General features: G+C 70.3%; 52 protein-coding genes and 1 pseudogene (1 of these 53 running past the window's edge). 36 read left to right on the forward strand and 17 right to left on the reverse strand.

What is annotated here, in order from left to right:
* Window positions 1–47: 47 nt before the first annotated feature.
* From ABZ260_RS01515 to ABZ260_RS01525, 3 genes are all read right to left on the reverse strand, one after another.
* Window positions 48–2,363, reverse strand: a complete 2,316-nt coding sequence (locus ABZ260_RS01515) for a M64 family metallopeptidase (RefSeq protein WP_355611410.1) — start codon at window positions 2,361–2,363, stop codon at window positions 48–50.
* 192 nt (window positions 2,364–2,555) lie between these two features.
* Window positions 2,556–3,977, reverse strand: coding sequence for a S28 family serine protease (locus ABZ260_RS01520; RefSeq protein ID WP_355611412.1), 1,422 nt, complete (start codon window positions 3,975–3,977; stop codon window positions 2,556–2,558).
* A gap of 159 nt (window positions 3,978–4,136) precedes the next feature.
* Window positions 4,137–5,039, reverse strand: coding sequence for a putative sugar O-methyltransferase (locus ABZ260_RS01525; protein ID WP_355611415.1), 903 nt, complete (start codon window positions 5,037–5,039; stop codon window positions 4,137–4,139).
* A 741-nt stretch (window positions 5,040–5,780) separates the two neighbouring features.
* Between ABZ260_RS01525 and ABZ260_RS01530 the strand changes: the two genes are divergently transcribed.
* The 5 genes from ABZ260_RS01530 to ABZ260_RS01550 all read left to right on the forward strand — a co-directional run bounded on the left by ABZ260_RS01530 (window position 5,781) and on the right by ABZ260_RS01550 (window position 13,119).
* Window positions 5,781–8,543 carry a LuxR C-terminal-related transcriptional regulator gene (locus tag ABZ260_RS01530; RefSeq protein WP_355611418.1) on the forward strand — a complete coding sequence of 921 codons (2,763 nt, stop codon included), beginning with the start codon at window positions 5,781–5,783 and terminating at the stop codon, window positions 8,541–8,543.
* A gap of 28 nt (window positions 8,544–8,571) precedes the next feature.
* Window positions 8,572–9,798, forward strand: a complete 1,227-nt coding sequence (locus ABZ260_RS01535; RefSeq protein WP_355611421.1) for a class I SAM-dependent methyltransferase — start codon at window positions 8,572–8,574, stop codon at window positions 9,796–9,798.
* On the forward strand, window positions 9,791–10,792 hold the full coding sequence (locus ABZ260_RS01540) for an NAD-dependent epimerase/dehydratase family protein (protein WP_355611424.1): 1,002 nt from the start codon (window positions 9,791–9,793) through the stop codon (window positions 10,790–10,792). Before ABZ260_RS01535 ends, ABZ260_RS01540 begins: the two co-directional genes overlap by 8 nt.
* A gap of 158 nt (window positions 10,793–10,950) precedes the next feature.
* Window positions 10,951–11,556: a dTDP-4-dehydrorhamnose 3,5-epimerase gene (gene rfbC / locus ABZ260_RS01545; RefSeq protein ID WP_355611427.1), complete on the forward strand. Its 606-nt coding sequence runs from the start codon at window positions 10,951–10,953 to the stop codon at window positions 11,554–11,556.
* An 87-nt stretch (window positions 11,557–11,643) separates the two neighbouring features.
* The gene (locus tag ABZ260_RS01550; RefSeq protein ID WP_355611430.1) at window positions 11,644–13,119 is read left to right on the forward strand and encodes an NDP-hexose 2,3-dehydratase family protein; all 1,476 of its coding nucleotides are present in this window, start codon (window positions 11,644–11,646) and stop codon (window positions 13,117–13,119) included.
* Here ABZ260_RS01550 and ABZ260_RS01555 read toward each other — a convergent pair.
* On the reverse strand, window positions 13,085–14,194 hold the full coding sequence (locus tag ABZ260_RS01555) for a DegT/DnrJ/EryC1/StrS family aminotransferase (protein ID WP_355611433.1): 1,110 nt from the start codon (window positions 14,192–14,194) through the stop codon (window positions 13,085–13,087). The two genes, ABZ260_RS01550 and ABZ260_RS01555, sit on opposite strands and share 35 nt — an antisense overlap.
* 405 nt (window positions 14,195–14,599) lie before the next feature.
* Between ABZ260_RS01555 and ABZ260_RS01560 the strand changes: the two genes are divergently transcribed.
* Both ABZ260_RS01560 and ABZ260_RS01565 read left to right on the forward strand, forming a co-directional pair.
* Entirely contained in the window at window positions 14,600–15,793 is a 1,194-nt protein-coding gene (locus ABZ260_RS01560) for a macrolide family glycosyltransferase (protein WP_350915277.1), read from the forward strand.
* Complete coding sequence (locus ABZ260_RS01565; protein WP_355611436.1) at window positions 15,793–17,361, forward strand: BTAD domain-containing putative transcriptional regulator; 1,569 nt, start codon at window positions 15,793–15,795, stop codon at window positions 17,359–17,361. The genes ABZ260_RS01560 and ABZ260_RS01565 overlap by 1 nt, the downstream gene beginning before the upstream one ends.
* Here ABZ260_RS01565 and ABZ260_RS01570 read toward each other — a convergent pair.
* Window positions 17,277–18,890, reverse strand: a complete 1,614-nt coding sequence (locus ABZ260_RS01570) for an FAD-dependent monooxygenase (RefSeq protein ID WP_355611439.1) — start codon at window positions 18,888–18,890, stop codon at window positions 17,277–17,279. The genes ABZ260_RS01565 and ABZ260_RS01570 overlap by 85 nt on opposite strands.
* Window positions 18,891–19,043: 153 nt before the next feature.
* Here ABZ260_RS01570 and fabG point away from each other — a divergent pair, with 153 nt between their 5' ends.
* The 22 genes from fabG to ABZ260_RS01680 all read left to right on the forward strand — a co-directional run bounded on the left by fabG (window position 19,044) and on the right by ABZ260_RS01680 (window position 38,194).
* Window positions 19,044–19,793 carry a 3-oxoacyl-ACP reductase FabG gene (gene fabG / locus ABZ260_RS01575; protein WP_030916371.1) on the forward strand — a complete coding sequence of 250 codons (750 nt, stop codon included), beginning with the start codon at window positions 19,044–19,046 and terminating at the stop codon, window positions 19,791–19,793.
* 48 nt (window positions 19,794–19,841) lie between these two features.
* On the forward strand, window positions 19,842–20,138 hold the full coding sequence (locus ABZ260_RS01580) for a phosphopantetheine-binding protein (protein ID WP_343964540.1): 297 nt from the start codon (window positions 19,842–19,844) through the stop codon (window positions 20,136–20,138).
* Entirely contained in the window at window positions 20,135–20,611 is a 477-nt protein-coding gene (gene fabZ, locus ABZ260_RS01585; protein ID WP_350956826.1) for a 3-hydroxyacyl-ACP dehydratase FabZ, read from the forward strand. The genes ABZ260_RS01580 and fabZ overlap by 4 nt, the downstream gene beginning before the upstream one ends.
* 3 nt (window positions 20,612–20,614) lie before the next feature.
* On the forward strand, window positions 20,615–21,679 hold the full coding sequence (locus ABZ260_RS01590) for a glycine cleavage T C-terminal barrel domain-containing protein (RefSeq protein WP_355611443.1): 1,065 nt from the start codon (window positions 20,615–20,617) through the stop codon (window positions 21,677–21,679).
* Window positions 21,680–21,707: 28 nt separating this feature from the next.
* Entirely contained in the window at window positions 21,708–23,984 is a 2,277-nt protein-coding gene (locus ABZ260_RS01595; RefSeq protein WP_355611445.1) for a beta-ketoacyl-[acyl-carrier-protein] synthase family protein, read from the forward strand.
* Window positions 23,981–24,724 (forward strand): nitroreductase family protein, encoded by a 744-nt coding sequence (locus ABZ260_RS01600; protein ID WP_355611448.1) that lies wholly within the window; start codon window positions 23,981–23,983, stop codon window positions 24,722–24,724. Before ABZ260_RS01595 ends, ABZ260_RS01600 begins: the two co-directional genes overlap by 4 nt.
* Window positions 24,721–25,962, forward strand: coding sequence for an FAD-dependent oxidoreductase (locus ABZ260_RS01605; RefSeq protein ID WP_355611451.1), 1,242 nt, complete (start codon window positions 24,721–24,723; stop codon window positions 25,960–25,962). The genes ABZ260_RS01600 and ABZ260_RS01605 overlap by 4 nt, the downstream gene beginning before the upstream one ends.
* Window positions 25,959–26,840, forward strand: a complete 882-nt coding sequence (locus ABZ260_RS01610) for an alpha/beta hydrolase (RefSeq protein WP_355611454.1) — start codon at window positions 25,959–25,961, stop codon at window positions 26,838–26,840. The genes ABZ260_RS01605 and ABZ260_RS01610 overlap by 4 nt, the downstream gene beginning before the upstream one ends.
* 20 nt (window positions 26,841–26,860) lie before the next feature.
* A complete protein-coding gene (locus ABZ260_RS01615) occupies window positions 26,861–27,766 on the forward strand; it encodes an ACP S-malonyltransferase (RefSeq protein WP_355611457.1) in 906 nt (301 codons plus the stop codon).
* Window positions 27,763–28,194, forward strand: a complete 432-nt coding sequence (locus ABZ260_RS01620; RefSeq protein WP_350956816.1) for a phosphopantetheinyl transferase — start codon at window positions 27,763–27,765, stop codon at window positions 28,192–28,194. The genes ABZ260_RS01615 and ABZ260_RS01620 overlap by 4 nt, the downstream gene beginning before the upstream one ends.
* 27 nt (window positions 28,195–28,221) lie before the next feature.
* Complete coding sequence (locus tag ABZ260_RS01625) at window positions 28,222–29,070, forward strand: ester cyclase (RefSeq protein ID WP_355611460.1); 849 nt, start codon at window positions 28,222–28,224, stop codon at window positions 29,068–29,070.
* A 13-nt stretch (window positions 29,071–29,083) separates the two neighbouring features.
* Window positions 29,084–29,902: an alpha/beta hydrolase gene (locus tag ABZ260_RS01630; protein ID WP_355611463.1), complete on the forward strand. Its 819-nt coding sequence runs from the start codon at window positions 29,084–29,086 to the stop codon at window positions 29,900–29,902.
* Window positions 29,899–30,381, forward strand: coding sequence for a 4'-phosphopantetheinyl transferase superfamily protein (locus ABZ260_RS01635; RefSeq protein ID WP_355611466.1), 483 nt, complete (start codon window positions 29,899–29,901; stop codon window positions 30,379–30,381). Before ABZ260_RS01630 ends, ABZ260_RS01635 begins: the two co-directional genes overlap by 4 nt.
* Window positions 30,381–31,427: a right-handed parallel beta-helix repeat-containing protein gene (locus ABZ260_RS01640; RefSeq protein WP_355611469.1), complete on the forward strand. Its 1,047-nt coding sequence runs from the start codon at window positions 30,381–30,383 to the stop codon at window positions 31,425–31,427. The genes ABZ260_RS01635 and ABZ260_RS01640 overlap by 1 nt, the downstream gene beginning before the upstream one ends.
* Window positions 31,424–32,362: an ABC transporter ATP-binding protein gene (locus tag ABZ260_RS01645; RefSeq protein ID WP_355556509.1), complete on the forward strand. Its 939-nt coding sequence runs from the start codon at window positions 31,424–31,426 to the stop codon at window positions 32,360–32,362. The genes ABZ260_RS01640 and ABZ260_RS01645 overlap by 4 nt, the downstream gene beginning before the upstream one ends.
* A 2-nt stretch (window positions 32,363–32,364) precedes the next feature.
* On the forward strand, window positions 32,365–33,543 hold the full coding sequence (locus tag ABZ260_RS01650; RefSeq protein ID WP_355611472.1) for an ABC transporter permease: 1,179 nt from the start codon (window positions 32,365–32,367) through the stop codon (window positions 33,541–33,543).
* On the forward strand, window positions 33,540–34,691 hold the full coding sequence (locus ABZ260_RS01655) for an ABC transporter permease (RefSeq protein WP_355611475.1): 1,152 nt from the start codon (window positions 33,540–33,542) through the stop codon (window positions 34,689–34,691). Before ABZ260_RS01650 ends, ABZ260_RS01655 begins: the two co-directional genes overlap by 4 nt.
* Before the next feature lie 32 nt (window positions 34,692–34,723).
* A complete protein-coding gene (locus ABZ260_RS01660) occupies window positions 34,724–34,903 on the forward strand; it encodes a hypothetical protein (protein WP_355611478.1) in 180 nt (59 codons plus the stop codon).
* Window positions 34,900–35,775, forward strand: a complete 876-nt coding sequence (rfbA, locus tag ABZ260_RS01665) for a glucose-1-phosphate thymidylyltransferase RfbA (RefSeq protein WP_350915240.1) — start codon at window positions 34,900–34,902, stop codon at window positions 35,773–35,775. Before ABZ260_RS01660 ends, rfbA begins: the two co-directional genes overlap by 4 nt.
* A gap of 240 nt (window positions 35,776–36,015) precedes the next feature.
* Window positions 36,016–36,357, forward strand: a complete 342-nt coding sequence (locus ABZ260_RS01670; protein WP_355611482.1) for a metalloregulator ArsR/SmtB family transcription factor — start codon at window positions 36,016–36,018, stop codon at window positions 36,355–36,357.
* A gap of 70 nt (window positions 36,358–36,427) precedes the next feature.
* Window positions 36,428–37,540 carry a CapA family protein gene (locus ABZ260_RS01675; RefSeq protein ID WP_355611485.1) on the forward strand — a complete coding sequence of 371 codons (1,113 nt, stop codon included), beginning with the start codon at window positions 36,428–36,430 and terminating at the stop codon, window positions 37,538–37,540.
* A gap of 12 nt (window positions 37,541–37,552) precedes the next feature.
* The gene (locus tag ABZ260_RS01680) at window positions 37,553–38,194 is read left to right on the forward strand and encodes a protein-L-isoaspartate O-methyltransferase (RefSeq protein WP_355611488.1); all 642 of its coding nucleotides are present in this window, start codon (window positions 37,553–37,555) and stop codon (window positions 38,192–38,194) included.
* Here the strand turns inward: ABZ260_RS01680 and ABZ260_RS01685 are convergent.
* Genes ABZ260_RS01685 through ABZ260_RS01700 form a run of 4 tightly spaced genes read right to left on the reverse strand, consistent with a single transcriptional unit; the run spans window position 38,142 to window position 40,583 of the window.
* Window positions 38,142–38,423, reverse strand: coding sequence for a hypothetical protein (locus ABZ260_RS01685; protein ID WP_355611491.1), 282 nt, complete (start codon window positions 38,421–38,423; stop codon window positions 38,142–38,144). The genes ABZ260_RS01680 and ABZ260_RS01685 overlap by 53 nt on opposite strands.
* The gene (locus ABZ260_RS01690) at window positions 38,420–39,259 is read right to left on the reverse strand and encodes an ABC transporter ATP-binding protein (RefSeq protein ID WP_355611493.1); all 840 of its coding nucleotides are present in this window, start codon (window positions 39,257–39,259) and stop codon (window positions 38,420–38,422) included. The genes ABZ260_RS01685 and ABZ260_RS01690 overlap by 4 nt, the downstream gene beginning before the upstream one ends.
* The gene (locus ABZ260_RS01695; protein ID WP_355611496.1) at window positions 39,256–40,059 is read right to left on the reverse strand and encodes a zf-HC2 domain-containing protein; all 804 of its coding nucleotides are present in this window, start codon (window positions 40,057–40,059) and stop codon (window positions 39,256–39,258) included. Before ABZ260_RS01695 ends, ABZ260_RS01690 begins: the two co-directional genes overlap by 4 nt.
* The gene (locus ABZ260_RS01700; protein ID WP_355611499.1) at window positions 40,056–40,583 is read right to left on the reverse strand and encodes an RNA polymerase sigma factor; all 528 of its coding nucleotides are present in this window, start codon (window positions 40,581–40,583) and stop codon (window positions 40,056–40,058) included. Before ABZ260_RS01700 ends, ABZ260_RS01695 begins: the two co-directional genes overlap by 4 nt.
* 104 nt (window positions 40,584–40,687) lie before the next feature.
* Between ABZ260_RS01700 and ABZ260_RS01705 the strand changes: the two genes are divergently transcribed.
* The gene (locus ABZ260_RS01705) at window positions 40,688–41,641 is read left to right on the forward strand and encodes a nucleoside hydrolase (RefSeq protein WP_355611502.1); all 954 of its coding nucleotides are present in this window, start codon (window positions 40,688–40,690) and stop codon (window positions 41,639–41,641) included.
* Window positions 41,642–41,686: 45 nt separating this feature from the next.
* Window positions 41,687–41,824 (forward strand): annotated as a pseudogene (locus ABZ260_RS01710) (SAM-dependent methyltransferase); the annotation flags it as partial.
* Between the two features lie 340 nt (window positions 41,825–42,164).
* Here ABZ260_RS01710 and ABZ260_RS01715 read toward each other — a convergent pair.
* Both ABZ260_RS01715 and ABZ260_RS01720 read right to left on the reverse strand, forming a co-directional pair.
* A complete protein-coding gene (locus ABZ260_RS01715; RefSeq protein WP_355611505.1) occupies window positions 42,165–42,602 on the reverse strand; it encodes an SRPBCC family protein in 438 nt (145 codons plus the stop codon).
* Window positions 42,599–42,934 (reverse strand): metalloregulator ArsR/SmtB family transcription factor, encoded by a 336-nt coding sequence (locus tag ABZ260_RS01720; RefSeq protein WP_355611508.1) that lies wholly within the window; start codon window positions 42,932–42,934, stop codon window positions 42,599–42,601. Before ABZ260_RS01720 ends, ABZ260_RS01715 begins: the two co-directional genes overlap by 4 nt.
* Window positions 42,935–43,033: 99 nt before the next feature.
* Here ABZ260_RS01720 and ABZ260_RS01725 point away from each other — a divergent pair, with 99 nt between their 5' ends.
* Window positions 43,034–43,492 carry a DUF1579 family protein gene (locus ABZ260_RS01725; protein ID WP_355611511.1) on the forward strand — a complete coding sequence of 153 codons (459 nt, stop codon included), beginning with the start codon at window positions 43,034–43,036 and terminating at the stop codon, window positions 43,490–43,492.
* A 163-nt stretch (window positions 43,493–43,655) separates the two neighbouring features.
* Window positions 43,656–44,024, forward strand: a complete 369-nt coding sequence (locus ABZ260_RS01730) for a nuclear transport factor 2 family protein (RefSeq protein ID WP_355611514.1) — start codon at window positions 43,656–43,658, stop codon at window positions 44,022–44,024.
* A gap of 319 nt (window positions 44,025–44,343) precedes the next feature.
* On the opposite strand, the gene ABZ260_RS01735 is transcribed toward ABZ260_RS01730, so the two are convergent.
* From ABZ260_RS01735 to ABZ260_RS01760, 6 genes are all read right to left on the reverse strand, one after another.
* Window positions 44,344–46,593: a heavy metal translocating P-type ATPase gene (locus tag ABZ260_RS01735; RefSeq protein WP_355611517.1), complete on the reverse strand. Its 2,250-nt coding sequence runs from the start codon at window positions 46,591–46,593 to the stop codon at window positions 44,344–44,346.
* Between the two features lie 31 nt (window positions 46,594–46,624).
* Window positions 46,625–47,632 (reverse strand): hypothetical protein, encoded by a 1,008-nt coding sequence (locus ABZ260_RS01740; protein ID WP_355611520.1) that lies wholly within the window; start codon window positions 47,630–47,632, stop codon window positions 46,625–46,627.
* Entirely contained in the window at window positions 47,629–47,844 is a 216-nt protein-coding gene (locus tag ABZ260_RS01745; RefSeq protein WP_355611523.1) for a cation transporter, read from the reverse strand. Before ABZ260_RS01745 ends, ABZ260_RS01740 begins: the two co-directional genes overlap by 4 nt.
* 37 nt (window positions 47,845–47,881) lie before the next feature.
* On the reverse strand, window positions 47,882–48,163 hold the full coding sequence (locus ABZ260_RS01750; protein WP_355611525.1) for a metal-sensitive transcriptional regulator: 282 nt from the start codon (window positions 48,161–48,163) through the stop codon (window positions 47,882–47,884).
* A gap of 130 nt (window positions 48,164–48,293) precedes the next feature.
* A complete protein-coding gene (locus tag ABZ260_RS01755; protein ID WP_355611528.1) occupies window positions 48,294–49,724 on the reverse strand; it encodes an MFS transporter in 1,431 nt (476 codons plus the stop codon).
* Between the two features lie 142 nt (window positions 49,725–49,866).
* Window positions 49,867–50,148 (reverse strand): heavy-metal-associated domain-containing protein, encoded by a 282-nt coding sequence (locus tag ABZ260_RS01760; RefSeq protein ID WP_355611530.1) that lies wholly within the window; start codon window positions 50,146–50,148, stop codon window positions 49,867–49,869.
* Window positions 50,149–50,789: 641 nt separating this feature from the next.
* Between ABZ260_RS01760 and ABZ260_RS01765 the strand changes: the two genes are divergently transcribed.
* The 3 genes from ABZ260_RS01765 to ABZ260_RS01775 form a co-directional block, all read left to right on the forward strand.
* Entirely contained in the window at window positions 50,790–51,155 is a 366-nt protein-coding gene (locus ABZ260_RS01765) for a metalloregulator ArsR/SmtB family transcription factor (RefSeq protein WP_355611533.1), read from the forward strand.
* 101 nt (window positions 51,156–51,256) lie between these two features.
* Window positions 51,257–52,531 carry an MFS transporter gene (locus ABZ260_RS01770; protein ID WP_355611537.1) on the forward strand — a complete coding sequence of 425 codons (1,275 nt, stop codon included), beginning with the start codon at window positions 51,257–51,259 and terminating at the stop codon, window positions 52,529–52,531.
* A gap of 327 nt (window positions 52,532–52,858) precedes the next feature.
* Window positions 52,859–55,250: the 5' portion of a BTAD domain-containing putative transcriptional regulator gene (locus ABZ260_RS01775; RefSeq protein ID WP_355611540.1), read on the forward strand. It continues 761 nt past the right edge of the window; only the first 2,392 of its 3,153 coding nucleotides appear in the window; it begins with the start codon at window positions 52,859–52,861; the stop codon falls past the right edge of the window.

The following is a 55,250-nucleotide window of genomic DNA, read 5'->3' on the forward strand; positions in this document are numbered from 1 at the left end:
TCCCGGGGCAGACCCCTACCGGGAGGCGCTCACCCGCGTTCTCCCCGTCAGTGGCCGTGGTCGTGCTCGTACATGCCCTTTTCCGGGATGGTGCTGGAGACCACGGCTTCGTAGGCCTTGCCGCGGGGGTTGGGGCGGGGGTCGACGAGGCCGGCGCACTGGCCGCTGCCGGTGATCTGGTTGGACACCCCGGCGTTGGACGGCGCGGGCGTGTTGCCGCCGCAGGCGAGCGCGCCGCGGACGCTGGTGCCCGCCATCACGAGCGCGTCGACGGTGGTGTTGTTGTTCAGCACCGCCGCGCCCCTGAGGTCGGAGCCGGCGACGATCAGCTGGCCGGTGGTGCCGGAGACGGTGACCGCGCCGTTGATCCGCGCCTTGAGCAGGTGCACCTCGGCGGCGGCGGTCGCGGTGACCGCTCCGTTGATCGTGCCGCCGGTCACCACCAGGGACGCGCCGGCGGAGACGGTCACCCCGCCGTTGATCTGGGCGTCGTTCAGGCAGGTGACGCCGGAGCGGACGACGAGCGTCCCGTTCCTGGTGCCGGTGACCGTGGTGGTGCAGGCGGGCGGCGCCGCGAGGGTGGTGACCGTGAAGCTCTTGGCCGTGCCGTGGTTGCCGCTGGGGTCGATCGAGCGGTACTCGACGGTGTGCCTGCCGCGCGGCAGCTTGCCGAACGTGAGGCTGTCGATGACGGTGCCGCTCTCGCTGAACGTCCACGGCAGGTCGGCGGAGGTCGGCCAGCCGAAGTAGTTGAACCAGCCGTCGCCGTCCACCCGGGACTCGCTCACCACGTACCCGTCCTGGTCGTCGTCACCGGTGAGCCTCATGGTGAAGGGGCCGTTGTAGACGTGGGTGTCGCCGGAGGCGACCAGCGGCTCGGAGAGCTGGTAGCCGGTGGTGGGCGGCGTGTTGTCGACGGTCCAGGACCGGGTGTCGCCGCCGGAGGTGGCGGTGAGGGTGTGGTTGCCGGGGGTGAGGGTGAGCGCGCCCAGATCCAGGTCCCCGTCGCTCTCGTCGAGCCGCGCGCCGTCCAGCGTCCAGGTGACGGCGGGGACGCTGTCGTCGGGGTGGGTGGTCTCGACGTAGACCACCTCGTCGTGGCCGACGGCCTGGTTGGTGGGCGTGGAGGAGAGCAGACCGGCGCCGACCGCGGTGGGGACGGTGGTCACGGTCGTGTCCACGGTCCAGGTGCGGGTCGCGGTGAGGGCACCGGAGCGGATGGCCGGGTCCCGCACGAAGCCGGTCGGGTCGGTGACGGTCGCCTTCACCGTGTGCGTGCCGGTCGGCAGGTTCAGTGTGCGGAGGTCGAGTGCGGTGCCCTCACCCGGCAGTTCGGTGCCGTCGACGCTCCAGGTGGTGGTCAGCGAGTGGCTGTTGGGGTGCAGCGGCTCCACCCAGAGCACCCGGTCGGCGCCGACCGGCGACGTGGTGGGCGTGCCGTCCTGGATGAGGCCGACCTTGGCGGAGATCTTCTGGGTCATGACCTCACGGCTGACCTGGTCGTAGTAGTAGCCCAGCGTCCTCATGATGGAGTGCTCGCTGGGCCGCCAGACGCCTTTGCCGAAGTACAGGCCGCCCTCGTGGCGGCTGATGGTGCCGCCCGCCTCGCTCGGCTCGCCCAGCCAGCGCCACCACTTCTTCCGCTGTTCGGCGATCTGCTGCTCGGTCAGCAGGGTGTGGTGTACGGAGCCTGGCTCGGCCCCGGCGTAGGTGCCGCCCTCCACACCGCGCGTGTAGTAGGTGTACTCGTCCTGCAGGCCGCCCAGCGAGTGGCCGATCTCGTGCGGCGCGATGAGGGCCGACATCGAGTTGTGGCCGGAGGAGGTGGCGTAGGCGCCGCCCGCTCCGCCGTAGGTTCCGCTGTTGCCCAGGGCCAGGATCTGCCGGTTGGCGCTGCTGGTCCCGGCCACCAGGTTGGCGTACGTGTTGGCCGCCGAGTTGCTCATGGTGATCAGCCGCTGGACGCTGGCGGGGTTGCAGCCACCCCAGAAGGCCATGCTCAGCGGGGTGTTCTTCTTGCCGGAGGCCAGGTCGGGGTCACAGCCGATGCCGGACTCGCCGGAGACGATGTCCACCCGGTAGACGTTGAAGTAGTTGCGGTAGGACTTGTACGGCTCGATGGACCACATCACGTTGAGCTGCTGATCGGTGTCGGCGGCGAACGTGGACTGCTCGTTCTCGGTGTAGCCGTCGCCCATGATGATCAGATTGAACCGCTTGGCCGGGGCTCCGGTGACCTGGAGCGGCACCACGGTGGCGCTGCCGACGGCGGCGTCGGCGGCGTTGGCGGGGGCTATCGGAGTGAGCAGGGCGGCGGTCATCGAGACGGCCGCCAAGGCGGTGAGCGGCCTGGTGATACGCATGGTGGGGGGAACCTCCAGGGGGCAGTCGGGGCGGCCCCGCACGGTCGTGCGTCGGCGCCCCGGGCATTCATCTCAAACAGGGATTTATGGGCTTATTTGGTGGAACAGCGGGCGCTCGCCCAAGGCGCCCGGGGACCGGTGCGGACCTCGGTCCCGGTACGGCCGCGGGCCGGGCCGTATCGGGAGGGGAGGTCAGCGCTCCCCGCGAGGGGGGAGCATGTCGTCGTCGGGGAGGGACGGCACAGCGCGGCTGTTGACGGTGATGCTGTCGGACACCCCGGCCCAGCGCCTGAGCGTCGCCGTCGCCGCGTCACGCTCGGCCGGGCTCAGCTGGGAGATGTTCGCGCTGTGGTTGGCGCCGGGGGCGACGTACAGATGGGAGTCGTTCCGGCTGGGCGTGAACCGCTCCGCGCTCCACGGGTCGTTCTCGCCGTAGATGAACATCATCTGGCTCGCGTCCTTGCGCACCCAGTGGTCCACGTCGAGCATCGGCTTCGGGTCGTGCCCGGTGCGCAGTTCGGCGGGGAGCACCGAGTTGGGCTGGTACAGCTTGGGGTATCTGGCCACGCCGCGCAGGTGCGCGAACTTCAGGTCGGGCCAGCCGAGCTGGCTCGCCGCCTGGTAGTAGTACGGGGCGTAGTAGTTGAGGCCCTGGTCGGTGTAGAAGGAGAAGCCCGCGATGTCGTCGATCCACGCGTAGATCTCGTCATCGGAGGCGGTGGCGGCCGGCACCTTCGCGCAGTCGGACACCTTGGCGTACTGCCAGAACGCCCAGACCGTGTCGAGGACCGTCATCTCGAACGACCGGTCGGCGGTGCCCAGGGTCTTCTCGAAGGTGATCCCGTCGCGCGCGGCGGTCTCCACCAGCTTCGGAACCAGCCGTTCGCGCCGCTTGAGCGCCTCGATCTGCACGTTGTTCAGCGCGGTACGGCAGGCCCGGTCGGCCACGTTCGCGAAGAAGTCGTCGTAGGTGTGGTCGGACGGGTTGACCCGGTCGTTCGGCGCGACGTAGGCCACCACGCCGTCCACGTCACCGGGGTAGAACCGCCGGTGGTAGACCGAGGTCATGCCGCCCTTGCTCGCGCCGGTCTGGATCCACTTCCCCGAGTAGGCCGTCTTGAGCGCCTCGACGATCCGGTGCTCGTCACTGGCCTCCTGCCAGATGTCGAGCTTTCTCCAGTCCGCCGGGTCCGGGCGGGAGTTCCGGAAGAACCGGTGCTCCACCGAGACCTGGTTGGCGCCGAGCAGCCGGGTCGGCTCGGTCTGGGAGGCGCCGGGGTTGACCGGCAGGCCGTATCCGCCGGTGTGCAGCACGACCGGCGCGTCGGCGGACCGGTGCAGCAGGGTGAATCGCTGCTCGTACGTGCCCTTGCCCGGATGGCGGTGGTCGATCGGCTGGGTGAGGCGCAGGACGAAGAACCGGTAGCCGGTCGGCCGGGTCTCCGAGACCACGGTCAGCCCGGGGATGGCGGTGAGCTTGCCGAGGAGTTCGTCCTCGACCGCCGCGGCGGGGGACGCGAGGCCGGGTTCCGCCGCCGCGGCGGGGGTGACCCCGGCCACGCCGATCGAGCCGGCGGTGAGGACCGCCAGCATGAGGGCGGGAAGTGCGCGCACTGATATGTCTCCTTCTGGCACACGAAGTGTCGAAGGAGGCTATCGATCATGCTTTGTCCGTGGTAGTCCTGATTTCCATAATTCCAGTGTTATGGGAGTGTCTGTAGTGGTTGGTCTGGAATGCCGACGCGCCGCCGGCTCAGGGTTCGGGAAGGCCGGTCACGACTTCGCGTACAGGGCCTGCCAGTAGTAGCTCCACGGGGTTCCCCAGCCGTCCGCGACGAGTCGCCAGTCGTCGCCGGGCTGGTACACCTCGACGAAACGCCTGGACTGCGCCTGGACCGCCTCGCTGTCGTGCACGTCGATGATCTCGCGGAGCAGGCCGGATTGGAGGGCCTGCTGGACCACGGCCTGCCCCTCGTAGTGTCCGTCCAGGTCCGGGTCCAGGTACTTGCCGACCGGGTTCTTCGTGTAGGAGTGCGTGGCGATGCCGTCGATGAGGGAGAGGTAGTTCCTGACCGTGTCCGCGGGCATCTCGGCGAACGAGTCGATGTTGACGCACAGGTCGAAGGGCTCGCCGCCGGGGAGGTCCTCCACCTCGTCGATGCCCCGGAACCTGATCTTCTCGAACTGCTCGCCGGTCAGCACGGCGCGCAGATACTCGCGGGAGAGCTTCAGGCAGTTCTCCAGGTCGATGATGTGGTACTCCGCGACATCGTGGTTCGACAGGATGGCGTGGCAGGACCGGCCGTACCCGGCGCCGATCTCCAGGATCCGCGCGCCGTCCATTTTCACGGACCGTGCCATGAAATCGAGCTCAAGAACCGCCTGCAGATAGTCCAGGCAGATCGACTCACCCTTCAGGGTGACCGCGATGGGCGCTCCCAGCTGGCGGTTCCTGATCCGGAGCATGCGCTCCCAGTTCTCCGGTGACAACTGGAGACCAAGGTTGTGGATGAGCGTCTTCAGATATCTCTGACCGTTGACCTCGGGGTTCCAGAGTGCGATCTTGTAGTTCACCCGACTGGATTTGAAACGGCTCAGATCGGGGCTCTCGTCGAGGGCGAGATTGTTCTTGTTAATGTGCGCCCACTGAGGACTCTGGCCGTATTTATGACTCATTTGTCTGCTCTTTCTTGGAGCTCGGTGATTCAGGGTCCGCAGGGCGCCGCACCCACGTCCGCACGAGTATCGCGCACCGAACCGGCTCGCGCCTAGATCACTTCTCCGGCTCTCCCGGGGTCCGGAACCCCGGCACGCGGCGGCCCTCCGGAGTGGGCGGCGCCCGGTCCCGGCGTTGATCGCGGACATGATCGTGACAGGGGGTTAATGGCGGTGCCGCCGAATGCCCAGGTCAGCACGGGGGCGTAACCGATGGGACGACAAGATGTACTCACAGTTCCACAGGTTGTTGTCAAAAAATTTATCCAATTGTGACATACCAACTATAAGATCGCGTTTCATGATCACGAATCTCCCCGTACCGGACGGACCGTCGGCTTGGCCGTGGCGTGGGGCTCCGGGCGTCGCGGCGCCGGACGGGAGGTTACCCGCGGTTGCCCGCTGACACGGCGGGTCTCGGTGAGCTAGGAATGATGTCACCGAACGAGACGCTCGCTGACCGGTTCGGAACGTGAAGGAATTCGGGATTGTCGATGCTTTTGCCGTTGGGTCAACGGATTTACCGTGGTGCCGGACCCGATGAAACCGCCAGTTTTCCACGAATAGCAGGCCGCCCGCTCCGCCCTCTCACCACAGCCCCGTCGAGAACGACCCCTGTCTGAGAATTCCGCGAAGTGGGGGAGTGGTTCACTCTGCCGCTGCGCAGGACCCGGGTCGCCAGACTAAACGAGGATGTAGTAAATGCTGGCATCGCAGCATCGCAGCGTACTTGATGTCCTGAAGGGATTGCTCGCCGAGAGCAGTGCGGGAAACGGCCGGTTGGTGCTGGTCAGCGGGGGACTGGCAAGCGGGAAGACCGAGTTGCTGCACGAGTTCTCGCGGGTCGCGGCCACCTCCGGCGCGTTGCTGCTCAGCGCCACCGGCTCCCTGGGGGAGAACACCCTGCAGGCGGGCATGATCGACCAGTTGTTCCACGGCGCGGGGTTGCCGCCGGAGGTCTCGGACCAGGTGTCACGGCTGATCCGGCGGCACACCGTGACGACCGGCGCCACCCGGCACGCCGAGGCCGAGGTCGTCCGCGAGATCGGCGACGTCCTGCTGGAGCTGTCCAGGGAGCGCCCGGTGGTCGTCGGCGTCGACGCCGTCCATCTGGTGGACGGCCTCTCACTCCGGCTGCTGCTCTATCTGTGCCGCAGGATAAGCTCCGCCCGCATTCTGCTGATCATGAACGAGTGGGATCTGCCGCAGTCCACGATCCCGTCCTTCTCCGCCGAGGTCACCCGAGGGTTCCACCACCGGATCTGGCTGACCCCGCTGTCGGTCGGTGACATCGCCGAGGTGCTGCCCCCGACGATGGACCCGGTCGCCGCCGTCGCGCTCCAGCGGCTGAGCGGTGGGAACCCGATGCTGGTCAACGCCCTGATCGAGGACCATCGCGCCGACCCCGCCGACCCGATCGCCGCCGGGGCGGCGTACGCCCAGGCGGTGATGGCGTGCCTGCACCGGTGGGAGCCGGAGCTGCTCTGGGTGGCCCGGGCCCTGGCGGTCCTGGGGGAGCCGGGCTCGGCCGGGCTGACCGGCGGCCTGGCGAAGATCAATCCGAAGGCCGCCGAGCGGGCGGTGGAGGTCCTGACCGAGGCGGGCCTGCTGGCCGGCGGCTGGTTCCGGCACCCGGTGGCCGCCGCGGCGGTGCTGGACGGCATCGGTGCCGAGGAGCGTTCGGGCCTGCACGTCCGCGCGGCCGTGCTGCTGTACCAGCGCGGCATGTCCACCACGAAGATCGCGGGGCATTTCGTCGCCGCGGACCGGGCGCCGGAGGACTGGGCGACCGGGGTGCTGCGGGACGCGGCCGAGCAGGCGCTGGCCGGCAATGAGGTGGCCGTGGCCGTGCAGTGCCTGGAGCTGGCCCTGCGCTCCGTCCGCGACGAGGGCGAGCGTCCGGCGATAACGAAGGTGCTGGTCCGGGCGCTGTGGCGGGTCAACCCCTCGGCGGCCGCGCTGCATCTGCCGCTGCTGCGGGAGGCGCTGGAGAAGGGCTGCCTGTTCGGCCAGGACGCGGCGGCCGTGGTGCGGCACTCGCTGTGGAACGGCGACGTGCAGACGGCGTCGAGGGCGATGGAGGCGCTGACCGCGACCCCCGATCTGCTGAACGTGCAGACCGCCGCCGAGTTGCACCTCACCTACCAGTGGTTCTACGGGACGTCGCGGGGTCCGCACGGGAGGTTCGACACCGCCTCCGCCTGGGGCGACGAGGCCCGCAGGATGACCTCGATCTGGACGCACGGCGACGGCGAGGTGGCGCTGGTGAGCGCCGAGAACATCCTGCAGAGCTGCCGGCTCGGCGAGACCACCCTGGAGGTGGTGGCCATCGCGGTACTGACCCTGATGTACGGGGGCAGGACGGAGCGGGCCACTCACTGGTGTGACGAGCTGATCGACGAGGCGGTCCGCAGCGGCGCGCTCACCTGGCAGGCCGTGCTCGGTGCGGTCCGGGCCGAGATCGCGTTCCGGCAGGGGGAGGTGGTGGTCGCCGCGGCCAGGGCGCAGGCCGCCCTGGAGCTGATGCAGGCGCAGAGCTGGGGCATCCTGATCGGCTACCCGAGGTCGACGCTGCTGCTGGCCCACACGGCGATGGGGCAGTACGAGGAGGGGGCCGAGCTGCTGCAGCAGCGGGTGCCCGACGAGATGTTCGCGACCCTGATCGGCCTGCGGTACCTGCACGCGCGCGGTCACTACTACCTGGCCACCGACCGGGTGCTCGCCGCGATCAGCGACTTCCAGACCTGCGGCAGGCTCATGCAGGACTGGGAACTCGACCGGCCGATGCTGGTTCCCTGGCGCAGCAACCTGGCCGAGGCGAACCTCCGGCTCAGCCGCTGGGGGGTGGCCCGCGACCTGGTGACGGAGCAGATGGAGCGGCTCAAGCCCATCGACCTGCGGACCCGGGGCATCTCCCTGCTGATCCTGGCCGCCGCCAGCGGGCTCGCGCAGCGTACCGAGCTGCTGTGCGAGGCGGTGAAGTGCCTGCAAACGGCGGGCGACCGGCTGCTGCTGTCCCGGGCGCTGGCCGATCTGGGCGCGGCCCTGCAGCAGCTCGGGGAGGCCGACGAGGCCAAGCCGCTGATCTGCCGGGCGATGCGGGAGGTCGAGATCTGCCACTCCGGCGTGATGCCCCTGCGGCTCAGCAAGAGCTGGACCACCGGTCCCGTTCTGCCGGACGCGGGGGAGCCCGCCGAGGACCCGAACCCGCTGGGGCTCAGCGACTCGGAGTGCAGGGTGGCAGAGCTGGCCGCGCTCGGGCACACCAACCGGGAGATAAGCCGGACGCTGCACATCACGGTGAGCACCGTCGAACAGCATCTGACCCGCGTCTACCGGAAGCTGGGAGTGAAGAGCCGGGCCGATCTGCCCCCGGTTCTCACGCCCCCCGACCGGCGGGCGTCCGTCAGGCCGCCCGAGGCGGGATCGAGAGCCAAGCCGGGCATGCGGGGAATCGCACAGTGAACAGTTCGCCCAATCTCAGGAGTCACCTATGCCAGTCACCTCGCCGTGCCGGATCTGCTCGGGCACGGTTCGCGAGTTCCTCGATTTCGGCAGGCAGCCGCTCTCCGACGCGTTTTTGACGCCGGAGGACCTCGATGGGGAGTTCTTCTTCACCCTCGCCGTGGGGATCTGTGAATCGTGCACGATGGTGCAGCTCATGGAGGAGGTGCCGCGCGACCGCATGTTCCACGAGAGCTATCCGTACCTCTCCTCGGGGTCGGCCGTCATGCGCGAGCACTTCCAGGCGATCGCCAAGCGTTTCCTGGCCGTCGAGCTCACCGGGCCCGACCCGTTCGTCGTCGAACTCGGCTCGAACGACGGCACCATGCTCCAGGTGATCGCCGAATCGGGCGTCCGCCACCTGGGGGTGGAGCCGTCCGGCGGGGTGGCGGACCTGGCCGCGGCCAAGGGCATCCGGGTGCGCAAGGACTTCTTCGAGGAGGCGACCGCGTCCGGCATCCTCGCCGCCGACGGACCGGCCGACGTCATCTACGCCGCCAACACCCTGTGCCACATCCCGTACATGGAGTCGATCCTGCGCGGTGTCGACAGGTTGCTGGCGCCCGGCGGGGTCTTCGTGTTCGAGGACCCGTACTTCGCCGACATCCTGGAGCGCACCTCGTTCGACCAGATCTACGACGAGCACTTCTTCTTCTTCACGGTCCGCTCGGTACAGGAGATGGCGCGGCGGTTCGGGTTCGAACTCGTCGACGCGGAGCGGCTCTCCGTGCACGGCGGCGAGGTCCGCTACACCCTGGCGCGTCCGGGAGCGAGGCAGCCGACCCGGGCGGTGACCGACCTGCTGGCCGAGGAGAGCGCGGCCGGGGTCACCGAGCCGGCGACGCTCGAGGGCTTCGCCTCCCGGGTCGGGCACATCCGCGAGCGACTGCCGGCGCTGCTGGGCGAGCTGCGCGACAAGGGGGAGCGGGTCGTCGGATACGGCGCCACCGCCAAGAGCGCGACGGTGACGAACTACTGCGGCATCGGCCCCGAGCTGGTCCCCTTCGTCTGCGACACGACCGCGGGCAAGCAGGGCAGGCTCACGCCGGGGGCGCACATCCCGGTACGGAGCCCCGAGGCGTTCTCCGACCCCTACCCGGAGTACGCGCTGCTCTTCGCCTGGAACCACGCGCAGGAGATCATGGAGAAGGAGAAGGAGTTCCGCGAGGCGGGCGGCAAGTGGATCCTCTATGTTCCCGAGGTGCGCGTTGTCTGACCAGCCGCTGGTCGTGGTCCTGGGCGCCTCCGGTTTCGTGGGCTCCGCCCTCGTGACGGAGCTGGCCGGGCGGGATGTCCGGCTGAGGCTGGTGGCGCGGAGGCCCGCCGTGGTCCCCCCGGGCCACGCGGCCGAGGCCGAGGTTGAGGTTCGTACCGCGGACCTCACCGGCGCGGGCCAGGTCGCCGAGGCGATCGCCGGCGCCGACGTGGTGGTCAACCTGCTGCTCTACACCGGCGGCGGGACCTGGCGGGCGGCGGAGGACGAGTCGCCGGGCGAGCGGGTGAACGTCGGCGTGGTGCGCGACATCGTCGCGGCCATCCGGGCGGAACGCCGGGACGGCCCACCCCCCGTGGTCCTCTTTCCCGGCTCGACCTCCCAGGTCGGCCCGAGGTCGGAGGCCAGGATCGACGGCACCGAGCCGGACGCCCCGGTGACCGCCTACGACCGGCAGAAGCTGGCCGCCGAGCGGGAGCTGAAGGCCGCCACGGCACAGGGCCTGCTGCGCGGGGTCACGCTCCGGCTCGGCACGGTGTTCGGCGGCCGGGTCTCCCCGACCGCCACCGACCGGGGGGTGGTGACCACCATGGTGCGCCGCGCGCTGGCGGGTGAACCGCTGACCGTGTGGAACGACGGGACGGCCGAGCGCGACCTGCTCTACGTCGGGGACGTGGCCGGCGCCTTCCTGGCCGCGCTCGACCACGCCGACTCCCTCGCGGGCCGGCACTGGCTCATCGGCACCGGCGGCGGCCGGAGCGTGCGCGACATCTTCACGACCGTCGCCGCGACCGTGGCCGCCAGGACGGGGGCGCCCGCGGTCCCGGTCGTCTCGGTGCCGGCGCCGCCGGACGCCACCGGAATGGACTTCCACAGCGTCGTCGCCGACCCGGCCGCCTTCCGCGCGGTCACCGGATGGCAGGCCCGGGTGCCGTTCCGCGAGGCGCTGGAGCGCACCGTCTCCTCGCTGATCCGCAGTGACGAGGTGCCGCTCTGAGGCGTTTCAAGCGACCCCTATCTTGCTCGCGGGCGACCCCTACCTTGTTGACCCCGCACCGGCGGTCCGAGCATGCTGGACCGCGTTCCGTGACCGTCCGTCATCCTCGACCGATTGGCGACTGTTGTGACCGAACACCCCCCGGCGGCGCGGCCGTAATGAAATCCCGCGCGCTCGCCGTCACCGGCGCTTTCGAGTTCACTCCCGAGGTGTTTCCCGACGAGCGGGGCCTCTTCGTCTCCCCGTTCCAGGAGGCGGCGTTCGTCGAGGCGGTCGGGCATCCGCTCTTCCCGGTCGCGCAGACCAGCCAGAGCGCCTCGGTGCGCGGCGTGCTCCGCGGGATCCACTTCACCCTCGCCCCGCCGGGGACCGCCAAGTACGTGCACTGCGCGCGGGGAAGCGCGCTGGACATCGTCGTCGATCTCCGGGTCGGCTCCCCGACGTTCGGGGAGTGGGACCAGGTGGTGCTGACCGGTGAGAGCTTCCGCTCGGTGTACTTCCCGCCGGGGCTCGGCCATGCCTTCGTCGCGCTCCAGGACGACACCGTGATGTCCTACCTGCTCTCGCAGCGGTACCGGAAGGAGAACGAGCTCGCGCTCTCGGCCCTCGACCCGGAGATCGGGCTGCGGCTGCCCGAGGACCTGGCGCTGATCCAGTCGGAGCGGGACCGGGAGGCGCCCACCCTGGCGCGGGCGCGGGCGCTGGACATGCTGCCCGACTACAAGGAGTGCCTGCGGATCGAGGAGACCTTCCGGCAGGCGTGACGGCGGCGTGCGGGAGCCGGTCGCGGCTCGGGGGAGCTCCCGAGCCGCGGCCATCGGAAGATGAAATTTCGTATCAAAGGAGCCAGCATGGCCGTACCCTCTCGGCGGCAGACTCGTTCACCGTTGCAGGTGCGGCTCGCGGAATCCGTGCTCTCCCCGGGTGGGTGGTTCGCGACACCCGACGAGTTCCACCGATGGCTGGCCGAGACGGCGAGCCGTACGTACATGAACGTGCGGAAGGTGCCGTTGAACGGGCTGTCCGGCTGGGAGGTGGATCGGCACACCGGGAACATCCGGCATCGGACCGGAAAGTTCTTCAGCGTCGAGGGTCTGGACGTCCATGTTCCCGGCCGGACGGTCTCCCACTGGTCCCAGCCGATCATCAACCAGCCGGAGATCGGCATCCTGGGCATCCTGGTCAAGGAGATCGACGGAGTCCTGCACCTTCTCATGCAGGCCAAGCACGAACCGGGCAACCACAACGGCCTGCAGCTCTCTCCCACCGTGCAGGCCACCCGGAGCAACTACACCCGGGTGCACCAGGGCAGGCCGGTCCCTTATCTCGACCACTTCCTCGACACCTCGGGCCACGAGGTGATCGCGGACATCCGCCAGTCCGAGCAGGGCGCCTGGTTCTACCGGAAGCGCAACCGGAACATGGTCGTTGAGATCACCGGGGAGATCGAGGTCGCCGAGGGCTTCTGCTGGCTGACCCTCGGCCAGTTGCACACCCTGATGTCGGTGCCGGATCTGGTGAACATGGACGCGCGGACCGTGCTGGCCTGCATGCCGTTCTCCGGAGCCGGGCTGACGTCGGCCCTGACGGCGGCGCTTTCGACGGAGCCGGGCGACGGGTTCCGCGCCGCGCTCGTCCGCTCCTGCGATCCGGGCGAGGCCGGCCCGCACACCATGGGGGAGGTGCTGAGCTGGATCACCGACATGCGCACCAGGGCCGACCCGCAGGTCAGGCTGATCCCCCTCGACGAGGTGCGGGGCTGGCGGCGGACGGACGAGCTGATCTCCCACGAGACCGGCCGCTACTTCGACGTCGTCGGGGTGAGCGTGGAGGCGGGCGGGCGCGAGGTCGGCCGCTGGGACCAGCCCATGATCGAACCCTTCGGGACCGGGGTCATCGCGTTCCTGGTCGGAGAGATCGGCGGAGTGCTGCACGCTCTGGTGCACGCGCGGGTCGAGCCGGGCTACGCCGACGTGGTGGAGCTGGGGCCGACCGTGCAGTGCACCCCGGAGAGCTACGACCACCTGCCCGCCGGGGCACGCCCGCCCTTCCTGGACGAGGTGCTGGGGGCCGGCCCCGAGCGCGTCCGGTTCGAGACGATCCTGTCGGAGGAGGGCGGGCGTTTCCACCGCGCCCGCAACCGCTATCTCATCGTGCACACCGACGAGGCCGCCGGGATCGACCACCCCGAGTACCGCTGGCTGAGCGTGTCCCAGCTCGGAGAGCTGCTGCGGCACAGCTTCTATCTCAACATCCAGGCGCGCAGCCTGCTGTTCTGCCTGACCACCCTGACTACAACGCCGCCAGTACCTCTCGCAGCGCGCTGATCACCCTGTCCTGGACGTCGCCGGGCAGTGACGGGTACATCGGCAGCGAGAAGATCTCACCGGCCAGCTCCTCGGTGACGGGCAGGCTGCCCCTGCCGTAGCCGAGGTGGGCGAACCCGGTCATGGTGTGGACCGGCCACGGGTAGCTGATGTTCAGCTGGATGTCGTACGCCTTCAGCGCCTCGATGATGTCGTCGCGGCGGGGGTGGCGCACCACGTAGACGTAGTAGACGTGGTCGTTGCCCTCGGCGAGCGCGGGAAGGACGAGTTCGGTGTCGCCGAGGCCATCGGCGTAACGGGCCGCCACGGCTCGCCGGTCGGCGATGTACCGGTCGAGCCGGCGCAGCTTGCGCCGGAGGATCTCGGCCTGCAACTCGTCCAGCCTGCTGTTGTGGCCGGGGGTCTCGACGACGTAGTAGGTCTTCTCCATGCCGTAGTAGCGCAGCCTGCGCAGGTTCCGCTCGACCTCGTCGTCGGAGGTGAGCGTCGCGCCGCCGTCCCCGTAGGCGCCGAGCACCTTGGTCGGGTAGAAGGAGAACCCGGCCGCCTTCCCCATCGATCCCGCGACGCGCCCGTGGTGGCGGGCGCCGTGCGCCTGCGCGCAGTCCTCGAAGATCATCAGGTCGTGCCTGGCCGCGAGCCGCTCCAGTGGCTCCATCTCGACGCACTGGCCGTACAGGTGGACCGGCAGCAGGCACCGGGTCCGCTCGGTGATGGCGGCCTCCACCTGGGCGGTGTCCATCAGGTAGTCATCCCGGTGCACGTCCACGAAGACCGGGGTCGCGCCGACGGCGTCGATCGCGACCACCGTCGGCGCCGCGGTGTTGGAGACCGTGATCACCTCGTCGCCGGGGCCGACCCCCAGGGCCTGCAACCCCAGCTTGATCGCGTTGGTGCCGTTGTCGACGCCGACGCAGTGCCCCACCCCGTGGTAGCCGGCGAACTCCGCCTCGAAGGAGCGGACGCTCTCGCCGAGGACCAGTTGCCCTGACCGGAACACCGTCTCGACGGCGTCCATGATGTCCTTCTGCTCGCTGTCGTATTCCCGCAGATAGTCCCAGACACGCGTGGTCATGGCAGTCCCTTTCTCGAAAGCTCGGCCCAGCATAATGACCGGCGGGAATCGGGGGGAGCCCCTGTGTCCAGGCGGAAACCGGCACCCCGCGAGGTGGCCGGCAGCGGTCTCGGAATGGCTAGGGGTAACCCCTAACACTTCACCCGGTACCCCAGTCCCCATCGCCGTTCGTTGCGGATGAATGGCGGCCCGGCTAGGGTGGCGCTCTTTTTCCGTTATCGCGCTGTGAACTCGATCCCGGGCGCGCGCGCCTGTGGAAGACGGTTAGGGGTGTTGCCCTAAATAGGCCCTAACTAGCATTGCCGACAGATCGCAGTGACTGATTTGTCGCCGATGGGCTAGTTCTTTTGTCGCGAAATCAGTGCTTATCAGGTCAGAAATCCCAGAGAGACAGGATTCTCCCAGATGGCGAAACATTTCCTCTTCCTGGTTCATCCCGACCATGGCCACGTGATCCCCAACCTGGCCGTGGTGACGGAGCTGGTCCGCAGAGGAAACCGCGTCTCCTATCTGACCGGCGACATGATGGTGGGCATCGTGGAGGAGGCCGGCGCCACCGCGCTGCGCTACGACTCGAAGTACCGGGACTCGGACTTCCTGAACCTGGCGCGCGACCCGCTCTACCTGCTCTCGGTCCTGCTCGACGAGAGCGCGGACATGCTGGCGGCCCTGGAGTCCTACCCGGCCGACGACCTCCCCGACATGATCGTCTACGACACCTCCATCCTCTACGCGGGGCGCATCCTGGCCAGGAAGTGGAACCGGCCCGCGACCCAGCTCATCCCGATGTTCGCGTCGAACGCGAACTTCTCGTACCTGAACGCGATCTACAACTCCGACGGGGCCGAGCAGTCCATGCCGAACTGGGTGGACGACATGTTCGCCCGGATCAGCGCCCTGTCCAGTGCGCACGGGGTCGACGTCCCGCCCGCGGAGCTGTGGTGGGAGATCCAGGACTTCAGCATCATCAACATGCCGCGGTCCTTCCAGTACGTCGGTGACAGCTTCGACGAGCGGTTCGCGTTCGTGGGGCCGTGCCTGGGCGAGCGGAACTTCCTGGGCGAGTGGCAGCCGCCGGCCAGCGGGCTTCCGGTCGCGCTCGTCTCGTTCGGCGCGGTCTTCAACGAGTATCCGGACTTCTTCCAGATGTGCGTACGGACCTTCACCGGCGTTCCGTGGCACGTGGTGATCACGGTCGCGGACGGAATGGACCCCGCGGACCTGGGCCCGCTGCCCCCCAACATCGAGGCGCATCGGTGGATGCCGCACTACAAGGTGCTCCAGCACGCCTCGGTGGCCGTCACCCACGGGGGCATGGGCACCGTGATGGAGGCGCTGCACTCCGGCTGCCCGATGGTGGTCGTCCCGACGTCGTCCATCGACGCGGTGGCCGCCCGGCGGATCGAGGAGCTGAACCTCGGCCGGTCCATCCCGCCGGAGGAGGTCACCGGGGAACTGCTGCTCCAGGCGGTGCTGGAGGTGGCGGGCAGCGAGGTCATCCAGCGGTGCACGGGGGAGATGCAGAAGGATCTGCATGCCTCGGGCGGCACCCTTCGGGCCGCCGACGAGCTTGAGAAGTACCTGATGCGGATCCAGTGATGGACGAACCACTCGAGTTTCGGATCATGGGGCCGCTCGGGGTGTTCAGGAAGGGCGAGGAGCTTCGGATCGGCGGCCCCCGGGAGCGCGCGATCCTGGCCAGCCTGGTGCTGAACGCGGGCCGCGTCGTCGGGGTGGACCGGCTGATCGAGGCGGTGTGGGGCGGACACGCCCCGCAGAGCGCCCGCGGGCAGATCGCCATCTGCGTGTCGCGGCTGCGCAGGGCGCTGGGGGACCGGGCGGACGACATCATGACGTCGAGCCCCGGCTACCTGCTCAGGGCGGCCCCCGAGCAGATCGACAGGCTCCGCTTCGACGACCTCGTGGCGCGGGCGCGCCGGCAGGCCGCCGGGGGCGATCGGGAGGGTGCGATCGCCGTGCTGCGGGACGCGCTCTCCCTGTGGCGGGGAACCCCGTTCGAGGACATCCACAGCATGCGCTACGACGCGGCCCGGCTGCGGGAGTCGCGGCTGGAGGCGATCGAGGCCTGCCTGGAGCTGGAGCTGGAGCTCGGCAACCACCTCAAGGCGATCGCGGAACTGGTTCCCGTGGTGGAGGAGCACCCGCTCAGGGAGCGCGCCCGGGCGCAGCTGATGCTGGCCCAGTACCGCTCGGGGCGCCGCGCCGAGTCACTGCGGACCTACCAGGAGGGCCGGCGGCACCTGGTGGAACAGGTCGGGCTCGAACCCGGCCCGGAGCTGAGGCGGCTGCACGACCAGATCCTGCGGGACGAGTCCGCGCTGATGGAGGTGTCGGGGGTGCGGCGGGCCGAGGAGTTCGTCATCCCCTCCCAGCTCCCCCCGCAGGCCCTGCCGTTCACCGGGCGCACCGCGGAGCTCGCCGCCCTGGACGACGCGCTCCGCTTCTCCCCGGAGACGACCGGGCCGGGAACGGTGGTCGTGACGGGTCTGGGCGGCTTCGGAAAGACCGCGCTGGCCCTGCGGTGGGCGCACCGCAGGATCGCCCAGTTCCCCGACGGGCAGCTCTTCGCCGACCTGCAGGGGGACGAGGGCGCGGCGGCCCTGACCCCCGGTGTCGTCGCCGGCCGTTTCCTGCGCGCGCTCGGCGTGGCCGGCCACGCCATCCCCGAGGATCTCAGCGAGAAGCTGGCCCTGTACCGCAGCAGGACGGCGCGCCGGCGGCTGCTCGTCGTGCTGGACAACGCCCGCGACAGCGCCCAGGTCATCCCGCTGCTGCCGGGCGGCGCGCACTGCCGGGTGATCGTCACGAGCCGGGATCCGCTCGACGAGTTCGTGGCCCGCCAGGGCGCGCACCGGGAGTTCGTCCGGCCGCTGGGCTTCGAGGAGTCCAGGGCACTGGCGGTCATGCTGGTCGGCACCGCCAGGATGGAGGCCGAGCCGCAGGCGATGACCAGACTCGCGGCCAGTTCCTCGGGGTGCCCGCTGACCCTGCGGATGGCGGCGGCGCGGCTCTGCTCGGGGTCCTACCGGGGATCGGTCGACGAGCTCGCCGGCCACGACGGCTACAACCTCGCCAGGATGGTGCCCAGGGCGCCGGTCAGCGCGTTCGCCGACGCCTCCGCGCCGGGGGAGCGCCAGCCGACGTGACCGTCGGGGCGGATGAGTACGGCTCCGGCGGTGCCCACGCCGAACTCCTCCGCCCACGTCGGTGAGGTGAGTTCCGCCGAGCCGTCGGCGGAGATCTCCAGCGCGGTGACGGCGACCCCGGTGTCCTGGGCCGCCTGCTTGGCGGCCTGCGCCCAGCCGGTGCCCGCGGGCGTCATCAGGGTGAACGAGCTGCCCAGCAGGTCCAAGGTGGAGACCTGACCGCCCCGCCGCGACAGCCAGACGTGGGGCATGCGGTGGCCGGGGCGGGCGGTCGGCAGGTAGGTCCGGTAGGGGTCGGCGGGTTCGGGGGCGGGCGTCCCGTCCGCGACGACGGCGGCGGAGTCGTAGTGGAAGCCGAGCACCAGGCCCTCCGAGCTGCGCCGGCCCGCCTGCTGGTCGATCGACTCCTGCATGGTCAGGCGGCCCTCCATCATCTGGAAGGTGATGAGCGCGTTGTTCAGGCTCTCGGTGACCGTACGGTCGGAGATCGGGCGCCGCTCGGGCGTGTAGGTGTCGAGAAGGCCGGCCCCCGCGGTGCCCCGGAGCACGGCGGCGAGCTTCCAGCCGAGGTTGTGCGCGTCCTGGATGCCGCAGTTCATGCCGAACCCGCCCTGCGGGGTGGCCACGTGCGCCGCGTCCCCCGCGAGGAAGACCTGGCCGCTGCGGAACTCGTCGGCGACCACGGCCTGCTGGAGCCAGGGCATGATGCCCACGATGTTCACCGCCAGGTCGGGGATGCCCGCCGCGGACCGCACCGCCGCGACGCAGACCTCCTCGGTGAAGTCGTCGGGGCTGCCGCCGTGCGCCGGGTCGTACCCGGTCTGGATCATCCACCGGCGCTGGTTGTCCACCGCCTCCACCGCGCACGGCGGGTTGCTGAGCAGGAAGTAGAGCGCGGCCTGGCGATCACGGAGCAGCGGCCCCAGGTCGGCGTCGAACATGACGCTGATCATGTTGCCCAGCGGGGGAGGACCGGTCATGGCGATGCCGAGCGCGTCCCTCGTGGTGCTCCGGCCGCCGTCGGCGGCCACCAGGTAGCGGGCGCGGACTCCGCGGCGGACCCCTGCGGACTCGATCACCGCCTCGACGCCGTCCGGGGTCTTCCGCATCTCCGTCATGGTCGTGTCGAAACGGACGTCGGCGCCCGGCTGCGCCTCGGCGAGCGCGCGCAGGATCACCTCGAAACGGTCCTGGGCGCAGATGTAGGTGTAGGTCGGGCTCTGCGGGGCGTCCTCGTGCAGCGGCGCGACCGCCCGCAGGAAGTCGTCATCGGTCAGCGACGTTCCGACGCCCACCGCCAGGGTCTCCTCGCGGGGCAGTCCGGCGCGTTCGACCTCGTCCTGGATTCCCCACGCCCTGACCAGTTCCATGGTCCTGGTCGAGATGAGCCGGGCCTTGGGAAAGAGGGAGGTTTTCTGGTGCCTCTCGACGAGCAACGAGGATATCCCGTACCTCGAAAGCTCGATCGAGGCGGACAGGCCGACCGGGCCGCCTCCGACAATCAACACCTCGACATCGAGCTCGTCCATGGGCGTCAGCGTTCCGTACCGCTGTCATCAGCGTCAATAGCCGGATATCCGGATGATATCGGGCTGAAAACCGGCTTCAGTAGCCTCTCCCCTTGTAAGCGGACGATCAGGTCGGCTCCCTTTAACCTCACCACTGACACCCTGGAGACGAGGATGCTCTTTACCGAAGGCTCGGTGGCCCTGGTAACAGGCGGGTCGCGCGGAATCGGGCGGGCGGTGGCGCTCGATCTGGCCAGGGAAGGCGCTCACGTCGTGGTCAACTACCTGCGCGCCGAGCAGGACGCCAAGGACCTCGTCGCCCAGATCGAGCAGGAGGGTGGTGGCGCGACGGCCGTACAGGCCGACGTCACCAAGGAGGAGGAGGTCCAGCAGCTCTTCCGCGGCCTGCGCTCCGACTTCGGCCGGCTGGACGTGCTGGTGACCAGCGCGGGCATCACCCGCGACCGGCACCTCGTCGCCATGAGCCTTGCGCAGTTCCGCGAGCCGATGGACGTCAACGTCACCGGCACCTTCCTGAGCTGCCGGGAGGCTCTCCGGATCATGCAGCACCAGCGGCGCGGCTCGATCGTGACGCTGTCGTCGGTCAGCGGGCTCGACGGTGGCTTCCCCGGCCAGACGAACTACGTGGCGTCCAAGGGGGCGATCATCGCCTTCAGCAAGGCGCTGTCCTACGAGGCGGCGCCGCACGGCGTCCGGGTCAACGTGGTGGCCCCTGGCTTCGTCGCCACCGACATGACCCGCAGCGTTCCCGCCCAGATCAGGAAGCAGTACGAGTCCCGCATCCGGCTGGGCCGGATGGGCAGGCCCGAGGAGATCGCGTCGATCGTGAGCTTCCTCGCCTCGGACAAGGCCTCGTACGTCACCGGAGAGGTGATGGTCGCCCACGGCGGCGGCCTGGGCTGAGCCTGTCATCAAAAGCACGAGCTTCGACAGCACGAGCACGGAGGAAAGATGACCATCGACGAGCTGCGCGCCAGGGCTGCCCAGCGTCAGCAGGCGTGTGACCAGATCAAGAAGATGATCGTGAACCGGCTGGATCTGGAGATCGAGCCGAACTGGATCACCGACGACCAGCCCCTGTTCGGCCGCGGCCTTGAGCTGGACAGCCTGGACATCCTTGAGCTCTACGTCGCGATCGAGGCGGAGTTCGGGGTGGCCCTCTACGACAGCGAGATGGCGGTCTTCGGCTCGGTGTCCCGGCTCGCGGAGACGATCAAGCCCGAACTGCGAGCGGCAGCCGCGGTATGACCGTTGCCCAGTCGTCCAGGGAATCGCTCAGCCTGAACAACGACCAGATCAGGGAGCTGATCCCGCATCGCTGGCCGATGCTGCTGCTCGACCGCGTCGACAAGGTCGAGCCGGGCGTCAAAGGCACCGCGATCAAGAACGTCGCCGGGACCGAGATCTGGTTCCAGGGGCATTTCCCCGACGAGGCGATCCTGCCGGGCGTCGTGGTCATCGAGGCGATGGCCCAGCTCGCCGGAGTGGTCTTCTCGCTCACCGGGACAAGCAAGATCAGTTACTTGGCGGGGGTCAGGTCGATGCGCTTCCGCCGCCGGATCGTCCCCGGTGACCAGCTGGTCCTGACCGCGGAGCGGAGCGCGGGCGGCAGAGGCTTCGGGGAGTACCGGGTCTCGGCGCGGGTGGACGGGAACATCGCCGCCGAAGGAATCATCACGATCGCCGACCCGGCGGCCGGCAGCACTCATGGAGAGGTGTGAGAAATGGATTCCGTACTCGCGAACGCGCACCCGGAGGAGACCGTCTTCGGCGAGGTGCTGGACGTGACCGTCCCACTGCGCTTTTCGACGCCGGCCGAGGAGTACCAGGCCCTCAGGGAGCGGGCCGCGCTGCTCGACCTGAGCGGGCTCGGCCTGATCGAGATCAGCGGTGACGGCGCCGTCGACTTCGCGCAGCGGGTCCTCGCCCGCGACGTCGAGTACCTGACCTCCGAGCGCTGCATGATGAGCCTCGTCCTGGACGAGTCGGGGCAGATCGTCGACCAGGTGGTCGTGTGGGGCCGGGAGAACGGGATGTTCCTGGAGAGCTCCTGCGGCGCCGGGCCGCGCCTGCTCGAACACCTGCAGAAGCACAACGACGAGGGCGTCGACATCGTCGACCGCTCCGGCGACCTGACCATTCTGGGACTGGAGGGCCCCTACGCCTGGGGCGTGGTGGGCCGGCTGATCGACGGCGAGCTGGCCTCGCTGCCGTTCGAGGCCGTGGTGGACACGACCTGGAACGGCGTGGACATCGTGTTCGGGCGGACCGGGTTCACCAGCGAGTACGGCTACCAGATGATCGTGCCCACCGAGTCGGCCGCCGAGCTGTGGCGGCAGTCGCTGGAGCAGGCGGTGCCCGCCGGCAACGAGGCACTGGAGATCGCCATGCTGGAGGTCCGGCAGCCGGTGATCCGGCACGAGGCGACCGGCGGGGTCAACATCATCGAGGGCGGCGCCAACTGGCTCGTCGACATCACCAAGGAGTCGTTCATCGGCAAGGAGGCGGTGCTGGAGGCGTTCAACGGCTCCGTCGGCCGCCGGACCCTCGGCTTCAGCGGCGGCGGATCGGTCCCCGAGCCCGGCACCCGGGTCCTGGCCGCCGGTCAGGACATCGGCGAGGTGGTGTACGCGGTGCACAGCCTCGGGCTGGGCGCCACGCTCGGCCTGGCGCGGGTGGACGCGGAGTTCGCCGCGGCGGGTCTGCGGTTCACCGTCGGCGACGCCGAGGTCACCACGCTGACCAGCCCCTACATCACGCCCAAGAGCTGGAGCATCCCGATCATCTGATCGGCTGATCGTCGGAGAAGGAGTGAGCATGGCGTCGCGCCCCGTCGTCATCACAGGTCTGGGTGTCATCTGCGCCATCGGCCGTGACCCGGAAGAGTTCTGGCTACGGCTCATGGCCGGCCAGGGGGGTGTCACCCCGGTCGACGACGAGGCGTTCGCCGTGTTCACCGCCCGGTACGCGGGTCAGGTCCCCACCGAGTGGATCACCGGGCAGCTGCCGGACTCCGACGCCGCCCTGGACCGCACCGCCCAGCTGGCCCTCATCGCGGCACGTCAGGCCGTCGGCCAGGCGGGGCTGTCGGCGGACGACGTCGAGGCCGACCGGTTCGGGCTGGTGCTCGGCAAGTGCCAGGCGACCCCGGACGCGGCGGGCCGCTACCAGCCCATGCACCGCACCGGTGACGTGGTGGCCGGGCGGCTGGGCATGCGCGGGCCGCGCATCCTGGTGTCGACCGCGTGCGCGGCCGGCGGCAACGCCGTCGGCCTGGCCAAGGACAAGATCCTCACCGGCGAGGCGGACGTGGTGCTGGCCGGTGGCGTCGACCCGCTGCTGTTCGGGACCTACGCCGGATTCGCCGGGCTGCAGGCGCTCAGCACCGGACCCTGCGCGCCCTACAGCCGCTCAGACGGTCTCAACCTCGGCGAGGGTGCGGCGTTCCTGCTGCTCGAACCGCTGGACCGGGCGCTGGCCAGGGGGGCGACCCCGCTGGCCGAGGTCGCCGGGTACGGGCTGTCCGCGGACGCCTACCACGCGACCGCCCCCGACCCCACCGGCCGGGGCGGTGCGAGCGCGGTACGCCGGGCGCTGGCCGACGCGGGCATGAGCACCGACGACGTGAGCTACGTCAGCGGTCACGGCACCGGCACGCCGGCCAACGACGCGATGGAGGCCAAGGTGATGCGGGCGGTCTTCGGCGACCGCGCGCCGCGGGTGCCCACCAGCAGCATCAAGTCCTTCGTCGGTCACACCCTGGGCGCGGCCGGCGCGGTCGAGGCGGTCGCCAGCGTGCTGGCACTCCGGCACGGCATGGCGCCGCCGACCATCGGCTTCGACGCCGATACCACGACGGACCTGGACTTCGTGCCCAACGTGGCCAGGCGGATGCCGATCGAGACCGTGGTCTCCAACAACTACGCCTTCGGCGGCAACAACGTCGCGCTCGCGCTGACCACCCCGGGTGGCGAGCGCGAGTACGAGGAGTTGCCCGACCGGCCGGTCGTGATCACTGGGCTGGGCCCGGTCAGCGGGCTGGGCACCGGGATCGCCGAGCTGGCCGAGGCACTCGCGGAGGGCCGCCAGGCCGTCGGCCGGGCGCCCTCGCTGGAGGGACGGACGTTCGCGCCCCGCTCGCTCTGGCGGCACATGAACCACCTGTCCAGGATGGCGATCGCGGCCTCCCGGCTGGCCTGGGAGGACGCCGGGATCAAGCTGCCCAGGGCGGCGCTGGACAACGTCGGACTGATCTTCGCGACCGCGGCGGGCTCGGTGGAGAGCACCGGCGGATTCGACGAGAGCGTCGCGGTCGACCCGAACAAGCCGGCCGTGCTGAGCTTCTCCAACGTCGTGCTGAACGCCACCGGCGGCGCGGTCTGCCAGACCCTGGGCCTGCGCGGCCCGACCACCACGATCTGCAACGGCGAGGCCTCGGCCTCGATCGCGCTGGACTGCGCCATTGAGATGATCAAGGCGGGCAAGGCGGACGTGGTGCTGGTGGTGGCGGCGGACGAGACGACGGCGACGGCCGCCGGGGCCGCCGGGGATACGGTGGTCACCCCCTACGACCGGGAGCGCACGGGGTCCGTTCCCGGATCCGCGGCCGTGGCCATCCTGGTGGAGTCGGCCGAGCACTGCGCCGCACGCGGGGGACGCGCGTACGCGCGGATCCTGGGCAGCGGCCACGCCGGCACCGGGGAGCAGGGCGAGCGGGAGTCGATCAGGCGCAGCCTGGCAGGCCTCTCCGCGGGGAAGGCCGGTCTGGTCGTCGGCGCGGGTACCGGCGGCCGGTACGACGCCGACGAGGCGGCGGTCCTGCTCGAACTGGTGCCGGACGGCCTGCTCACCACCTCGGTCGGGCAGACCGGCGACTGCCAGGCGGCCTCGGGCGCGATGAACCTCGCCGTGGCCGCCCTGGCGATCCGCGACGGGATCGCCCCCGCGCTGCACGGCCTGGAACACCCGTACGCCGGTGAGGTGGAGTCCTACGTCAGGAAGCCGCACCTGTCGGAGGCGGTCGAGCAGGCGCTGGTGCTGACCGCGGCGGCCGACTCGGTGCGCGGCGCCGTCCTGCTGGGGGCGATGCCATGAAACCGGCCCCGGAGGCCGGCCCGCCGTTCGACGTTCAGGAGACCGATCGGCTGCTGACCACCACCCGGTCCGTCCGGCGGCGGCTCGACCTTGACCGGCCGGTGCCGCGCGAGGTCGTGGAGGAGGCCCTGGAGGTCGCCGTCCAGGCCCCGACCGCCAACAACCAGCAGCACTGGCGCTGGCTGGTGGTCACCGAGCCCGCCATCAAGGAGAAGCTCGCCGAGCTGATGCGGGTCTCCTGGAACTTCCATCGCAACGACGTATGGACCAGCGCCGGCCGCAGAAGGAACAGCGAGGCGGCACGGCGGAACAACGCCTCGGTGGTCGCGCTGGCCGAGGGGATCGCGAGGGTGCCCGTCCTGGTCATCCCCTGCGTGCTCGGCCGGCCGCCGGACATCGCGGCCATCGACGCCGCCTGGGAGCGGCAGATGGCGGCCAAGCCCGCGGAGGACACCGGACACGAGGTGCGGCTCGGCGCCATGCGGGCGAGCACCTTCTACGGCTCGATCTTCCCGGCGATCTGGTCCTTCCAGCTGGCACTGCGCAGCCGGGGTCTCGGCAGCACGATCACCTGCATGCACGTGCCCTTCGAGCGGCAGGTGGGCGAACTGCTCAACATCCCGTCCGGGGTCACCCAGGTGTGCATGGTGCCGGTCGCCTACACGATCGGTACCGACTTCCGACCGGCGAAGCGGTACCGAGCCAGAGAACGCACGTATTGGGAAGGATGGCAGGCATGACCGTTGAGTACGCCGATGTCGTCGTCGTCGGTGGCGGAATCGCGGGCGCGTCCGCGGCCAGCAAGCTGGCCGCGGGTGGTCTGTCGGTCGTCTTGCTGGAGAAGCAGAAGGTCTACCAGGACCTGGTGCGCGGCGAGTGGCTGGCGCCCTGGGGCGTTCGGGAGGCACAGCTGCTCGGTGTCGCCGACTGCTTCGCGGCGGGCGGCGCCTGGGAGATCCGCGAGTGGATGACCTGGGACGAGGCCATTCCCGCGGACGAGGTCGAGGCCATCGACATGACCCGGTCGATGCCCGAGGTCGGCGGCCCGCAGTCGTTCCCGCACCACGCGGTGTGCGAGCTGATGGCGGCGCAGGCGGCGGAGTACGGCGCCAGGCTGGTGATGGACGCGGCCAGGATCAAGGTCACCCCCGGCAAGGAGCCGACGGTCACCTACCTCAACGACGGCCGCGAACACGAGATCAGGGCCAGGATGGTGCTCGGCGCCTCCGGCCGGGTCGGCGCCGTGGGCCGGCAGATCGGTGTCTCGATGAGCGGCTCCGTGCACCACTGGGGCGGCGGCATGATGGTCGAGGGGCTGGACGACTGGCCCTCCGACGTGCAGGCGATGGGCACCGAGGGCGACGTCATGTTCATGGTGTTCCCGCAGGGCTTCGGCCGGGCGCGGCTCTACCTCAACCTCGCGACCGGCACCCAGCACCGCTACCGCGGACCCGACGCGGTGCGGAACTTCCTGAACGCCTTCGAGCTCAACTGCCTGCCCGACCGGGGCAAGGTGGTGACCCAGGCGATCCCCGTCGGACCGCTGGCGGTCTGGCCGTCGATGACGCTCATCCCCGACGGGCCGCCGCTGACCGACGGGGTCGTGCTGATCGGCGACGAGGCGGGAAACGGCGACACCGTACTGGGCACCGGCCTCTCGTGCAGCATGCGCGACGCCAGGACCGTCGCCGACATCCTGCTGGAGAGCGACGACTGGTCGGTGGGGGCCTTCGACCCCTACCTGAAGGAGCGCAAGGCGCGGATGGACCGCCTGAACTTCGGCGCGGCCATCATCAGCAAGCTGTACGCGGAGTTCGGGCCCGAGGCCACCGAGCGGCGCAGGCGCGCCCGCCGGTTGATGTCGCAGAACGTCGCACTGCAGGTGACGGGGCTTTTGAACATGGTGCCCCCGGAGGATGTGCCGGAGTTCGGCTTCAGTGAGTTCTTCGCCGAACGGTTGTTTAGGGAGACCGCATGAGCATGGAATCGTTGGTCAACAGGACGCTGCACGTCAACGGCGTCGACATCGCGTTCGTCGACCAGGGCGAGGGCGATCCGGTGGTCCTGCTGCATGGATTCCCGGACTCCTCCTACCTGTGGCGCCACCAGATACCGGCGCTGGTCGAGGCGGGCTTCCGGGTCATCGCCCCGGACCTGAGAGGGTTCGGCGAGTCCGGCAAGCCGCAGGAGATCGAAGCCTACGACATGCAGACGATCGTCAACGACGTCGTCGAACTGACCCTGGCACTGGGCATCCGCAAGGCGCACCTGGTCGGTCACGACTGGGGTGCGGCCATCGCGTGGATGTACTCGTTCCTGATGCCCCGCAGGGTCGACCACCTGGCCGTGCTGTCGGTCGGTCACCCGGGGGTGTTCTCCACCCCGACGCTGGAGCAGCGGGCGGCCTCCTGGTACATGCTCTTCTACCAGTTCCCCGGGGTGAGCGAGACGCTGCTGCGCCGCAACGGGTGGCGGCTGTTCAAGCAGATCATGGGGCGCGAGGGCGACCACACCCGCTACCTGCGCGACCTGGCCCGCCCCGGCGCGCTGACCGCCGGTCTGAACTGGTACCGGGCCAACCGCTCACCGGAGTCCGAACTCCGTCCCGAGCGGCCCTTCCCGCCGGTGCTCGCCCCCACGCTGGGCATCTGGTCAGCCGGTGACAAGGCCATGATGGAGGAGGGCATGACCGGCTCCGCCAAGTACGTCAAGGGCCCCTGGCGCTACGAGCGGATCGAGGACGCCAGTCACTGGATCCCCCTCGACGCCCCCGAGCAGGTCAACAAGCTGCTGACCGGCTTCCTGGGCACCGAGAAGCCGGCCGAGGCGGCCAACCGCCGCAGGCGGCGGCTCTAACCGGGGGACAGGGGGATCTCATGCTCGGGTTCCTGTTTCCAGGACAGGGCACGGTCCGCGTCGGCATGGGCGCCTGGCTGCGCCGCAAGCCGGTGGCCGCGGAGGTGTTCGCCCAGGCGGACGAGCTACTCGGGCAGCCGATCTCGCCGCTCTGCGCCAAGGGGCCGCTGGACCGCCTGGTCGCCACCGAGCACGCCCAGCCGGCGGTGACCGTGTGCAACCTGGCGGCGCTGGCCGTGCTGCGCGCCGACGGGCACGAACCCGGCCTGGTCGCGGGGCACAGCGTCGGCGAGCTCAGCGCGCTGTACGCGGCGGGCGTGCTCGATCTGGCGGGCACGCTCCGGCTGGTGGAGATCCGTTCCCGGCTGATGGCCGAGGTCGGGGTGACGGGCGGGATGAGCGCGGTCATGGGGCTGGCGGTCGAGGAGGTCGAGGCGCTGGCCGCCGAGGCCGCCACCGCGGACGAGCCACTCGTGGTGGGCCTGGAGAACGCGCCGGGCCACGTGGTGGTCTCCGGCGCCCTGCCCGCGATCGAGCGGCTGGGCAAGCTGGCGAGCGGCGCCCGTAAGATCGTGCCGCTCCAGGTCAGCAACGCCTTCCACTCCCCGCTGATGGCCCCGGCGGTACCCGGCTGGCGGGAGGCGGTGCGCGCCGCGCCGATGGCGCCGCCCCGCGTCCCGGTCGTGCCCAACGTCACCGCCGAACCCACCATGGATCTGGACGTGATCAGGGAGGCGCTGATCACCCAGCTCACCGAGCGGGTGCGGTGGACCGAGACGGCGCTGCGGACCACCACGACCACGCTCTGTGTCGAGGTGGGCGACAGCAAGGCGCTCGCCGGGCTGTCGCGCGGCGTCGGCGCCCGCTGCCTGAGCATGACCGATCCCGGCACGCCGCGGCGGCTGGCCCAGGAGCGGGGCGCGTGAGCCGGTGGGGCTGCGCCATGGTCTCCTTCGCCGGGCTCTCCCGGCCGAAGGAGCTCCTCGGCGAGATGCGGCTGGAGCAGGTCTACACCCGCCCGGAGCGTCTGCGGTCGGGCACGGGCCGCACCCTCCAGCACTGGGCGGGCCGCCTCGCGGCCAAGCGGGCGGTGCTGCGCCTGCTGGACGTCGCGGAGACCGCCGAGCATCTCGGCCAGGCGGAGGTGCTGCCCCGGCCCACCCCGATGTGCTCCCGGAGTGCGGTCTGCCTGCACGGGCACCCGCCCGACGTACGGCTGAGCGGTGCCCTCGCCGACGCGGCGGGGGGCAGGGAGCGGATCCGGATATCCATCAGCCACACCGCCGCCTGCGCGCTGGCGGTCGCGCTGGTCTCGGCGCGGCTCCCCGAAGACGACCACCTCGATGGGGTTTGACGATGAGGCTCGACGGTGAGGCCTGACATGGACATGCGACAGATCGCGGAAAGCCACCTGAAGGCCTGGCAGAGCGGGGACGCCGAGGCCGTGGCCGCGTCGGTGGACGCCTTCGACGATCCGGACACGGCGGGCCCGCTGAGCGGGGACGCGCTGGCCGCCCACGCGGGCGAGGTGCTGGCCCGGTTCGGCAACCTGCGCCTCCACGTCGAGCACCTGGCCGCCACCGAGGAGTTCGCCATGCTCTCCTGGACGCTGGAGGCCGACCACCGCGCCCCCTACCTGGCCATGCCCGCCGTCGGCAGGCCCGTCCGCGTCACCGGGACCGACCTGCTGGTCAGGGACGGTGAGACGGTGCGAGTCCAGCGGTGCTTCGACCGGCTGGCCGTCGCCGCCGCGCTGGGATTCGAGGCGAGGTTCGTGCCCGAGGCCGACGAGGAGCGGGAGTTCGGGGTGAGCACGCGGACCACCCTGGGACGTACCGCGCGTCCCGGCGCCCTGGCGCTGACCTGGCTGGAGGTCGACGACGGCGCGCAGGCGGCCGAGGTCGACCTGCTCAGCGTGGAGGTCGTCAAGGCGCTGCGCGCCTCGAAGGGATTCCTCGGCGCCTCGACCTTCGACATCGGCAGGCGCAAGTTCACCCTGAGCGCCTTCGACCGCCCGGAGTCCGTCCGCGCCGTACACGGCCGGCCCCACCAGCGGGCGATGCGGCGCTTCTTCAAGGGCGGACTGTGCACCCGGGCGCTCACCAGCATCTGGCTGCCGGCCACGGTCCGCGAATACGCTCGCTGTCCCGACTGCGAGACCGTCTTCTCCATGGACGAGGGCGCGGTCTGCGGTTGTGGCTGGATTCCCGAGCGCGAATCCCTATTGTGACTGGAGTGCGATCTTGCCCACCCCCTCCCCCTGGTCCCCCTTCACCGCCGAGCACCGGCTTGACGGCAGTGACCGGCCAACCGTGGTGTTCATGTCCGCCCTGTTCGCCGGAGGCTGGATCTGGGATCATCCCTACCGGCGGCTGGAGAGCGCCGGCTGGCCGGTGCTCCGCACCAACGAGCCCATCTGCGCGCTGGACAGCAAGATCGTCGGTTCGATCGAACGGCTCGGCGACGTGCTGCTCGAGGTCTGTGACGCCGCGGGGGTCAAGGACATCATCATCTGCGCCAACTCCCTCGGCGGCCTGGTCGCGATCGACCTGGCGGGCCGCTTTCCCGAGCGGGTCCGCGGCATCGTGGTGAGCGGGGCCCCCGGCCTGACCCCCGACCCCGACGTCGGCCTGAGCTTCGACCGCAGGGCGAGCGTGCAGCCCGCGGGCGAGGAGTTCCGCGACCGCATGCTGAGCGCCCTGTTCCACGGCGAGCCGCTCTTCACCGAGGAGCAGCTGGAGGCGACCGCCACCCTGCTGCGGCACCCGCCCGCGATGGTGAGCATGGCCCGCAGCATCAAGGCCACCCGCGTCTACAAGGTGCTGCCGGCCATGGACAAGGTGACCTGCCCTTCGATGTACGTGTGGGGGGAGTACGACCGGATGACCCCGGCCGACGCCTGGGTGAAGGCCCTGGCCGGCTACCCGCAGTACGAGATGGTCCTGGTCAGGGAGTGCGGGCACATCCCGATGATCGAGCGCGCCGACGAGTACTCGGCCTGCCTCGACCGGTTCCTGGCCCCCTTCGTCGAGGCGGCCGGGACGGCCGGGGTGTCCGCGTGACCCGCTCGGCGGTCCTGGTGGGCGTGGACATCGTGGAGACGGACCGGATCGCCAGGACCGTCTCCGACGGCGGCGCCGCCTACGGCAGGCGGGTCACCACGCCCGCCGAGCGGGAACTGCACGCGGGCTCGCCTCTCGCGGACGCCGCCTCGTTCGCGGTCAAGGAGAGCTTCATCAAGGCGGTGGGCGGCCGGCCGGCCGGATTCGACTGGCACGATTTCGAGGAGCGGGGCGAGGAGCAGGGGTGGGCCACCCCGCTGCTGGCCGAGGCGGCGTCGGCCCTGGGCACGTCCACCGAGCTGACACTGACCACGGGCGCGTCGTACACCATCAGGGGCGCCAGCCGCCGCGCCGCCCTGGCCCGGCTGGCGCCGCAGGAGAATGACGCCCCGGTGGCCGGCGCGGCCCGGTGGGGCCTGAGCGCGGGACTGCTCGTCGCGCTGGCGATAGTGACCGTCGATTCCAAGGGAGCATTGTGATGTCGCTTGTCCAGGCGGAGGGGGAGACCTTCGTCAAACCCGGAGAGTCGATCCAGCGGGCGCTCGACGAGGCGGGGCCGGGAGCGACCATCCGCCTGACCGAGGGGACCTACGCCGAGAGCCTGTGGATCAGGCACAGCGGGGTCACCCTGGCCGGTGAGGGACCGGAGCTGACCAGGCTGGTTCCCGGCGCGGCGGCGGAGGTGGGCATCCCGCAGCTGCACGACGCGTCGGAGGACGTGGTCAGCGGCATCAGCGTGCACGGTGACGGCATCCGCGACGTCACCGTACGCGGGCTGGCGGTGAGCGGCTTCTCCGGCTCCGGCGTCTACGCGCACACGGTCCAGGGGCTCGTCGTCGAGGACGTCGAGGCGCGGGACAACGACTTCTGGGGCATCTACGTCCGCGAGTCCAGCGGCGTCGAGGTGCTGCGCTGCCGGGCCTCGGGGAGCCAGTACGCGGGCATCGCGCTGAGCTTCTGCCCCGAGGCGAACGCGCTGGTCGCGGAGAACGAGACCTCCGCCAACGCCTTCGGGATCTTCGTCGACAACTCCTCGAAGGCGCGGATGCTGCGCAACACCTGCCACGGCAACTCCGCCGGGCTGCTCCTGCTCAACCAGACCTACGAGGGCGAGCTGCCGGGCGGGGTGAACGACTGCCTGGTGGCGGAGAACGAGCTCCGCGGCAACGGGCTGCTCAGCGGGGAGGGCAACCCGAACGGCCTCGGCGAGGCGGGCCCGCCGATCTCCGGGGTGGGCCTCGCGCTGATCGGTGCCCACCGCGTCACCGTGGTGGGAAACCGGATCCACGACAACCACCCGAGCGGCCCCTCGGTCATGGGCGGGGCGTTCGTGCTGGGATCGTCCAAGGACTGGGGAGGCGACGAGTCCCTGGACAACCACATCTCCTGGAACCGGATCACCGGCAACACCCCGTTCGACGTCCAGGTCGACGCCGACTTCACCCGGCAGGGTTTCGCCAACAACGTGGCGAACGCCACCGCGCCCGACACGATCGAGGGCTGCGCCGCCGAGGAAAGCCGATGACGGCCACCCTGAGCTGTACGGGGCTGAGCAAGAGGTACGGCGACATCCTCGCCGTACAGGACGTCGGCTTCTTCATCGAGAAGGGGGAGGCCTACGGCCTGCTCGGTCCCAACGGGGCGGGCAAGACCACCGCGATCTCCATACTGGTGGGCCTGCTGCAGCCGGACGCGGGGAGCGTACAGGTCTGTGGCCACGATCTCGCGACCGCTCCGCTCGCGGCGAAGGCGAAGATCGGTTACGTCCCGCAGGAGATCGCGCTCTACCCCGACCTGACCGGCCGGGAGAACCTGCGCTTCTTCGGCAGGCTCTACGGGCTGCCCCGGCGGGAGCTGGCGAAGCGGATCGACGAGGTGCTCGACTTCGTCGGCCTGTCGGACCGGGCGGACGGAAAGATCGACACCTACTCGGGCGGGATGAAGCGCCGGATCAACATCGGCGCGGCCCTGCTGCACCGGCCGGAGGTGCTCATCCTGGACGAGCCGACGGTCGGGGTGGACCCGCAGAGCCGCAAGGCCATCCTGGACGGGGTCGAGCAACTGGTGGCCGACGGCATGAGCCTGCTGTACACCTCGCACTACATGGAGGAGGTCGAGCGGGTCTGCAAGCGCATCGGGATCATCGACCACGGCAAGGTCATCGCCGAGGGCACCCGCAAGGAACTCGTCTCCACCCTCGGTAGCGCGGACCGGGTCGAGCTCGTCCTCGACGGCGACCTGGACATCGCGACCGACAAGCTGCGCGCGGTGGAGGGGGTCACCGAGGCGGTGCGGGCGGGTACCTCGTCCATCCGGCTGATCGTCAACGAGGGAAGTCACCTGTTGCCCACCCTCATCGCCGCGGTGCGGGGCATCGCCGTCGTGACGGCCGTCGAGGTCATCGAACCCGACCTTGAGGCCGCGTTCCTGCACCTCACCGGCAACAAGCTGCGGGACTGACGATGCTGAGAGCTCTTTTCGTGGTGAGCCGTCTCGAACTGCGCGCCAGGTTCATGGACGGTACCGCGGTGCTGACCGCCCTGCTCGCCCCCATCGTGCTGGCCTCGCTGTTCGGGTTCGCCCTCGGCGGGGACGATCCGCCCTTGCGCGCCACCGTGGGCTTCGTCGACCTCGACGGCGGGGAGTTCCCCTCCAGCGTGCGCCGGGAGGTGCTGTCGGCCAAGGAACTCGACGGCATGCTGACCCTGCGCGACTTCACGACGGAGAAGGACGCGCAACAGACCCTCGACGACGGGGACATCGGCGCGGCGATCGTGTTCCCCTCGGGGTTCAGCCAGGACGTCGGCGCCGGGCGCGGAGGGAAGGTCACCGTGCTCACCTCCCCGGAGACGCCGCTGGCCGGAGTGGTCGCGAGCAGCATCGTCGACCGGATCTCCGCCCTGGTGGACGCCCGCACCCTCGCGGTCAAGGCGTCCCTGGACGCCGGCGTCTCCGCGGACAAGGTCAAGGAGTTCGTCGAGCGCAACGGCGCGAGCGGCCCGGCGCTGACCCTGGAGAGCGACCCCATGGCGGGCGGAAAGGTCGACCTGTCGGTCTACTACGGCTCCGGCATGGCCGCGCTCTTCGCCTTCTTCGTGGTGGGCACCTCGGTCAGGAGCCTGCTCACCGAGCGCAACCTCGGCACGCTCAACCGGATGCGTGCCGCGCCCATCCGGCCGTGGATCCCGATCGTGGGCAAGGGGGTGGTCGGCTTCCTGCTGGCACTGGTCAGCGTCTGCGCCGTCTGGGCCTCCTCGGTGCTGCTGTTCGGGTCCACCTGGGGTGATCCGCTCGCGGTGTTCGCGCTCTGGACCGCGCACGTGCTGGCCGCCGCCGCGATCACCATGCTGGTGGCCAGCAGGGCGAAGACCGACTCCCAGGCCGACGGGCTGATCATGGGCGTCTCCTTCGTCTTCGCGTTCCTGGGCGGCAGCCTGGTGCCGATGTACAACCTGCCGGACTTCCTGCAGAAGGTGGCGCTGTTCACCCCGAACGGCTGGACGTCGACGGGACTGACCGAGCTCGCCGGTGGCGGCGGGGGCCTGGCGACGGTCGCCGGCCCGATCGCCGCACTTTGCGGGATGGCACTCGTGGCCGGCGGCATCGCCGCCTTCGGCTTCCGGAGAGGACTACTCGGATGAGCCCGAGCCCGGTCAGAGCCCTGGTGGCGGCCAACCTGCGCCGGCACTCCCGCGACAAGGTGGGGCTGTTCTTCATGGTGGTCATGCCGTTCGTGACCATCCTCTTCGTCGGGATGGCCCTGGGCGGAAGCGCGTCCGGACAGGATCGGATACCGATCGGGGTGGTCGCGCAGGACTCCGACCCGGTCGCGACGGCCGTACTGCGCCGGCTGGAGACCAACCCCGACCTCGCGATCGAGCGGATGGACGCCGAGGAGCAGGTGCGGTCCGGCGTGCGGACCGGCGCCCTCGCCGCCGGCCTGCTGATCCCGCCCGGGTCCACCGACCTGGAACTGGTCGTGACCCAGACCAACGGCAGCGGCATGGCGGCACGAGGCATGATCGACGTCGCGGTCGGCAAGGTGGCCGCGGTGCTCGAAGCCGTGCGGGCGGCCGAGGCGGCGGGCGCGTCCCCGGCCGAGGCCGAGGCTCTGGTACGCAAGGCCCAGACCGAGTCGGCCCAGGTGGCGGTGAGCACCAGTGGCGCCGCGGAGAGCTCCACGCCCCGCGGATTCGCCTACACCGCACCCGCCAACGTGCTGCTGTTCACCTTCGTCAACTCCATGGCGGTCGCCGCGGCCCTGGCCGAGAGCCGCAGGCTGGGCATGATCCGCCGTTCCCTCGCCGGGCCGGTGCGGGAGCGCTCGGTGCTGCTCGGAGAGGTGCTGAGCAGGCTCATCATCGCCGTCGTGCAGGCCTGCCTGATCATGGTGGTGAGCACGCTGATGTTCGACGTGTCATGGGGAGACCCGCTGGGCGTCGCCGCGGTCGTCGGCTCGTTCTGCCTGGTGTCCACCGGCGCCGCGGTGCTGGTCGGCAGCCTGGTGCGGTCGCCCTCCCAGGCCCCCGCGATCGGGCCTCCGCTGGGCATCGTGCTCGGCATGCTGGGCGGCTGCCTGTGGCCGCGAGAGGTCGCGGGCGAGACCCTGAACATGATCGGCTACCTGGTCCCGCACGGCTGGGGGATGGACGCGCTGATCACGCTGACCAAACCGGGCAAGGGGCTGGGCTCGGTCCTGGTCGAGGTGGCCGTACTGCTCGGGATGGCGGTGCTTCTGCTGGGCATCTCGCTCGTGGTGTTCCGCAAGCGCATGCGCACGTCCAACTGACCGAACGCGGCACTGGGGAAAAGGGGCGGCGAATGCGCATCCTGGTGACCGGCGGGGCCGGTCTCACCGGCTCCCGTCAGGTGTGCGCGCTCGCGCGCGGTGCCTCGGTGGCCGTGCCGGAGACCGTGCCGGAGACCATGCCAGAGACCGTTACCGTGCGCCGGTGCCGGGGCGGCCGAGCCCGCCCCACGGACCCGGTGGTCCGCACATGAAGGGCATCGTGCTGGCCGGGGGCTCGGGCACCCGGCTCCGGCCGCTGACCACGATCACCTCCAAGCACCTGCTGCCGGTCTACAACAAGCCGATGGTCTACTACCCGCTCTCGGTGCTGATGCTGGCCGGAATCCGGGAGATCCTGCTGATCAGCACCCCCGAGCACCTGCCGGGCTTTCGGACGCTGCTCGGCGACGGCTCCCGGCTGGGCCTGCGCCTGAGCTATGCCGTCCAGACCGCGCCCCGCGGGCTGGCCGACGCCCTGGTGGTCGGCGGGGAGTTCGTGGGCGACGACCGGCTGGCCCTCATCCTCGGCGACAACATCTTCTACGGCCACGAGCTCCCCTCGGTGCTCCGCGACGAGGTCGGCAAGCTCGACGGCTGCACGGTCTTCGGCTACCCGGTCGCCGATCCCGAACGGTACGGGGTGGCGGTCATCGGCGAGGAGGGCCGGCTGATCGACATCGAGGAGAAACCGGCCCGGCCCCGGAGCAACCTCGCCGTCACCGGCCTCTACCTCTACGACAACGTCGCGCTGCGCTATGCCGCGGAGCTGACCCCCTCGGCGAGGGGCGAGTTGGAGATCACCGACCTCAACCGGCGCTTCCTCGCCGAAGGCCGCGCCAGGCTGGTCAACCTGGGCCGGGGTACGGCCTGGCTGGACACCGGCACGCCGGACAGCCTGCTGGAGGCCGGGGTCTTCGTGCAGGTGCTGGAGAAACGGCAGGGCGTGCAGATCGCCTGCCTGGAGGAGGTGGCCTACCGGATGGGTTACATCGACGACCACGGGCTCCGCGAGCTGATCGGCCACGCCGGATCCGTGACGGAGGAGGGGCGCTACCTGGTCCGGGTGCTGGAGGCCTCCATCTGAGCGGCGGTGTCGCGCCACCCGCTTCGTTCCGGCCAGGGGGCAGGGGACACCACCGGATCGACGAAGGCCCACGTGAGCCGCTTCCCGGCTGGCTGAAGGAGAACCACGATGGCAGACGGCGGGCGTTACTCCAAGGCCCTGCCGCCCCTGCTCGTGGACCCGCGCGACGAGCACTAATAGATATACATCAATATGGACCGAAGTTGACATAGGCGACTGTCTATGTCGAGAGGGGGAGCGATGGAGCCGATGGAGCTTCTGGAGTACAGCCCGCCGCTGGCCCGAGAGTCGCTGAACGCCGAGCAGGCCGCGGGGGTGGCGCGGGTCTTCAAGGCACTCGGCGATCCGGTGAGGCTGCGCGTCCTGTCGATCGTGGCCAGCCACGCCGGTGGCGAGGCCTGCGTCTGCGACATCACCGCGGCCTTCGAGGTCTCCCAGCCGACGATCAGCCACCACCTCAAGGTTCTCAAGGAGGTCGGCCTGCTCACCTCCGAACGCCGCGCCTCCTGGGTCTACTACCGCGTCGTCCCCGAGCCCCTGGCGGACCTGTCAGCCCTGCTGAACATCTCGGCCGAGGTCTGACCGGCGTCGCCGTCCGCATCTCGTCAGCGGGCCCCGTGCCGGGCGACCGGGGCACGCCTAGCATGGAGGTATGCGCACCGACCCGGTGACGTTGTTCCTCTGCGGGGACGTCATGCTCGGCCGCGGCGTCGATCAGATCCTTCCGTATCCCGGTGACCCGACGCTGCAGGAGAGCCATGTCCGTGACGCTCGGACATATGTCGATCTCGCGGAGGCGGTGAACGGCCGAATTCCCCGGCCGGTCGGCTTCTCCTGGCCGTGGGGGGATGCCCTGGGGGTGCTGGCGGAGGTCGCGCCCGACGTCCGGGTGGTGAACCTGGAGACGAGCGTCACCCGGAGCGATGATTTCGAGGTGGGGAAGGCCGTGAACTACCGGATGAGTCCAGCCAACCTTCCCTGTCTGCTGGTCGCCCGGCCCGACGTCTGCGTGCTGGCGAACAACCACGTCATGGACTTCGGCCGACGAGGTCTGGAGGAAACGCTCGACGCCCTGGCCGACGCGGGACTGCGAGCGGTGGGGGCGGGCCGGGAGGCGGACGAGGCGCGGCGACCCGCGATCGTCACCGTCGAGGGTGGCGGGCGGGTCCTGATCCTCTCCTGCGGGACGGAGTCCAGCGGCATTCCGCCGGAATGGGCGGCGGCCCCGGATCGCGGGGGTGTCGACTTCGTCCCGGAGCTGTCGGAGACCGCCGCGGCCGAGGTGGCCGGCCGGGTGCGGCGGGTGAAGCGCCCCGGTGACGTCGCGGTCGTCTCCATCCATTGGGGTTCCAACTGGGGTTACCACGTTTCCCGAGATCAGCGGCGCTTCGCGCACCGCCTGGTCGACGGCGGTGTCGACGTGGTGCACGGGCACTCCTCGCACCATCCCCGGCCCGTCGAGGTCTACCGAGACAAGCTCATTCTGTACGGCTGCGGTGACCTCGTCGACGACTACGAGGGCATCACCGGCTATGAGGAGTACCGGGACGATCTTCGGCTGCTGTACTTCGTGTCGGTGGAGCCGGAGTCGGGCAGGACGGCCGGTTTGCGGATGGTGCCCATGCGGGCCTGTCGGATGCGCCTCCAGCACGCCTCAGGCGAGGACTCCGAATGGCTGCGGGCGGTTCTCGACCGGGTCGGCCGTGACCTCGGATCACGAGTCGACCTGGAGCCGGACGGCGCGCTCGCGCTCCGGCGGACGTAGGTGGGGCCGGACATGACCGCAGGCGCCTCTCCCGAAGATCTCATCCGGGCCGTCCGGGCGATGGGCGTCCGCGACGAGCGTCTGCTGGAGGCCGTACGCGCGACGCCGCGAGCGGGATTCGTTCCCGCGGACTGTGTTGCGATCGCCTACTACGACGAGCCGATCCTGATCGGGCACGGGCTGGTGACCACGCAGCCCTCGCTGTCGGCAAGGATGATCGAAGGTCTCGGTCTCGGCGGGACGGAACACGTGCTTGAGGTCGGCACCGGCCTGGGTTTCCAGACCGCGCTGCTCGCTCGCCTGGCCGCCGATGTCGTGACCGTCGATCTGTGGGCGGACCTGGTCCGGCAGGCGCGCCGGAACCTCGCCCGGCAGGGGATCGGCAATGTCGAGCTGCTCGTCGGAGACGGCGGCGGCGGCGTGCCGGACCGCGCTCCGTACGACGGCATCATCGTGTCGGCCGCGTTCCCGGAGGTGCCCCCGCCGCTGGTCGAACAGCTCCGGCCCGGCGGCCGTCTGGTACAGCCCATCGGACCGGGCGGGCGGGAGAAGGTCGTCCTGTTCCAGCGCACCGTGACCGGACTTGAGCGTCGGCAGGTCCTCACGCTGGCCAGCTTTGTCCGCCTTCATGGAAAGTACGGCTTCCCGTCCTGAGGGCGTGACCCGTCTCCCTGCGGATGGTGATCGGGAGGACGGCCTCCACGACCGTGCCGCCGCCCGAGGCCGGGCCGATCACGCACGTCCCGCCGGGCTCGGCGGCGCGCTCGCGCGTCGAGGCGAGGCCGATTCCGGGACGAGGAGCAGCGGGCAGGCCACCGCCGTCGCCCTGGACGCGGACCGGGCGGAAGGAGTCCCCGCGCCGGGCCGAGTCGCGCAGCGTCATGCCGCCGCCTCCGCGGCCGTGTCGCCGAGCAGCAGCAGGTAACCATCCTCCACGGTCGGCTCGGCCAGGCGGGCACCCTCCGGGGCGGGCCCGATGTTGCGGAACAGCCCGTCGCCGGTGCGCCAGGAGAGCACTCCCGACCTCTCCGAGGAGAACCAGACCCGGCCCTCGGCCAGCGCCCGGATCTCCTCGGGCGTGCCCTCGAACTCGCACCGTCCCGCCTTGAGCACGACCACCCGGTTGCAGAGGGCGGCGACGTCCTCGGTCTGGTGGGTGGAGAGCACGACGGCCCGGTCCTGCCCGATGTGCGAGATCAGCTCGCGGAACCGGAGCCGCTGCTCGGGGTCCAGGCCGGCGGTCGGCTCGTCCAGCAGGATCAGCTCGGGGTCGCCGAGCAGTGTCTGCGCGATGCCCAGCCGCCGCCGCATGCCGCCGGACAGCGTCCGGATCCGCTTCCCGCTCACGGAGGTCAGCCCGACCTCCTCGATCACCCGGCGCACCTCGTCGTGCCGGGTCCGCCGCTCCACCATCTCCTTCAGGATCGCCACGTAGTCGACGAACTCGAAGACCGTGAATCCCCGCTGGTAGCCCGGCTCCTGCGGCAGGTATCCCAGTCGCCGCCGGATCTCCAGCCGGTCCCCGGCCGGGTCCCGGCCGAGCAGTCTCAGCTCGCCCTCGTCCGGGGCGAGCACGGTCGCCAGCATCCTGATCAGCGTGGTCTTACCCGCGCCGTTCGGCCCCAGCAGACCGGTCACCCCCTTCCCCGCGGTGAAGGTGAGCCCGTCCAGGGCCCGGCTGCGGCCGTAGGCCTTCACCAGATCCGCTGCCTCGATCATGAGAACTCCCTGCGGTGCACGATGAGAAGGACGACGGATACGAAGGTGATGGCCAGGTAGCCCACCTGGCCGGCGCCGCCGAACATCGCCAGGCTCGGCTCGCGAAGGTTCGTGGCGACGACCACGACCAGCCAGGTCACCGCCACGGCGGCCCCGCAGTGGCGCGGGTCGAACCGGCTGGAAAGGACGAGGGTCAGCGAGGTCAGCGCGAGCGAGGGCAGCAGCCACGCGGCCACGGTCCAGTCGTCGCCCAGCAGGGCGAGGCCCATCACCAGCGCCAGCGCAGACGAGGACGTCAGCACCGCGGCGGCGCGCATCAGCATCAGCCGGAACATCGAGTACGGCGCGGCCAGGCCGATCTCGTGGGTCGGATCCCCGTCCCGGCCGAAGGCCACGGCGACTCCGGCGACCGGCAGGATCGGCGCCAGCGTGAGATAGACGAGCAGCCCCCACCGGGTCGTCTCTCCCGAGGCCAGCGCGGCGAACAGGAGCGCCACGGTGCCGGCCGCGATCCACGGCAGGCGCAGCGAGTAGGTGGCGCCCAGCAGCCGGGCCGTGTGGTCGTGGACGCCGATCGCCCGCAGCAGCCGTTCGAACGGTCCCGGCACGGGTGTGTCCACCGCGTCGGCCACCTCCGCCCAGACCCGGTCCAGCCGGGAGCGCGGTACCCGGGGCGCGAGCAGGCCCCGGCATTGATCGCAGGCCAGCAGGTGGGCCTCGACCGACGCGGCCAGTGTCGGGTTCAGCTCCCCGTCGGCGTACCTGACGGCCAGGCCGTCGTCCATGTGCCAGGTGCTCATGCCAGCTCCTCCCTCAACAGTGCCTTCGCGCGCATCATCCGGGTTTTGACGGTCCCCGCCGGGATGCCGAGCAGCCTCCCGGCCTCCCGGCTGGTCAGCCCGTCCAGCACCGTCGCCTGGACCACCGCGCGCAGTTCCGGGGAGAGCCGGCCCATCGCCTGGCCGAGCTCGCCGTACTCGATGCCGAGCAGCACCTGTTCCTCGGCCGAGACCATGACCTGCTCGTAGGCGGGCAGTGGCACCGCCGGGCGGCGGCGGAGCCGGTCCAGCAGGCGGCGGACGCCGATGCCCCAGATCCAGGCCGCGACCTCTCCCTTGCCCTTCCAGGTGCGCGCCGTACGCCAGACGGCCACGAAGGTGTCCTGGACCGACTCGTCCACCAGCGCCGGGTCGGCGCACCGGCGGGTGAGCCGGATGACGAGCCAGGGTGCGTGCCGGGCGTAAAGGACCTCAAGGGCACGGCGGTCCTCGCCGGCGACGGCGTCGAGCAGCTGAGCGTCCGTCCAGCTCTCGTGCTCGCTCATGGGAGCCCTTTCAACGGTGTCATGCCTCTCTGTCGCATCCAGCGGTCCTGGCGGTTCATGGCCTGGAACGAACCGAATGCGGTGTCGCGCCCGACAGGTGAGGCATGAGAAGGAAAATACTGGTCTCGCTGGTGGCGCTGTCCATGGTGTGCGCCGCGGCGTCGTGCTCGCGGGGAGTGCCGCTCGACGGCCCCCCGGGCACCGGGAAAATCATCATCGACGCGGACATGGGCGAGCTGAACGACGACGCGCAGGCCATGTTCCTGCTGGCCGCCGCCGAAGGGGTGGAGGTGCTCGGGGTGACGACCGTGGGCGGCAACACCTGGCCGGAGGAGGGCACCGCGTACGCGCTGCGCCAGCTGGAGCTCATCGGCAGGACCGGCATCCCCGTGGTGACCGGCGAGACCAACGTGCCGGCGCCGAGGAACGACTACGACGGGGCCCTGGACCGGCCGCGACCGGCGTCCCACCGCGCGCTGGCCACCGAGCCGCACGGCGGCTACCCGACGACCCGGCCCGCTGCGGGCAGTGCCTCGGACTTCATCGCCGACCAGGTGAGACGCCACCCCGGCGAGGTGACCGTCTTCGCGCTCGGCCCGGCGACCAACCTGGCACGCGCCGTACGGGAGCATCCCGAGATGGTCCCCCTGGTCAAGGAGGTCGTCTATCTGGGAGCCGACACGGAGGGCGAGGAGTTCAACCGCTGGTTCGACCCCGAGGCGTCCCGGGTCGCCTTCGCCGCTCCGTTCAGGCGCCGGCTGGTCGTCACGCTGGAGGCGGCGCAGCGGCTCACCATGGACAAGGAGACCTACGAGCGGGTGGTCGCGGGCCCGGAGACCCCGGTCAGGAGGCTCTTCAAGGAACTCCAGGGGCCGCTCTTCACCGGTGATCCCGGACATCGGGCGTTCGTCTGGGACGCGGTGGCCGCGGTGGCCTTCCTCAGTCCCGAGATCGTCTCGAACTCCGACGGCCGCACCGTGCTGGAGGTGGACCCGGACCGGTTCTGGGACCTCTACGTCACGCGGATCGGCTCGACCGGGCCGCCGAGCGCCGGGTAGTCGATGCCGCCGGCGGCGCTGCCCACGGCCCGCACCAATGCGCTGCCCTTGCACATGACGGCGCCCACCACCGATCCGCAGGAGACTCTGGCCGACATCCGGGCCTCGGCCGCACGGGAACTGCCCGGCGCCCGGATCCGGCGTCGCCTGTTCTGGCGATACACCCTGGTCTACGACGCCCCAATGGACGGAGCGGGGCCTGACGCCCCGCCGCGGAGAGGCCACCAACCAGCCGGAACACGCCTCCAGGCCACCCTTTCCGCCGTTTTCCGGCTTGACTGCGAAGCCTCAGCGCTGGTCGAACTCCCCACGTTTTCGGCTCTCACGAACCGAACCGGCGTGGTTTCCAATGAAAGTCCTTTCAGTCCGGCTGAACTCACGGCACCCCGTCTTCGTCGCCGACGTGTGTTGCGGTGATGAAGTGTCCGCCTGGCTTCAGGGCGCGCGCGAACAGGGCGAGGACCTGAGGAGGGACGTTGCGAGGGAGGTTGAACAGTGACCACCACCCGAGTAAGAGCCGGGGTCAGCGGCACTGGTGTTGCGCCGTTTCGCCGAGACGGTGGAGTAGGTGCACCCAGCCATGGCTGGTCTCGTGTCCGAGATGGGGTGGCAGGCCGCTGTGTCGGAGGGTGAGCACGGTGCCGTCGCCGTCCCGGGCGAGGGTGACTTCGACGCGGGAGCTGCCGGGCAGTAGGTCGGGCACCCCGGGAGCGGTCTTCCAGCCGAAGGTGAAGACGATCCGTTCATAGGGCACAAGCTCCACGAACTGACCGCGCATCACCGGGCGTGGGCCTTCTTGCATGTGCACACGCAAGGCGCCACCAGGGCGGGCGTCCAGCTCTGCCTCACCCCACCACTGGGCCAGGCGAGCCGGATCGGTGAAGAACGACCAGACCGTCTCGGGTGGGGCCTGGATACGCAACGTCTGCTCGATTGTCCCGCTCTCCCCAACGCTCATCATGATCCCTTCACCTCGTCCTCACCGGTACGTGCGCGCTCCTGCCGCTCGGCGGCGTCCTTGAGTCGGCCGAGCGAGGCCGACCACATCGTCTCCAGGAACGTCACCGCCTCTGCGAGGCCCTCGGGGCGTAGCCGGTAGAAACGCCGGTTGCCGGCACGACGGAGGTCGAGAAGCCCTGCTGCGACCAGGATCCGCAGGTGCTGGGAGACCGCCGGGCGGCTGATGCCGGGAAAATGCCGGGCGATGTCACCCGCCGATACTTCGCGGTCGCGTACCAGCACGAGGATCGCACGACGGGTCGGGTCGGCGACCGCTCGCAGCGCCTCGTCCACTGTTCACCGCCTTCACCCGGTCCGCTTGCGCATCCACCGGATCGCCTGTAAGTATTTAAGCAATATCTTACACACTTTCCGGATGAGGGGAAACGCGCCATGCCCGACAACACCCAAGCCTCGACACCGGAGAACGAGCACCTGAACGCGCTGGTCGGCCGGTGGCGTTCACAAGGGCAGACGGTCGCCACCTCGACCGAACCCGCGCTCCAGATCATCGGATCCGACACATACGAGTGGCTGGAGGGCAGGTTCTTTCTCATTCACCGCGTGGACGTGCGCATCAACGACGACAAGGTCGAAGTCATCGAAATGATCGGCCCCTACGATCCGGAGACCCGGACCTACCCCATGCGCTCCTTCGACAACCAGGGCGACTTCGTCACGATGCGAGCGAGCGTGAACGACAACGGCATCTGGACATTCGCCGGCGAAACAGAACGGGCCACACTGGTGATCGCCGAAGACCACAACACCATGACGGCCAGGTGGGAACGCGTCGACAACGGCGCGGATTGGCTGCATTGGATGGACATGACCTTCACAAAGGTCTCCTGACCCCAGCCGCCTCCAGGTCGCCGCTGCAGAAAGCCGGTGTTCAGGGTTAGTTGTCGGAGTGATGTCAAGAACGCTCCGGCCGCTCCGACCTACCTTGCGAGAGAACCGCCGGTTCACACGGCGGCGCGCCCCCTGGACGGCACCCCGATTCGAAGGAGCAGGCATGTCACGGAACATCGAGGCCATCAACACCTACCTGGACGGTTTCCGCAAGAACGATCACGAGCAGATCCTGTCCTGCCTGACCGACGACATCGAGTGGACCGTCTTCGGCGCCTTCCACCTGACCGGCAAAGACGCCTACGACAAGGCCATCGACGGCCCGCCCGGACTCATCGACCCTCCTCACCTGGAGGTCGTGCGCATGGTCGAGCAGGGCGATGTCGTCATGGCGGAACTCACCGGGACGGTGAGGCGAGTCGCGGGCGGCGAGATGCGCATGTCCATGGCGGAGGTGTTCGTCATGCGCGAAGGCAAGATCGCCGAGCGTCGGGCCTGGGTCATCGAACTGAAGGAGAACGACCACCGCTGACCCGAGGAGTTCGATCACGGGCGGCCCGGCCGGCGACGACGATGCCCCCGGGCCGCCTGCCCAGGCATCTTGGGTGCCGCGGCCTTCGCGGCAGGACTTCCCCCTCAGGGCCTGGGACCGCCAGGTCGAGGCGCACGACCGGGGCCGTCAGCGTGCACATGTACTTGGGGTCCCAGTAGTAACGACGCGGGAAACAACGGATACGCAGGTCAGCGGCACACCCTCCAAGCTGTGCCCGAAGGCCCTTAAGGAAGCTCTGACCTGCATGTCCGTTGAAAATTTCGCCGATACTACCGGGACCCCTCGAAGTCGCGCGGTCTTACCTGAAGCGGCGCAGGCGCAGGCTGTTGCCGACCACGAAGACCGAGGAGAACGCCATCGCGGCTCCGGCGATCATGGGGTTGAGCAGGCCGAGTGCGGCCAGCGGCAGGGCGGCCACGTTGTAGGCGAAGGCCCAGAACAGGTTGCCCTTGATGGTGGCCAGGGTGCGGCGGGACAGGCGGATGGCGTCGGCGGCCACCCGCAGGTCGCCTCGGACCAGGGTGAGATCGGAGGCCTCGATGGCCGCGTCGGTGCCGGTGCCCATGGCCAGGCCCAGGTCGGCCTGGGCGAGCGCGGCGGCGTCGTTGACGCCGTCGCCCACCATGGCCACCGACCTGCCCTCGGCCTGCAGGCGCTTGACGACGTCGACCTTGTCGGCGGGCAGCACCTCGGCGATCACCTCGTCGATGCCGACCTCGGCGGCCACCGACCTGGCCACGGTCTCGTTGTCGCCGGTGAGCAGCACCGGCCTCAGCCCCAGCGCTCGGAGATCGCGGATGGCCTCGGCCGAGGTCGGCTTGACCGTGTCGGCCACCACCAGCACCGCGCGGGCCTTCCCGTCCCAGCCGGCCGCGACGGCCGTACGGCCGGCGGCCTGAGCCGCTTGCAGTTTCCGTTCCAGCTCCACCGGCAGGTGCTGTGACCATTCGGCGAGCAGTGCGGGGCGGCCCACCAGCACGGCGTGCCCGTCGACGATGCCTTGGACGCCGAGGCCTTCGAGGTTGGCGAAGTCCTCGGTGGCGGGCAACTCTCCCACGCGTTCGGCGGCGCCCCGGGCGATGGCCTGGGCGATGGGGTGCTCGGAGGCGTGCTCCAGGGCGCCGGCCAGGCGCAGCACCTCGGTGGCGTCCTCGCCGTCGGCGAGGTGGACGTCGGTGAGGGTCATCTTGCCTTCGGTGACGGTGCCGGTCTTGTCGAGCACGACGGTGTCGATCTTCCTGGTGGATTCCAGGACCTCGGGGCCCTTGATCAGGATGCCGAGCTGGGCTCCGCGACCGGTGCCGACCAGCAACGCGGTCGGGGTGGCCAGGCCCAGGGCGCAGGGGCAGGCGATGATCAGCACGGCGACCGCGGCGGTGAAGGCCGCACCGGCACCGTCGCCGGTGCCCAGCCAGTAGCCGAGCGTGCCGACGGCCAGCGCGATCACGATCGGGACGAAGATCCCGGAGATGCGGTCGGCCAGCCGCTGCACGGCAGCCTTGCCCGTCTGGGCATCCTCGACCAGCTTGGCCATCTGGGCGAGCTGGGTGTCTGCGCCGATGCGGGTGGCGCGGATGAGCAGGCGGCCACCGGCGTTGACGGTCGCGCCGGTCACCGTCTCGCCGGGACCCACCTCGACCGGCACCGACTCGCCGGTGAGCATGGAGGCGTCGATGGCGGAGGAGCCCTCCTCGATCACGCCGTCGGTGGCGATCTTCTCGCCGGGCCGGACCACGAACCGGTCCCCGACGACCAACTGATCGCTGGGGATGCGGACCTCCTTGCCATCGCGTAGCACCGCGACGTCCTTGGCCCCCAGTTCCAGCAGGGCCCGCAGGGCGGCGCCGGCGCGGCGCTTGGAGCGGGCCTCGAAGTAGCGCCCCGCCAGGATGAACGCGGTCACGCCCGCGGCCGCTTCGAGGTAGATGTTGCCCGAGCCGTCGGTGCGCTCGATCGTGAACGCGAACGGGTGAGTCATACCCGGGGTACCCGCGCTGCCGAGGAACAGCGCCCACAACGACCAGCCGAGCGCGGCGATGGTGCCGAGCGAGACCAGGGTGTCCATGGTGGCGGCGCCGTGGCGCAGGTTGATCCACGCGGCCCGGTGGAAGGGCCAGCCCGCGTAGGCCACGACCGGTGCGGCCAGGACGAGCGACAGCCACTGCCAGTTGGTGAACTGCAGCGCCGGGATCATCGCCATCGCGATCACCGGCACGGCGAGCACCATCGCGGTGACCAGCCGCTGGCGCAGCGGCTGAAGTTCATCGGCCGGGTCGGTCTGTGATCCGTCCTGCCGTGTGCCGCTGTCCGGCTTCACGGGAAGCGCGGCGGTGTAGCCGCTCTTCTCGACTTCGGCGATGAGCTCTTGCGGGTCGATGCCCTCGCTGAAGGTGACCTTGGCCTTCTCGGTGGCGTAGTTGACGGTCGCACTCACGCCGTCGAGCTTGTTGAGCTTGCGCTCGATCCGGTTGGCGCAGGACGCGCAGGTCATGCCACCGATCGAGAGTTCGACCGTGCCTTGCGGCCTGTCGTCGGTGAGGGGAGACATCACCTGCTCCTTTCGCTCGTCATGCCAGAGGTCAGTGGTTGTGGTCGCCGTGGGAGGCGGGCGCCGTCGGGGTGGCCGTCGGTGTCGGGCTTGAGGTGGTGGCCGGCGTGGGGAGTTCACCGGCGCGGGCGGTGAAGGCGGCGGTGCGCACGGCTCCCTCGTGCTGGAAGTCCAGGAACAGCCGGTAGTCGCCCCGGCTGGGCACCTCGGCGTAAAAGGTGATCTCCGGGCCGGAGGGCGTTTTGCCGTCGCCCGGCTCCCCGTCGGGGTGCACGTGCAGGTAGGCCAGGTCTCCGGCGCGCAGCGCGACCAGGTGACCGTAGGCACCCAGGTAGGGCTGCAGGTCGGTGACCGGGTGGCCGTCCTTGCTCACCTTCAGGGTGAGCTTGCTGGAGGCGCCGGGGGTGAGTGCCCCGTCGAGTTCTACGGTGTAGCCGTCGACCGTGGACGTACGGTTGGCCGCCGGCAGCGCCTTGGGCTTGTAGGCGCCGCCCGCGTGCAGGTCGGCGCCCAGGGTCAGGCCGGTGCCGCCCTCGGGGGCGAAGTCGGCGAACGCCCGGTAGGCGCCCGCTTCGGGCAGCGTCAGCTTCACCGACCACACGCCCTCGCCGGCCGGCTCGGGGTGCAGGTGCTGGAAGCCGCCCAGATCGCGGGAGACCACGATGAAGTGCAGCTTCTTGTCATGCAGCGTCTGGTAGCCGGTGACCGGGCGGCCGTCGGGGCCGGTGACGGTGAAGCGGAAGTCGGTCGGCTCGCCGGGCGTGATGGTCGTCGTCTCGGGGGTCAGGGTGTAGCCGTTCTGGGACACTTGAAGCCCTCCTGGGATGGATGCTGCGGTCGCTGCCTGGCTGGGGGCCGGCTGTGCGTGAGTTGCGTGAGCGTCGGCCGTCTGGTTCGGGGGTGGGGGCGTATGGGCCTGGTGGCCGTTGGCGGCGGGCGGCGTTTCGGTGGAGCCCACCGCGGTGCCGGCCCCGAGAGCTCCGCCGAAGATCACGGCGAGTCCGAGGGCGTAGGCGCCGAGCTTGGCGGGTGTGTTCATGCGGGGGTCACCACTTCGTATCCGGCTTCCTCGACGGCGGCCGTGATCGCGGCGTCGTCGATGGGGCCGTCGCTGTCCACGGTGACCAGGCCGGTGGCCAGGTCCACGGTGACGCCGGTGACGCCCGGGACCTCGGTGACTTCTTCGGTGACCGAGCTGACGCAGTGGCCGCAGGTCATGCCCTTGACGGTGTAGGTGCTGGTGGTGGCCATGACGGCCCTCCTCTTCATGCGTGGATCTGTGGGTGGGTCAGGAGCGGACAAGGCGGGCGATGGCGTCGGAGGCTTCCTTGATCTTGGCTTCCGCCTCGGGCCCGCCCTTGGCGGTGGCTTCGGCCACGCAGTGCGCCAGGTGCTCTTCCAGCAGGGAAAGGGCGAAGGACTGCAGGGCCCGGTTGGCCGCTGAGACCTGGGTGAGGATGTCGATGCAGTACTTGTCTTCTTCGACCATCCGCTGCAGCCCGCGCGCCTGGCCTTCGATCCGGCGTAGCCGCCGCAGGTGGTCCTGCTTGTTGTCGGTGTATCCGTGCATTTGTCCCCCTACGTTCGGCTGCACATCTCCTCTAACACCATACCCCCCTATAGTATTCCGGGCGGCCGGTGAATCGGATGCACCGCAGGGAGAGCGGAAGGGGGCGTGCCGGGGCACGCCCCGAACCGTGTCAGGCGCGCGCCGCTTCCCGCCGCGCGTCGGTGTCGGTGGGCGTCGGCTTGGCCTTGCGCATGAGCAGCAGGGTGAGCACGGCCCCTATGGCGGCCACGGCCCCGGCGCCGACGAAGGCGGCCTGGAATCCGTCGGTGAGCCTGGGCAGATTCCCCAGCTCAGCGGCGCCCTGGGAGGTGGCGATCGCGGTCATGACGGCCAGGCCCAGAGCCGAGCCGACCTGGTAGGTGGTGTTGACGATGCCGGAGGCCAGCCCGCTCTCCTGCGGCCGCACCCCGGACATGGCCGACATCATCGCCGGGATGTAGGCCAGGGACATGCCGACCGCGGCGATCAGCGAGGCGGGCAGCACATCGGAGACGAATGCCCCGTCCGGACGGACCAGGGACAGGCCCGCCACCCCGGCGGCCAGGACGAGCAGGCCACCGGCGATGAGCGGCTTGGCACCGAACCGGCCGAGCAGCCGGGCGGTGATGCCGATCATGAAGATCATGATGGCGATGGTCATCGGCAGTAGCGCCGCACCGCTGGCGAAGGCGCCATAGCCCAGAACCTGCTGCAGGTAGAGGTTGAGGAAGTACCACATCGGGATCCAGGCGGCGCCGAGCAGCGCCATCGCCAGGTTCGCGGTGGCCAGGCCCGGGGTGCGCCAGATGCCCAGCGGCATGAGGGGCTCGCGCACCGTGCGCTGGATCACCAGGAACACGATCAGCAGCGCGAGCGCTCCGGCCAGCTCCAGCAGCGTCGCAGCCGAGTTCCAGCCCTGCTCGGGAGCGCGCACGATGGCGTAGACGGCCAGGGCGATGCCCGTGGTCACCGCGATGGCGCCCAGCACGTCGACCGAACCGCGCTTGCCCTGGACGGCAGGCAGCAGAGCCGGGACCGCGGCCAGGGTGGCCAGGCCGATCGGCACGTAGACGATGAACACCCACGGCCAGCTCAAGTATTCGGTGATGACGCCGCCCAGGAACACGCCGGCGGTGCCGCCGGCCGGGGCCGCGGCACCGTACAGGGCCATGGCCTTGCCCAGCTCACGCGGGTTGTGACCGAAGAGCATCATGAGCAGGGTCATCGAGGCCGGGGCGATGAGCGCGCCGCCGACCCCTTGGACGCCGCGGCCGAGAATCTCCACCCAGGCGTTACCCGCCGCCGCGGCGACGATGGAGCCGGCGATCAGGATGAGCCAGCCGGTGGTGAAGACCTTGCGGGCGCCGAACAGGTCCGACAGCCGTCCGCCGAGCAGCAGCAGACCGCCGAAGGCGATGACGTAGGCGTTGAACACCCACTGCAGGTCGCCCTGGGAGAAGCCGAGGTCGCGCTGCATGTCGGGCAGGGCGACACCGATGATGGAGGTGTCCATGATGACCATGAACTGCGCGGCGGCGAGCACGATGAGTGCCTGCCACCTGCGTGGATTGACGGCGTTCATGCCGCACTCCTGATTCCGCACATCCCCGCCGGGTGGCAGGATGTGTCGTAGGGGGTTGGGTGTGATTCGACTCGGACCGGCCCCGCAGGTGGGCGTGCACGCCAATGCACGCCCACCATCTGTCTGCTCAGGCGACGTTCCTCTAGGAAGCGCCGACGGGCGAGGTCTCGACCAGGGCGTAACCTGCCTGCTCCACCGCCGCGCGGATCTCCTCGTCGGAGAAGCCGGCTCCGCTGACGGTGACCGCGCCGCCGGCCAGGTCGACCTGGACGCCGGTGACGCCGCCGACCTTGCCGATCTCAGCGGAGACTGAGGAGACGCAGTGCCCGCAGGTCATCCCGCTGACCGTGTAGACGCTTCCGCCACTGGTCTCCACCTGCGCGGAGACGCTGTCCGCGGTGCCGCACGCACATGCCGTGCACATGAGGTTCTCCTCTCGCATGTACCCCGGTGGGGTACCTCGATGTGTGACCCTAACATACCCCCTAGGGGTTCAATTCCAACAGGAGTCATCTATTTCGCCGTCGTATGGCGCATTCCTCCGCTACCAGCGGATCTACACCGGAAGGAGCGCTGCCTGAGACCGCCGCAGTCGCGCTCGCGGCAGGTGGCATCGACGCGGCGCGAATGCGGCCGGCCCAGCGGGACACGGAGAAGCCTGAGCGGCTGGCTCCCGGCCTGGCCGTCCGTGACGCACAAGATTAAGAAGGCATGCGACTGTCCGAACCCGTCTTCGAAGGGGTCGGCCTTCGATGTCGTGGGTGATCGTCAGCAGTGTGGGGATGCCGATCGCGGCGTTGCGCAGCACGTCGTGGGCGGAGGTCAGGGCTTTCGCCGCGATCGGGTTGAGGGCTTCTGTTGCGGTGGTGTGGTAGCCGCAGGTGACGGCGGCCTCGGCGTTGACGGCGAGCCGGAGGGTTGTGACCTTCGGCGTTGAGCGGGTCTGATTACCGAATGTCGCACCGCGGCAGAGACCGGAATCTGGCAGCGGCGTGCACCTCGCACTGCCTGCGACGTGGTCGGATCATGGAAGAGAGGGGATGTCCGCCGCCCTACGATGGCTGCATGTCAGAGCGCGAGCGCCCTTCGTCCTCCTCTGTCGTCCATCGGCACCAGCGGACTCCTGATCGGGAACAGTTGGAGAAGGCGAGTGCGGTGTTCGCCCTGCTGTCCGATCCCACGCGACTGCATCTGTTGTGGCTGTTGGCCGCGGGGGAGATGGACGTGACCGACCTGGCTACGGCCAGTGGCGCGGCCCGGCCCGCTGTCAGCCAGCATCTGGCCAAACTCCGTCTGGCGAATCTGGTGCAGTTCAGGAAGGAGGGTCGCCGCGCGGTGTACTCGCTGCGCGACGGGCACCTGCGCAGCCTTGTGGTGGAGGCGCTGAACCATGCCGACCATAAGGTGACCGGCGAACCCTGGCACTCCTGAGGCCAGAACGGGGAATTCCTCCGCCCTCCCTGCTGTTCAACGCGTGCATAGCTGCGCACATAAGCACGCTGGAGGCCGCTGTGGCCTGAGAGGGCGGGGTCATGTTCTTCGTACTACGTAATCGCACCTACCGGCACCTGTTCGCCGCGCAGGCCATCGCCCTGGTGGGCACCGGGCTGGCGACCGTGGCGCTGAGCCTGCTCGCCTACGACCTGGCCGGGGCGAGCGCCTCCGCGGTGCTCGGTACCGCGCTGGCCATCAAGATGGTCGCCTTTGTCGGCATAGCCCCAGTGATCAGCGCTTTCGCCGACCGCATCCCGCGCCGGACCCTGCTGGTGGCCGCCGACCTCATCCGCGGCGGCGTCGCGCTGGCCCTGCCGTTCGTCACCGAGGTGTGGCAGATCTACGTCCTGATCTTCTTCCTTCAGGCCGCCTCGGCGGCCTTCACCCCGACCTTCCAGGCGACCATCCCCGAGGTGCTGCCGGCCGAGCGTGACTACACCCGGGCGCTGTCGCTGTCTCGGCTCGCCTACGACATGGAGAGCCTGTTCAGCCCCGTGCTCGCGGCCGGGCTGCTGACCCTGATCAGCTACAACTGGCTGTTCTTCGGAACCGTCCTGGGGTTCTTGGCCTCGGCCGCGCTGGTCGTATCCGTCGTCCTGCCCAGGCCGGCACCGGTCCGGCGCAGCGGCGGCGCCTTCGCCAAGGCCACCTACGGTGCCCGGCTCTTTGGGGCCACGCCGCAGCTGCGCGCCCTGCTCGCCCTGAACATGAGCGTCGCGGCCGCCGGCGCCATGGTCATCGTCAACACCGTCGTCCTGGTCCGCGATCACCTGGACCGCACCGCAGGTGACGTCTCGATCGCACTCGGCGCGTTCGGGGCCGGATCGATGGCCGTCGCCCTGCTGCTGCCCCGCGTGCTGGACAGGCTCAGTGACCGCAGGGTGATGCTGCCCGCGGCTGTCGCTCTCTTCGTGGTCCTGGGCGCGTTCACCGTCGGCCTGGCGGCAGGCGTCCTGTCGTGGTCGTGGCTGCTGATCGCATGGGCGCTGCTGGGCGCCGCGACATCCGCGGCGCTTACTCCGACCGGTCGCCTGATCCGGCGCGCCGTGCCGTCCGCCGACCTGCCGGCCGCCTTCGCGGCGCAGTTCTCCCTCTCCCACGCGGCCTGGCTGCTCACCTATCCACTGGCCGGGTGGTTGGCGTTCAGCGTCGGGATGGTCGCGGCCGCCGCCGTACTTTCCGCGATCGGTTTCGTCGCCGCCGCAGCGGCCTGGGCTCTTTGGCCCACTGAGGCGGCAGTCCGCTCCGCCGCCGTGCCCGGCTACCGGCTCACCCGAAGTGACACCGAGGAGGAGCATCAGCTGGCCGCTTGATGGGGTGTCGGTAAGAAATGTGTCCTGCGCCCCAAACCGTAGGATTTCCACTGACCAGAGGGCTAAGCGCCCATGAGATCGGCTGGAGGGTCCTCAGGCGATGGCCAGGAGCTCGGCCAGGTCGGCGGGCAGGGGCATGGGTTCGGTGAGCCCGACGCGGGTGCGGCCGGTGTGGTCTTCGGCGTAGCGGCCCAAAGCGGAGTCGGCGCGGCCACGATGATCCGCACCGCCACCGCGTCGTGGCTGCCGTCGCGCGGCGCGGCCAGGGGTGACGTGTTCCCAGCCGGGCGGGGCCGCGCCGTTCCGTGGCGTGGCACAGTTGGCTCCATGCGTGTGGGGATCCTGGGCCCGCTGGAGGTGACGGCGGGCGGTGAGAGCGTCGAGATCGGGGGCGTCCGGCTCCGCGTGCTGCTGATCCGGCTGGCGGTGGGAGCGGGGAGGGTCGTCACGGCCGACGAGCTGTCGGACGCGCTCTGGCCGGAGGAGCAGCCGGCCGACCGCGCCAACGCGGTGCGGTCACTGATCGCCAGGCTGCGCCGGGCCCTGCCGGACGCGTCGGTGCTGCGGTCGGCTCCCGGCGGCTACCGGCTCGACCTGCCGCCGGACGCGGTCGACGCGCACCGGTTCGAGCGGCTGGCACGAGCGGGGAGGCGCGCGCTGAACGGCGGGGATCCGGCCGCCGCCGCCCCCCTGCTCCTCGAGGCGCTCGGGCTCTGGCGAGGTCCCGCCCTGGCGGACGCCGCCGGAGCCTCCTTCGCCACGGCGTACGCGGCCGGGCTGTACGAGGCGCGCCTGGCCGCGCTCGAGGATCGCGCCGAGGCGGAACTGGCGTCCGGGCGCCATGCCCACCTGGTGGCCGAGCTCTCCGAGCCCGCGGCCCGTCACCCGCTGAGGGAGCGGCTGCAGGGACTGCTGCTGCGGGCGTTGCACGCCCAGGGGCGTCAGGCCGAGGCGCTGGTCGGCTACGAGAGGATCCGGCTCCATCTGGCGGACGAGCTGGGGGCCGACCCGGGACCTGAGCTGCGGGAGATCCACCTGGCGCTGCTTCAGGAGAGCCCGGCGGAGCCCGTTCGCCCGCCGAACGGCAACCTGCGGACCGCGCTGACCAGCTTCGTCGGCCGGGCGGCCGAGGTGCGGCGGGTCGGCGCGTTGCTGGAGGAAGGACGGCTGGTCACGCTGGTCGGTCCCGGCGGAGCGGGTAAGACCCGGCTCGCGACCACCGTCGCCGGAAGGATCGCCGAGCGGCGGCCAGGTGGTGTCTGGCTGGTGGAGCTCGCGGCGGTGACCGATCCGGCCGACCTGCCCCAGGCGGTGTTCGGCGTGCTGGGTGTCAGGGAGACGGGCTCCTTCGACGCCCAGAGCACGCCCAGGGACACGATGAGCCGCCTGGTCGAGGCGCTCTCGCGCGCCGAGACGGTGATCGTGCTGGACAACTGCGAGCACCTGGTCGAGGCCGCGGCCCACCTGGTCGAGGACCTCCTGGGGAGGTGCCCGAGGCTGCGGGTGCTCGCCACCAGCAGGGAGCCCCTCGGGATACTCGGCGAGGTCCTGTCTCCGGTCGCCCCGCTCGGACTGCCCGAGCCGGACGCCTCCACCCAGGAGGCCGGGACCAGCCCGGCGGTGCGGCTTCTCGCGGACCGGGCCGCCGCGGTACGGCCGGGCTTCGCGGTCACCGGGGAGAACGTCGCGGCGGTGGTGGAGATCTGCCGTCGGCTGGACGGGCTGCCGCTGGCGATCGAGCTGGCCGCCGCGCGGATGCGTTCGCTGACCGCGCCTCAGGTGGCCGGGCGCCTCGGAGACCGGTTCCGGCTGCTGACCGGCGGCAGCCGCACCGCGTTGCCCCGCCATCGGACGTTGCGCGCGGTCGTCGCCTGGAGCTGGGACCTGCTCGACGACGACGAGCGCCGGTTCGCGGAGCGGCTCGCGGTGTTTCCCGGCGGGATCTCGGTGGAGGCCGCCGAGCGGGTGTGCGGGGAGCCGGGCACGGCCCTGGACCTGCTCGGCGCGCTGGTGGACAGGTCGCTGCTGCAGGTGGTCGAGGCGCCGCAGCCGCGCTACCGCATGCTGGAGACGATCCGCGAGTACGGGCTGGAGCGGCTGGCGGAGACCGGGGAGATCGCCCAGGTCAGGGCCGCGCACGCGGGGTACTTCCTGGACCTCGCCGAGACGGCCGAACCCTGTCTGCGCGAGGAACGGCAGCTGGTCTGGCTGGCCGTGCTGGATGCCGAGCGCGACAACCTGCTCGCCGCCCTGCACTTCGCCGCCGACGCGGGCGACGCCGACACGGCGGTACGGCTGGCCGCCGCGCTGAGCGTCTTCTGGATGATCCGCGACAACTACGCCGAGGCCGCGGGCTGGCTCCGTCTCGCCCTCGGCGTTCCCGGCGAGGTGTCTCCGGAGCACCGGTCGGTCGCCGCCGCCCTCCACATGATCAACAAGATGCTCTCCGGTGACCATGAGGGCCTGCAGGACACCATCGAGCGGCTCCGGTCGCTGGCCGCCACCGTCGATCCCGATACCGAGAACCCGTTCCTCGCCCTGCTCGAACCCGTCCTCGCGATCTTCACCGACGACGCCGTCCGGGGCGTGGCCGCCGTCGAGCGGCGGCTGTCGCATCCCCACCTGTGGACCCGTGCGATGCTCTTCAGGATCAGGGCGGCCCTCCTGGAGAACGAGGGAGACCAGGCGGGCGCACGCCGCGACCTGCTCAGGGCCGCCG

The organism is Streptosporangium sp. NPDC006013, from assembly GCF_040614275.1.
Taxonomy (GTDB): Bacteria; Actinomycetota; Actinomycetes; order Streptosporangiales; family Streptosporangiaceae; genus Streptosporangium.

Excerpts from the sequence above, each read along its gene's own strand:
- ABZ260_RS01515 (WP_355611410.1), bottom strand. The coding sequence starts at position 2,363 with ATGCGTATCACCAGGCCGCTCACCGCCTTGGCGGCCGTCTCGATGACC.
- ABZ260_RS01525 (WP_355611415.1), bottom strand. The coding sequence starts at position 5,039 with ATGAGTCATAAATACGGCCAGAGTCCTCAGTGGGCGCACATTAACAAG.
- ABZ260_RS01530 (WP_355611418.1), top strand. The coding sequence starts at position 5,781 with ATGCTGGCATCGCAGCATCGCAGCGTACTTGATGTCCTGAAGGGATTG.
- ABZ260_RS01535 (WP_355611421.1), top strand. The coding sequence starts at position 8,572 with ATGCCAGTCACCTCGCCGTGCCGGATCTGCTCGGGCACGGTTCGCGAG.
- rfbC (WP_355611427.1), top strand. The coding sequence starts at position 10,951 with ATGAAATCCCGCGCGCTCGCCGTCACCGGCGCTTTCGAGTTCACTCCC.
- ABZ260_RS01550 (WP_355611430.1), top strand. The coding sequence starts at position 11,644 with ATGGCCGTACCCTCTCGGCGGCAGACTCGTTCACCGTTGCAGGTGCGG.
- ABZ260_RS01555 (WP_355611433.1), bottom strand. The coding sequence starts at position 14,194 with ATGACCACGCGTGTCTGGGACTATCTGCGGGAATACGACAGCGAGCAG.
- ABZ260_RS01560 (WP_350915277.1), top strand. The coding sequence starts at position 14,600 with ATGGCGAAACATTTCCTCTTCCTGGTTCATCCCGACCATGGCCACGTG.
- ABZ260_RS01565 (WP_355611436.1), top strand. The coding sequence starts at position 15,793 with ATGGACGAACCACTCGAGTTTCGGATCATGGGGCCGCTCGGGGTGTTC.
- ABZ260_RS01570 (WP_355611439.1), bottom strand. The coding sequence starts at position 18,890 with ATGGACGAGCTCGATGTCGAGGTGTTGATTGTCGGAGGCGGCCCGGTC.
- fabG (WP_030916371.1), top strand. The coding sequence starts at position 19,044 with ATGCTCTTTACCGAAGGCTCGGTGGCCCTGGTAACAGGCGGGTCGCGC.
- ABZ260_RS01580 (WP_343964540.1), top strand. The coding sequence starts at position 19,842 with ATGACCATCGACGAGCTGCGCGCCAGGGCTGCCCAGCGTCAGCAGGCG.
- fabZ (WP_350956826.1), top strand. The coding sequence starts at position 20,135 with ATGACCGTTGCCCAGTCGTCCAGGGAATCGCTCAGCCTGAACAACGAC.
- ABZ260_RS01590 (WP_355611443.1), top strand. The coding sequence starts at position 20,615 with ATGGATTCCGTACTCGCGAACGCGCACCCGGAGGAGACCGTCTTCGGC.
- ABZ260_RS01595 (WP_355611445.1), top strand. The coding sequence starts at position 21,708 with ATGGCGTCGCGCCCCGTCGTCATCACAGGTCTGGGTGTCATCTGCGCC.
- ABZ260_RS01600 (WP_355611448.1), top strand. The coding sequence starts at position 23,981 with ATGAAACCGGCCCCGGAGGCCGGCCCGCCGTTCGACGTTCAGGAGACC.
- ABZ260_RS01605 (WP_355611451.1), top strand. The coding sequence starts at position 24,721 with ATGACCGTTGAGTACGCCGATGTCGTCGTCGTCGGTGGCGGAATCGCG.
- ABZ260_RS01610 (WP_355611454.1), top strand. The coding sequence starts at position 25,959 with ATGAGCATGGAATCGTTGGTCAACAGGACGCTGCACGTCAACGGCGTC.
- ABZ260_RS01615 (WP_355611457.1), top strand. The coding sequence starts at position 26,861 with ATGCTCGGGTTCCTGTTTCCAGGACAGGGCACGGTCCGCGTCGGCATG.
- ABZ260_RS01625 (WP_355611460.1), top strand. The coding sequence starts at position 28,222 with ATGGACATGCGACAGATCGCGGAAAGCCACCTGAAGGCCTGGCAGAGC.
- ABZ260_RS01640 (WP_355611469.1), top strand. The coding sequence starts at position 30,381 with ATGTCGCTTGTCCAGGCGGAGGGGGAGACCTTCGTCAAACCCGGAGAG.
- ABZ260_RS01645 (WP_355556509.1), top strand. The coding sequence starts at position 31,424 with ATGACGGCCACCCTGAGCTGTACGGGGCTGAGCAAGAGGTACGGCGAC.
- ABZ260_RS01650 (WP_355611472.1), top strand. The coding sequence starts at position 32,365 with ATGCTGAGAGCTCTTTTCGTGGTGAGCCGTCTCGAACTGCGCGCCAGG.
- ABZ260_RS01655 (WP_355611475.1), top strand. The coding sequence starts at position 33,540 with ATGAGCCCGAGCCCGGTCAGAGCCCTGGTGGCGGCCAACCTGCGCCGG.
- ABZ260_RS01660 (WP_355611478.1), top strand. The coding sequence starts at position 34,724 with ATGCGCATCCTGGTGACCGGCGGGGCCGGTCTCACCGGCTCCCGTCAG.
- rfbA (WP_350915240.1), top strand. The coding sequence starts at position 34,900 with ATGAAGGGCATCGTGCTGGCCGGGGGCTCGGGCACCCGGCTCCGGCCG.
- ABZ260_RS01670 (WP_355611482.1), top strand. The coding sequence starts at position 36,016 with ATGGAGCCGATGGAGCTTCTGGAGTACAGCCCGCCGCTGGCCCGAGAG.
- ABZ260_RS01675 (WP_355611485.1), top strand. The coding sequence starts at position 36,428 with ATGCGCACCGACCCGGTGACGTTGTTCCTCTGCGGGGACGTCATGCTC.
- ABZ260_RS01680 (WP_355611488.1), top strand. The coding sequence starts at position 37,553 with ATGACCGCAGGCGCCTCTCCCGAAGATCTCATCCGGGCCGTCCGGGCG.
- ABZ260_RS01685 (WP_355611491.1), bottom strand. The coding sequence starts at position 38,423 with ATGACGCTGCGCGACTCGGCCCGGCGCGGGGACTCCTTCCGCCCGGTC.
- ABZ260_RS01690 (WP_355611493.1), bottom strand. The coding sequence starts at position 39,259 with ATGATCGAGGCAGCGGATCTGGTGAAGGCCTACGGCCGCAGCCGGGCC.
- ABZ260_RS01695 (WP_355611496.1), bottom strand. The coding sequence starts at position 40,059 with ATGAGCACCTGGCACATGGACGACGGCCTGGCCGTCAGGTACGCCGAC.
- ABZ260_RS01700 (WP_355611499.1), bottom strand. The coding sequence starts at position 40,583 with ATGAGCGAGCACGAGAGCTGGACGGACGCTCAGCTGCTCGACGCCGTC.
- ABZ260_RS01705 (WP_355611502.1), top strand. The coding sequence starts at position 40,688 with ATGAGAAGGAAAATACTGGTCTCGCTGGTGGCGCTGTCCATGGTGTGC.
- ABZ260_RS01715 (WP_355611505.1), bottom strand. The coding sequence starts at position 42,602 with ATGATGAGCGTTGGGGAGAGCGGGACAATCGAGCAGACGTTGCGTATC.
- ABZ260_RS01725 (WP_355611511.1), top strand. The coding sequence starts at position 43,034 with ATGCCCGACAACACCCAAGCCTCGACACCGGAGAACGAGCACCTGAAC.
- ABZ260_RS01730 (WP_355611514.1), top strand. The coding sequence starts at position 43,656 with ATGTCACGGAACATCGAGGCCATCAACACCTACCTGGACGGTTTCCGC.
- ABZ260_RS01735 (WP_355611517.1), bottom strand. The coding sequence starts at position 46,593 with ATGTCTCCCCTCACCGACGACAGGCCGCAAGGCACGGTCGAACTCTCG.
- ABZ260_RS01740 (WP_355611520.1), bottom strand. The coding sequence starts at position 47,632 with ATGAACACACCCGCCAAGCTCGGCGCCTACGCCCTCGGACTCGCCGTG.
- ABZ260_RS01745 (WP_355611523.1), bottom strand. The coding sequence starts at position 47,844 with ATGGCCACCACCAGCACCTACACCGTCAAGGGCATGACCTGCGGCCAC.
- ABZ260_RS01750 (WP_355611525.1), bottom strand. The coding sequence starts at position 48,163 with ATGCACGGATACACCGACAACAAGCAGGACCACCTGCGGCGGCTACGC.
- ABZ260_RS01755 (WP_355611528.1), bottom strand. The coding sequence starts at position 49,724 with ATGAACGCCGTCAATCCACGCAGGTGGCAGGCACTCATCGTGCTCGCC.
- ABZ260_RS01760 (WP_355611530.1), bottom strand. The coding sequence starts at position 50,148 with ATGTGCACGGCATGTGCGTGCGGCACCGCGGACAGCGTCTCCGCGCAG.
- ABZ260_RS01765 (WP_355611533.1), top strand. The coding sequence starts at position 50,790 with ATGTCAGAGCGCGAGCGCCCTTCGTCCTCCTCTGTCGTCCATCGGCAC.
- ABZ260_RS01770 (WP_355611537.1), top strand. The coding sequence starts at position 51,257 with ATGTTCTTCGTACTACGTAATCGCACCTACCGGCACCTGTTCGCCGCG.